The sequence below is a fragment of the Vulcaniibacterium thermophilum genome, from assembly GCF_007923255.1.
GTDB lineage: Bacteria > Pseudomonadota > Gammaproteobacteria > Xanthomonadales > Xanthomonadaceae > Lysobacter_F > Lysobacter_F thermophilum.
Map to the genome: position 1 here is coordinate 1 of NZ_VOHJ01000013.1, position 57,473 is coordinate 57,473.

A 57,473-nucleotide genomic window follows, 5' to 3' on the forward strand; every position below is an offset into this window, starting at 1 on the left:
GCCGCCCCGGCCCCTGCGGCCGCCGAGCCGCCGGCCGTGCAGCAGGCGGCGCCCGCGCAGCCGGCCGCGCCGACCGCGCCCGCCCAGCCCACCGAGCCCGGCCAGGGCTGAGCCGCGAACTTCGCGCCTCCGCCGCGGTCGCATGCGGCACCCGTGAACGTCAGCGCCGGCCGTGGTTCGCGGCCGGCGCTTTTCTTTTTCCGCCGAGGATGGAACCGATGCTCGCCCGAATCGCCCGTCTGCTGCTGTCCGCCCTGCTCGTTCTGCCGCTCGCGGCCGCGAAGGCGCCCGCCGGCCCGGCCCCGGTCGAGGGCGAGGATTACGTGGCCATCGAAGGCGGCGCGCCGTACGCGCCGGCGAAGGGCCGCATCGAGGTGGTGGAGGTGTTCGGCTACACCTGCCCGCATTGCGCCCGCTTCGAACCGAAGTTCGCCGCGTGGGCCGCGCGCCAGCCGAAGGACGTGCAGGTCGTGCGCCTGGCCGCGCCGTGGGGCGGCCATTGGCAGCCGTACGCGCGGGCCTTCTACGCGGCGCGCGCGCTCGGCGCGCTGACGAAGACGCACGAAGCCGTGTTCCGCGCGCTGCACGAGGACGGGCTGCTGCCGCAGCACAACGCCACGCCGGAGGAGATCGCCGGCTTCTACGCGCGCTACGGAATCGACCCGGCGCGGTTCGTGGCGACGATGCACAGCGCGGCGATCGATACCGAGATGCAGAAGGCACAGGCCTTCATCCTGCGCAGCGGCGTCGAGGGCACGCCGACGCTGGTGGTCGCCGGCCGCTACCGCGTCACCGCGCGCACCCACGAGGACGCGCTGCGCATCGCCGACGCTCTGATCGCGCGCGAGCGCGCCGCGCGCCGCTGAGCGCCACGCAGTCCACATTTCGTCCAACCGGGCTGTCGCTATGCTGGCAGCCTCCCATCCCGAAGCGGCTTCGCGCCGTCCGTTGCGGAGACAGAACATGACCTTGCATCCGGCCTTCCGGCTGTTGGCTTCCTCGCTGGTGTTGATGGCCACCCTCGCCGCCTGCGGCAAGTCGCAGGCGCCCGCGGAAAGCACCGCCGCGCCTGCGGCCGCCCCGGCCGCGCAGCAGGCGCCCGCAGCCGCGACCGCCGCCGCGCCGGCCGCGGATGCGGGCGCGCAGCAGCCCGCCGCCACCGCCATCTCGCCGGCGGACGCCCCGCCCCCGCAGGGTCCGGCGCCGGTGGCCGGCCGCGACTATGTCGAGATCCCCAACGGCGCCGCGTTCGCCCCCGAGGCGGGCAAGATCGAGGTCGCCGAGGTGTTCGGCTACACCTGCCCGCACTGCGCGCAGTTCGAACCGCTGTTCGAAGGCTGGCGCCGCCGCCAGCCCAGCGACGTCAAGATCACCCTGATCGCCGCGCCGTTCGGCGGCTACTGGCTGCCCTACGCGAAGGCGTACTACGCCGCCGAGACGCTGGGCCTGGTCGAGAAGACCCACATGGCGATGTTCCGCGCCATCCACATCGAACGCTCGCTGCCGGTGCAGCCGCTGCCGAGCGACCAGCAGCTCGGCGCGTTCTACGCCAGGTTCGGCGCCGATCCGGGCCAGTTCGCCAGCACGATGGCGAGCTTCGCCGTCGACGCCAAGATGAAGCGCGCCATGCAGTTCATGCAGCGCAGCGGCGTGGACAGCACGCCGACGCTGGTGATCGCCGGCAAGTACCGCGTGGGCGTCAACGAGGCGGTGACCACGCACGAAGAGATGTTGCGCGTGGCCGAGCACCTGATCGCGCGCGAGCGCGCCGCCATGGGCGGGGCCGCGGCGGGCGCGAGCGGAGGCTGAGTGGAGGCGACGGGCAGGCGCGGCATGAGCTCCATCCGCCGGCTGCGCCTGCTCAGCGCCAACATCCAGGCCGGATCCAGCACCCGCGGCTACCACGACTACGTCGCCCGTAGCTGGTCGCACGTGCTGCCGGCCGGCAACAAACGCAACAGCCTGGACACCATCGCCCGGCTGGCCGCCGAGCACGACATCGTCGGCCTCAATGAGAGCGATCCGGGCAGCCTGCGCTCCGGCTTCACCAACCAGACCCACTACATCGCCGAGCGCGGCGGCTTTCCGTACTGGACCCACCAGCCCAACCGCCGCGTCGGCGGCGTGGCGTCCAGCGCCAACGGTCTGCTCAGCAAGCTGGAGCCGCGCGAGGTCAGCGACCATGCGCTGCCGGGCCGGGTCAAGGGCCGCGGCGTGCTGGTCGCGCGTTTCGGCGACGGCGACGATGCGCTCACGGTCGCCATCGCCCACCTCTCGCTCGGCGCCGCCTCGCGCGCCTCGCAGCTCGCCTTCATCGCCGAGCTGCTGCAGGGCCGCTCGAACGTGGTGCTGATGGGCGATTTCAACTGCACGATCGAGCAGCCGGAGATGGCGGCGCTGTTCGCGCGCACGCGCCTGCAACCGCCGCCGCGGCCGCTGCTGACGTTCCCCGCATGGCGCCCGCAGCGCGCGATCGACCACGTGCTGGTCGGCGACGGCCTGCGCCACGGCGACGCGCGCGCGGTACCGGCGGCGTTCTCCGACCACCTCGCGGTGTCGATCGACATCGACGTGCCGGAAGAGGCGCTGCGCTGAGCAGCCGGGCGTGGTGCGCCCGCGCCTGCAGGCATGGGCGGGACAAGTCCCGCCCTACTCGTCGGGGCTGGATGCGTAGGTTGGGCTGAGCCGAAGGCGAAGCCCCAACGTCGGGCCTCGCGACGCGCGATGTGGACTTCGCGGCGCCCGGCCCGACCGGCGGGACGTTGGCCCTTCCCCTTGCGGGAGAGGAGTGCGCTTGCGAGCCGCAGGCTCGCGCATCGATGGACGCCCGCCACTGAGGCGGGCCGGACGAGGGGTCGGGGTGAGGGCGCGCGCCGCAGGCGCGCAGAGCCTTCGTTGCACATGCGGCGGGACGAGTCCCGCCCTACGCGCGAGGCCCGATCCGTAGATTGGGCTGAGTCGAAGGCGAAGCGACCCGCTCGGGCGAGCGGCTGGGGCGTGTCCGGCACGAAAAAAGCCGGCGGCTTGCGCCGCCGGCTTCGGGTTACGTCTGCATGCTTTTCAGAAACGCAGGTCGGCACGGACGTACCAGAACCCGCCGCCCGGCAGATCGTAGGTTGAGCCGTCGAAGCTGTTGAGGTTGCACGACAGGCAGACGGGCGGCTCCTTTTCGAACACGTTGTTCATGCCGACCAGCAACTGCAGGCCGCGCATCCAGTCGACACGGTAACCAACCTGCACATCGTGATAAGTGGTTGAACCCAACCGATTTTGGTTCGGCCCGGGGTTGTTTCGGCAAATCGGAAAGCCCGCCGCGTCGCCGCAGTCCTCGACGAGCTCGCTGGTGTGGCGAACAGTCCACGCCGCTGACCAGTTGTTACGCTTCCACTCCAGCGTGGCGTTCGACGTCCACCGTGGAATCGCGCGAGTGACCGGGTCGGACACCAGGCGGCCGACTTCCAGCGGCTGCCGCGAACCGTCCGGCCCCACCGCCTCGTAGCTGCCAACGATGGTGTTCTGCCAAGTGATGCTCAGATCGCCAATCGCCATTTCCGGAAGCAGCCAGAACACGTCGATGTCCCAGCCATCCGTGCGAATCGAATCGAAGTTGCCGAGGTAGTTGGCGAACGATTCGATCTGGCCGGTGGTCGGGTTGCGCACGATGCCACTGCAGAAGCGCGGGTCGAGCGTCTGCGTGCAGAGATCGAGCTGGGTCTGCGGCGCCTGCGCCTGGATCGCGCCCTCGATCGTGTGGCGGTAGAACGTACCCTCGATATCCACCCGGCGGGCGATCGCGCTGTCTTCCAGGACACTCGGCGTCCACACGAAGCCGGCGGAGAAGCTGCGCGAGCGCTCGGGCTCGAGATTGCGGTTGCCGCCGGTCTCCACGCCGATCTGGGGGTCGAACTGCCGCGCGCCGGCCGGTACGCCGAGAGCTGCACAGTTGGCGCGCGGCGCGGTCGGCGGATCGCCGTTGACGCTGATCAGGCACGGATCGGTGATATCGGCGTCGAAGCGTGTGGCCTGACCGAACAGTTCGCCGATACTCGGCGCGCGGAAGCCTTCCGCGTAAGTGCTGCGCAGCAGAAACTCGTCGGCCAGTTGCCAGCGCAGGCCGATCTTTGGCACGAACTCGCCGCCGAAGGTCGAGTAGTCGGAGTAGCGGCCGGCCAGATTGAGGTCCAGCTTCTTGCCCCAACCGGAGTTGGCCATGAGCGGAATGTTCAGCTCAACGAACACTTCGTTGACGTCGTAGGAACCCTGGGTCGGCAGCGACGGTACGCCGTTGTATTCGCCGCGAACCGTCTGCGGGTCGGGACGGTATGAACCTTCGTACTTGCGATACTCGTAGCCGGTGGCGAACGACAGCGCGCCAGCCGGCAGGTCGAACAGATCGCCGGACAGGTTGGCGGTGGCGAGCGATAGCTCGTTCTCGCTCTCGTCCCGGAATACCGGGCTGATCCACGCCAGCATTGCCGGCGTGATGGTGTTGTAGCCAAAAATGTCGAGCGGTGTGCACCCCGGCGTGGAGGCGCATACCGCCGGATCACCAAGCGCGAGAGCAATGTTGCGCGCGTTGTAGCTGCCCCGATTCTCCTGCTCGGCCTCATTGCGCCCGTAGGCAGCGTTGACGTCCCAGAACCAGGTGCGGTTGCCGACCCCAAACGTGCCTTCGATGCCGGTGCCGACGTACGTCGTGTCGACCTCCTGCTCGAACAGGCGCGGACCGCCCTCTATCGGGCGACGACGGATGGTGCGGATAGTGCTGGAGTCGAGCTGGATGCCAAACGGGTTGAACGGATGGTTGGCCGGAATCACCAGGTTGGCGGTGAACGGCGAACCCGCGCCCGGACCGAGGTCGATCGGCTCCGGCGCCGCCTGATTGAGCGATTCACGCCGGTTCACCAGCGCTCGCGCGTACCAGGAAACATCCGGCGACAGATCGAAACGGAACTGACCGAACAGGCCAGCACGCTCGTTGGGGGTAAGCAGAAGGTTGTACGGCGCGTAGTTGAAGGCGTCCCGCGAGCCTAGCCAGCAGCGGAACCCGTCCGGGCGGTCGGCGCCGGGCGTGCAGGCCGGCAGGCCCGGCGTGTACGTCGGATCGTTCAAGGTCGGATCGGTAACCAGGTCGTAGACCACGCCGTTGCGCGGATCCTGGAAAACGAAGCGACCGCCCGGCACACGCGAGCTGCCGAGTGCGAGGCCGGTGCCAAACACGGGCACGCGGGTGCGTTCGCGGTCGCGCGAAGCGATCTCGTCCTGATCGTGGTAGCTCGCGCCGACAAACCAACTGGCGCGGTCGCTCGAGCCGCCCCACGCTATGTCGATGCTCTTGCTCTCTCCGTCTCCCGGCGTGTATTCGCCGTAATTGACCGTGACCTGCGCGCCCTCGAACGAGCGACGGGTGATGATGTTGACCACGCCAGCGATTGCATCGGATCCGTACAACGAGGACGCGCCGTCCTCCAACACCTCGATGCGCTCGACGATAGCGAGAGGAATCGTGTTGAGGTCTACCGCCGCGCCGACACCCGAGGCGGACGATTCGTTTACCCAACGCTGACCGTCGACCAGCACCAGCACGCGCTTGGTGCCGAGGTGGCGCAGGTTGACCGTGGTCGAACCGGCGCCAGTGCCGCCGCCGTCAGGAGGGAAACCATCGTTTCCCGATGCATTGCGCGTGCGATTGAAGCCGGAACCGGAGGCGGTGATGCGTTGCAGCACCTCGCCGATCGAGGTCAGACCCGTGCGCTCGATATCCTCACGGCTCAGCGTTTGCACCGGTACCTGGCCTTCGACATCGGCCCGCTTGATGCGGGAACCGGTGACGGTCACCGAGTCCAGGGTCTTGGCCTCCTGCTCGGCGGCTTCCTGGGCCAGGGCGATCCCTGGGATGCACACGGCCAGGGATATGGCCGCGGCGAGGGTGTGGCGTCGCAAACGTTTCATCGGGCTTGCCTCTCCATCAGCGAATGGTTGGGTGGTGCCACGCCGGCCCCCTGCGTCCCGGCGACCTTCCGATTGTAAACAAGTCGTAAAGATTCGGCAAGGGCCGGCAGTCAAGGGGACGCCCGGATTCGGCAAAACGAAGCCGGCACGCGCGCAACCCTCCCGTCCCGGCGCGGGCCCGCCCGGCATTCACCGTGGAATCAGGCGCGTGGAGAGCGCGTGAGGCTCAGCGCAGCAGCACTGCAAGCCCCACCAGCAGCAGGAACCCCGCGAACACGCGCTTGAGCGTGTCGCCATGCAGGCGGTGCGCGAGCCGCGTGCCGTAGGGCGCGGCCAGCACCGAGGCGAGCGCGACGCCGATCGCCGCCGGCAGGTAGACGTAGCCCAGCGCATGCGCCGGAAGCGCGCCCGGCGGCGCCTGCAGCGCGTAGCCGGCGGCGCTCGCCAGACCGATCGCCACGCCGCAGGCCGACGAGGTGCCGACCGCGCGCACCGGCGCCACGCCGCGCCAGACCAGCAGCGGCACCGTCATGCTGCCGCCGCCGATGCCGACCACCGCCGACACCGCGCCGATCGCCACCCCGGCGGCGCTCATCGGCCAACCGCGCGGCGGATCGTGATCGGCGCGCGCGGGCGCGCGGCCGCGGCGCAGCAGTTGCGCGGCGGCGATGAAGCAGTAGGCCGCGACCGCCACGCGCAGCGCGTCGCCATCCAGACGCACGGCCAGCGCGCTTCCGATCCAGCCGCCGAGCAGCAGGCCCGGCACCGTCCACGCCACCGTCGGCCACAGCACGCTACCGCGGCGCGCATGCGCGCGCGCCGATGCCGCCGCGGTGAGCACGATGCTGGCCAGCGAACTGGCGAGCGCGGCATGCATCGCCGCGTCGGCGGGCACGCCGAACGCCGGCAGCAGCCACGCCAGCGCGGCTACCAGCACGAGGCCGCCGCCCACGCCGAGCAATCCGGCGAGCACGCCGGCGATGGCGCCCAGCGCCAGGAACGTCGACCAGCCGATCACATCGCTCACCCGCGGCAAAGCGCTCATGGTAGCCGGGGTATAGTCCGGCCATGCGTGTTCGCATCGCCTGCCTCGTCATCGCCTGCACGTTCGCCGCGACGGCGTGCGCGCAGCCCGCGCCCGGCGCCGCGCCCGCGGCGCAGGCGCCCCGCTTCGAGCGCGCGCCGGTGCCCGCGCCGGTCGCCGATCCGCGTCTGCCGCGCGTGCGCGAGGCGCTCGACGCCGCCGAGCGCGGCGACTACGACGGCGCGCGCTTCGCCGATCTGGCCGGCCATCCGCTGCAGGGTTGGATCGAGTACGCCGCGCTGCGGCGCGCGATCGACACCCTGCCGCGCGAGCGCGCCGAGGATTTCCTGCGCCGTTACGGCGGGCAGGCGGTGGCGCGCAGCTTCCGCGAACTGTGGCTGGCGGCCGCGGCGCGGCGCGAGGACTGGGCGGCGTTCCTTGCCGCCTGGCGGCCGGAGATCGAATCGCCCGCGCTGCGCTGCTCGGAACTGACCGCGCGTCAGGCGCTCGGGCGCGCCGACGCGCAGTGGATCGCCGACGCGCAGGCGCTGTGGGTGCGGTCGGCCAAGCCGTTGCCGGAACCGTGCGATGCCGTGTTCGCGGTGCTGGAGGCGCGCGGCGCGCTCGGCGATGCCCTGCGCTGGCAGCGCATCGACGCGGCGATCGAGCAGGCGCAGCCGGCGGTGATCCGCAGCGCCGCGCGCGGGCTGCGGCTGGAGGAACGCCGCCTCGCCGACGATTACGCCGCGTTCCTCGAAGGCGTGCACGCGCGTGCGCTGCAATGGCCGAAGACGCCGCGCAGCCGCCGCGTCGCCGCGATCGGCCTGGCGCGCCTGGCCGAGAACGACCCGGATCGCGCCGAAGCCCTCCTGCCGCAGTACGCGCAGGCGTTGGGTTTCGACGAGACCGACCGCGGCCGCGTGCTGTACCCGATCGCGTTGTGGAGCGCGGCTTCGTATCGACCCGAATCGGCGCGGCGGCTGGCCGCGGTGCCGGCGGCAAGCTACGACGCGCGCCTGCACGAGTGGCGAGTGCGCGAGGCGATGGCGCGTTCGGACTGGGACGCCGCGCTGGAGGCGATCCGCGCGATGGCGCCGGCGCAGCGCGCCGACTCGCGCTGGACGTACTTCGAGGCGCGCCTGGCGGAACGCCGCGGCGAGCGCGAAACGGCGCAGCGCCTGTACCGGCAGGCCGCGCGCAATGCCGACTTCCACGGCTTCCTCGCCGCCGACCGTCTCGGCCTGCCCTACGCGCTGTGCCCGTGGGTGCCGGGCGACAGCGCGGCGGCGAAGGCGCAGGTGGCGCGCGATCCGGCGATCGTGCGCGCGATGGCCCTGTTCCGCCTCGACCGCATCGGCTGGGCCACGCGCGAGTGGGACGAGGCGCTCGCGCGTTTCGACGATGCGCAGCGGATCATCGCGGTGGAAGTCGCGCAGAGCCACGGCTGGTTCGACCGCGGCGTGTTCGGTCTCGGCCGCCGGCCGGAGGAGCAGCGGCTGTACCACCTGCGCTTCCCGCTGCATCACGAGGCCACGCTGCGCCGCGAGGCGGCCGCCAACCGGCTCGATCCCGCGTTCGTCGCCGCCGAGATCCGCGCCGAGAGCGTGTTCAATCCGCGCGCGCGCTCCGGCGCCAACGCGCGCGGCCTGATGCAGGTGCTACCGGGCACCGGCGCGCAGATGGCGCGCAAGCTCGGCCTGCCGTGGGGCGGCGCCGACAGCCTGTACGACCCGGACACCAACATCGTGCTCGGCACCGCCTACCTGCGGCACATGCTCGACGGTTACGGCGGCCAGCCCTACTTCGCGATCGCCGGCTACAACGCCGGCCCCGCGCCGCTGCGGCGCTGGCAGCAGGAACGTCCGGGGATGGACCCGGACTTCTGGATCGAGACCATCAACTACAAGGAAACCCGCGACTACGTCGCGCGCGTGCTCGCCTTCAGCGTGATCTACGACTGGCGGCTCAACGGCGACGTCATGCGTCTGGGCGAGCGCCTGCGCGGGCGTCTGGACGGCGCGCGCACGCGCGTGATCTGTCCCTCGGCGGTGGCGCCGCCCGCCGCGGCAGGCCGCTGAGATGGCGCGGCTGCGCCACGTCGTGGTGCTCGGCGGCAGCGGCTTCGTCGGCCGCCATCTGGTGCCGCACCTGCTGCGGGGCGACAACCGAGTCACCGTGCTCACCCGCCGGCTGGATGCGCGCGTGCGCGCGGCGGTGCCGCGCGAGGCCAGCCTGCGCGAGGGCGACGTCCACGACGGCGGCTTCCTGCGCGCCTGCCTGAGCGACGCCGACGCGGTGATCAACCTCACCGGCATCCTCAACGAGCGCGGCGACGACGGCCGCGGCTTCCAGCGCGTGTTCGTCGATCTGCTCGACACCCTGATCGACGCCATGCGCGCGACGGGCGTGCGCCGGCTGCTGCAGATGAGTGCGCTGCGCGCCGGCGAAGGCGACAGCCATTACCTGCAGGCGCGCGGCCGCGCCGAGCAGCGCGTGCGCGCTTCCGGTCTCGACTGGACGCTGCTGCGCGCGGCGGTGATCGCAGGCCCCGGCGATGGCCTGTTCTGCCGCTTCGCCCACCTGCTGCGGTTCGCCCCGGTGCTGCCGATCGCGCGCGCCGAAGCGCGCTTCCAACCGGTATGGGTGGGCGATGTCGCCGAAGCCTATGCGCGCGCGCTGGAGCAGCCGGCGACGATCGGCCACCGTTTCGACCTGGCCGGCCCCGAGGTGCTCACCCTGCGCGAGATCGTCGAACTGACCGCCCGCGCGCTCGGCCGCCGCCGGCACGTGATCGCGCTGTCCGACCGGTTCGGCCGCCTGCAGGCGGAGCTCGGCGAACACCTGCCCGGCAAACCGATCAGCCGCGACAACCTGCGCTCGCTGCAGCTCGATTCGGTCACCGACGACAACGGCCTGCCGAAACTCGGCATCGCGCCGACCGACGTGCGCACGAAGCTGGCGGAAATCCTGGCGGGATGTGCGTGAGGCGATCGGCCACGGATCTGCGCGGATGAACGCGGATCGAGCGCCCGCACTGCAGGAGCGGCTCCTGCAACGCCATCGAAGACGTAGGGCGGGACTTGTCCCGCCATCGCGTACCGCGACGGTGAAATCGGAAACGCACGCGGGGCCACGGGTGCTGCAGGAGCGGCTCCTGCAACGCCATCGAAGACGTAGGGCGGGATCGTCCCGCCATCGCGTACCGCGACGGTGACATCGGAAACGCGCGCGTGTCTCGCGGTCGCGGCCAAAGCCGCTCCCGCAAGAGCATCCGGCCCTGATCCCCGTTCGTCCGTGCAAATCCGTGGCCAATCGCCCGCGGCTAACCACCGGTGTCTAACCCTCCTCCGACGCACCACCGCGGCGCCGCTTCGCGCGCGGATGCGCGGCGTCGTACACCTTCGCGAGGTGCTGGAAGTCGAGGTGGGTGTAGATCTGCGTGGTGCTGATGTCGGCATGCCCGAGCAGTTCCTGCACCGCGCGCAGGTCGCCGGACGATTCGAGGATGTGGCTGGCGAACGAATGCCGCAGCAGGTGCGGGTGCACGCGCTTGAACAGCCCCTGGCGTTGCGCGAGCTGGCGCAGGCGCAGTTGCACCGCGCGCGGCGTGAGACCGCCGTTGCGGCCGGGGAAGACCGGTGCCTCGGGCGCGCCGCCCGATGCCGCGCGCCACGCCGCCAACGCCCTGCGCGCATGCGAGCCGAGCGGCACGCTGCGTTGCCGCCGTCCCTTGCCGAGCACCGTGACCAGCCCATCGTCGAGATCGAGATCGCGCCAGCGCAGCCCGCACAGTTCCGACAGCCGCAGGCCGCTGGAGTAGAACAGCTCGAGCAGCGCGCGGTCGCGCAGTCCCAGCGGCGCGTCGGTCGGCACTTCCACCAGCGCGTTGGCCTCGTCCGGATCGAGCACCTGCGGCAGCTTGCGCGGCGCCTTCGGCCCGCGCACCTGCGCCGCCGGATTGGCGGCAAGGCAGCCCTGCTTCACCCGCCACGCGTAGAAGCTGCGGCAGGCCGACAGCCGGCGCTGCACGGTCTTCGGCGATCGCCCGCGGCGGTGCTCGGCGGCGGCGAACTGGCGCACCTGCTCGGCGTGCAGGCACGCCATGTCGGCGCCCTGCGCGGCGGCCCAGCCGGCCAGCACCGCGAGGTCGCGGCGGTAGGCGTCGAGCGTGTGCGGCGACATCGCGCGCTCCACGCGCAGGTAGGCGAGGAAGGCCTCGGCCTCCGGCGGCAGCGCGACGTGGGCCGCGGTCTCGCCCATCGCCGTCGTCCCGCTCAGCCGTAGCGCGCCAGCGCGGTGGTCAGCGCCTCGCCCATCATGCGCAGGAACAGCGTGCCCATGCCGGGGAAGAAGCGATTCGGATCGCGGCTGCCGACCGCGAGCAGTCCCACGCCCGGCAGCGGCAGCAGCACCGAGGACTGCACCTCCTCCGCGCGCGCGCCGTACAGCAGCGCGTTCTTGTCCGGATGCAGGCGGCCGCAGATCGGCTCGCCGGAGGCGATCGCGTCGCGGAACGGCGCAAGACGCGCATCGTCGCGCGCGATCGTCTGCAGCCATTCGGCATCGTCCAGCCCGTCGACCGCCGCGAACAGCACGACGCGCACGAGATCGCCGTGGAAATCCTCGGCCAGGGAGGCGGCCATCGCGCGCAGCGTGTCGGCGGCGCTGGTCTGCCGCATCAGCGCCAGCGTGAGCTGATGCGTGCGCACCGCCAGCCGCTCGTTCTCCTGCGCGTTGGCGAACAGCTCCTGCAGCCGGCGCGACAGCTCGCGGTTCTTGTCGCGCAGCACGTCGAGCTGGTAGCTCGCCAGCGACGCCGCCGGGCCCTCCTCGCGCGGCACCACCAGGCTCAGCGCCAGATCGGGGAACTGCTGCAGGAAGCGCGGGTGGCGGCGCAGCCAGGCGGCGACTTCGTGCGCGCCGAGCTTCTCGGTGACATCCAGCGGATCGGTCATGACGACTCCAACGGCCATGCGCCTTCGAACACGAACGCGGCCGGGCCGGCCATCGTGATCGGCGCTTCGGGATCGGGCCAGGCGACGCGCAACGTGCCGCCGGGCAGTTCGACGTCGACTTCGCGCGCGATGCGGCCGCGGCGCATCAGCACCGCGGCGGCGGCGCAGGCGCCGCTGCCGCAGGCGAGCGTCTCGCCGGCGCCGCGCTCGTACACGCGCAGGCGGAGGCGGTCCGGCGCCAGCACCTGGACGAAACCGACGTTGACGGATTCGGGGAATGCGGGGTGACGCTGCAACGCCGGGCCCAGGCGTTCGACCGGCGCGCGCGCGGCATCGTCCACCTCGATCACCGCGTGCGGATTGCCCATCGAGACGGCACCGAAGCGCACCCGTTCGCCATCGACGTCCAGCGCGTAGCCGTCGGCCGGCGCGAAGCCGTGCAGCGGCACGGCCTCGGGCTCGAAGCGCGGGCGGCCCATCGCGATGCGGTAGCGCCCGTCGTCGAGCACGTCGACCGCGTGCGTTCCGCTCGGGCTGTCGAGCACGAAGCGCGGCGCGCGCGCGGCGCCCGCGCGCACCAGCCACGCCGCCACGCAGCGCGCGCCGTTGCCGCATTGCTGCGCCTGGCTGCCGTCGGCATTCCAGATCCGGTAGGCGGCCGCCGCAGCGGGCGAGCGCGCCGGCTCGATCGTCAGCACCTGGTCGCAGCCGACGCCGAAGCGGCGGTCGGCCAACGCGCGGCACAGCGCGGGCGACGGCGGCGCGCGGCCGTCGCGCAGGTCGAGCACGACGAAGTCGTTGCCCGCGCCGTGCATCTTGGCGAACGCGAGCGTGCGCCGCTCAGTCATTCCCGTCGTCGTCGGCGGGCGGTGCGGCGGTCGCCGGCTCGGCGGGCGGTGCGTCATTGCCGGTCGCCGCGGCGCCGTCTTCGGCGGGCGGCGCCGGCAGTTCGTCCGCCTGCGGCGCGCCCGGCTCCACGGTCTCTTCGGCCGGCGCGGCCGGCAACACCAGCGGCCCCTTGTTGCCGCAGGCGGCGAGCAGCAGCGCCAGCGCGAGCGATGCGAGTACGAGGATGCGGTTCATGCGCGCAGTGTAGCGCGCGCGTCACGGCGCGGGCGGCTCGGGACGCCGCCACAGCCACGCGGCCACCAGCGCCATGCAGGCGGTGCCGGTCGCGGCCATCCACGGCCGCGGCGCGGTGAGGAACATCACCACCGCGCACGCCGCCATCATGCCGGTCGCCAGCCGTTTCGCGCGTCGGCTGACGGCGCCGTAGCGCTGCCAGTCGCGGATCATCGGTCCGAACTGCCGATGCTGCAGCAGCCACGCGTGCAACCGTTGCGACCCCCGCGCGGCGGCGAACGCCGACAGCAGCACGAACGGCACGGTCGGCAGCCCCGGCAGGGCGATGCCGACCAGCCCCAGCGCGAGACTGGCGTAGGCGAGCAGCCACCAGGCCCAGCGGAAGCGGACGCGCGGTTCGGGCGAAGACGGAACGGGCACGGCAGGCAGGCGACGGGACGGCGGGCCATGCTGCCACGAGCGCGGCGGTTTGCGGGGCGCTCGGTTCCGTCGTCGTGCGCGTGGCGCGCCTGCGGAGCTTCGGATGGGCGGCCACCCGCATCCCGCTCGTGGTGGGCCCGTCGAACCACGGGCGGGCCGGCCACGTTCACGACGTCATCGATCGGATCAGGACGCGTGTTCACGCGTGGCAGGCCGCTCGTCCGTGCCCGCATCACCCCCCTCCCAACCTCCCCCTGCAGGCAGGGGGAGGAGGGGGTGCCGTAACCGGGCCTATCGGCCCTGCACCTGCGCGGCCGCCGGCTCGGCCACGCCGAGCTGGTCGAGCGCGAAGGCGTACATCTCGGCCAGTTCGCGGTAACGGCGGAAACGGCCCGACTTGCCGCCGTGGCCGGCGTCCATGTTGGTGCGGAACACCACGGGCCGGTCGGAGGTATTCACGTCGCGCAGGCGCGCCACGTACTTGGCCGGCTCCCAGTACTGCACCTGCGAATCCCACAGGCCGGTGCCGACGAACATCGCCGGATACGCCTTCTTCTGCAGGTTGTCGTACGGCGAGTACGACAGCATGTAGTCGTAGTAGTCCTTCTTCTCCGGGTTGCCCCACTCGTCGTATTCGTTGGTGGTGAGCGGGATGCTCGGATCGAGCATGGTCGTCACCACGTCCACGAACGGCACCTGCGAGAGGATCACGCGGTACTTGTCGGGCGCCATGTTGGAGATCGCGCCCATCAGCAGGCCGCCGGCGCTGCCGCCGTAGGCGGCGACGCGGTCGGGCGCGGCGTAGCCTTCCTTCACCAGGAAGTCGGTGACGTCGATGAAGTCGGTGAAGGTGTTCTTCTTCCTGAACAGCTTGCCGTCCTCGTACCAGTGGCGGCCCATCTCCTGGCCGCCGCGGATGTGCGCGATCGCGTACACCACGCCGCGGTCGAGCAGGCTCACGACCGGCAGGTTGAACGCCGGGTCCATGGTCGCGCCGTAGCTGCCGTAGCCGTATTGCAGCAGCGCGGCGGTGCCGTCCTTCCGGTAGCCCTTGCGGTAGACCAGCGACACCGGAATCTTGGTGCCGTCGCGCGCGATCGCCCACACCCGCTCGGTGACGTACTTCGACGGGTCGTAGCCGATCACCGGCTGCTGCTTGAGCAGGCGGCGCTCGCCGCTCTTGACGTTGACCTCGTAGGTGGTGGCCGGCGTGGTCAGCGAGGTGTAGCTGTAGCGCAGCCAGTCGGTCTCGGGCTCGGCGTTGACCGACAGGCCCATGCTGTACGCCGGCTCGTCGGCCTTGACGTACTCCTCGCGGCCGTCGGCGCGGATCAGGCGCAGGCGCTCCAGGCCCTCGGATCGTTCGGCGACGACGGTGAAGTCGCGGAACAGCTCGAAGCCGTCGATGAACACGTCCTCGCGATGCGGGATCCACTCCTGCCACTGCGCTCGCGAAGTGGCGCCGGTCGGCGCGGTCATGATCTTGAAGTTCCTGGCGCCACCCGCGTTGGTGCGGATCACCCAGCGGCCGCCGTAATGGTCGGCGTCGTACTCGACGTCGCGCTCGCGCGGCGCCAGCACGGTGAACGTCGCCGGATCGGCGGCCGGCGCGCAGCGCAGTTCGTCCGACACCGTGCTGCTGACGCCGATGCAGATGAACTTCTCGTCGCGCGTGCGCGAGATGCCCATGTAGAAGCTGTCGTCGTGCTCCTCGTACACCAGCACGTCCTGCGCGGCCGGCGTGCCGAGCACGTGCTTCTTCACCCGCTTGGTGAGCAGCGTTTCCGGGTCGTTCTCGACGTAGAACAGCGTGCGGTTGTCGTCCGCCCAGACCAGGTTCGGCGAGACGCCCTTGATCTCGTCCGGATACAGCTCGCCGGTCTCGAGATTCTTGATGCGGATGACGTACTGGCGGCGGCCGATGGTGTCCTCGGCGTAGGCGAGCAGGCGGTTGTCGGGGCTGACCGTCCAGTCGCCGACGTTGTAGTAGTCCTTGCCCGCGGCCAGTGCGTTGACGTCGAGCAGCACCTGCTCGCCGGCGAAATCGCCCGCCTCGTTCGCCTTCTGGATCGCCTCGGCGCCTGCACCCGCAGCATCGGCGCGACGCGCGTAGATCGGATAGTCCTTGCCGGTCTCGAAGCGCGAGTAGTACCAGAAGCCGCGCTCGCGGTACGGCACCGAGCTGTCGTCCTGCTTGATGCGGCCGACGATCTCGTCGTACAGGCGGTTCTCGATCGGCTTCAGCCGCGCCATCACGGCGTCGGCGTAGGCGTTCTCGGCCTTGAGGTAGGCCAGCATCTCGGGATTCTTCCGGCTGTCGTCGCGCAGCCAGTAGTACTCGTCCTGGCGCTCGGCGCCGTGCGGCGCGCGCACCACGTGCGGCTTCTTGGCCGCATCCGGCGGCGTGGGGAGCGTGTCGGCGGAGGAAGCGGTCTGACTCATCAGGGATACGGCCAGCAGGAGGGAAACCACGACAGGGCGCATGATGCGGGCTCCGGCGCGAAGGAAAAGCGGTGACGGGAAACGGCCGCCCCGCGGGAGGCGGGACGGCCGGCGACTCACTTGGCGAGCTGCTGCCAGAGGAAGGTGTAGGCCAGCGCCGCCATGTGCGCCGCCTGCGCGTTGTTGGCCGCGCCGCCGTGGCCGCCCTCGATGTTCTCGTAGTAGCGCACGTCGAAGCCCCACTCCTTCATCCGCGCCATCATCTTGCGTGCATGGCCCGGATGCACGCGGTCGTCGCGCGTGGAGGTCATGAACAGCACCGGCGGGTATTTGCCGTCCTTGCGCACCAGGTGGTACGGCGAGAACGTGCGGATGAAGGCCCATTCCTCGGGCTTGTCCGGGTTGCCGTACTCGGCCATCCACGACGCGCCGGCCAGCAGCTTGTGGTAGCGCTGCATGTCCAGCAGCGGCACCTGCACCACCACCGCGCCGAACAGCTCCGGGTACCGCGTGAGCATATTGCCCATCAAGAGGCCGCCATTGCTGCCGCCCTGGATGCCCAGGTGCTGCGGCGAGGTGATCCTGCGCGCGATGAGGTCCTGCGCGACCGCGGCGAAGTCCTCGTAGGCCTTGTGCCGGTTGGCCTTGAGTGCGGCCTGATGCCAGCGCGGGCCGTATTCGCCGCCGCCGCGGATATTGGCGACCACGTACACGCCGCCCTTCTCGATCCAGCCCTTGCCGACGCCGCCGGAGTAGCCCGGCAGCAGCGGCACTTCGAAGCCGCCATAGCCGTACAGCAGGGTCGGCGCGGTGCCGTCGGGCTTCAGCTCCTTCGGCCGCACCAGGAAGTACGGCACCCGCGTGCCGTCCTTGCTGGTGGCGAAGTGCTGTTCGATCACGTGCTTTGACGCATCGAAGAACGTCGGCATGCGCTTGAGCACTTCCGGCGCCTGGCCGATCTGCGCCAGCGACAGCGTGGTCGGCGTGAGGTAGTCGGTGACGGTCAGCCACACCGCGTCGCTCTCGTCGGGATCCACCGCCGACACGCTGACGGTGCCGAACTCCGGCGCGCCCGCGAAGGCGCTGCGCGTCCAACCCTTCGCGCCCGGCGTGAGCACGCTGAGCCGGTTCTTGACGTCCTCCAGCACGTTGAGGACGAGGTGGTTCCTGGTCCACGTGTAGCTGGCCAGCGAGGTGCGCTCGGTCGGCTCGAACAGCACCTCGAACGCGCGCTTGCCGGCCATGAAGTCGTCGAAGCGCGCGGCGATCAGGCTGCCGGCCGGGTACGTGCGGCCGCCGGCCTGGTACGGCTCGCGCAGCTCCAGCAGCAGCCACTCCTTGTGCACCGACTTGTTGGCCGAGTTCGGCGCATCGATCCGGGTCAGCGTCCCGTCCGCGCCGCGCAGGTACAGCTCGTCGTTGTAGAAGGCGATGGTGCGGCTGACGAAGTCGCGCTCCCAGCCCGGCGTGTGGTCATGGAAGGCGGCGATGTACATGTCCTGCGCGGTGCCTTCGTACACCGTCCTCGCCGCCTCGATCGGCGTGCCGCGCGTCCATTCCTTGACGATGCGCGGATAGCCCGACTCGGTCATCGAACCGGCGCCGAAATCGGTGAACACGTATACCCGGTTCTCGTCGATCCATTGCAGGCCGCCCTTCGCTTCGGGGCGGAAGAAGCCGTCCTTGATCCATGTTTTGGTGGTGAGATCGAACTCGCGGGTGACGTCGGCATCGGCACCGCCGCGCGAGAGCGCGATCAGGCAGCGTTCGTACTTCGGCTTCAGGCAGTCGGCGCCGTGCCAGACCCAGTTCTCGCCCTCGGCCTTGTTGAGCGCGTCGAGGTCGAGCACGGTCTCCCACTTCGGATTGGGCTTGCGGTACTCCTCCAGCGTGGTGCGGCGCCACAGGCCGCGCTCGTGGTTCCGGTCCTTCCAGAAGTTGTAGTAGTACGGCCCGATCTTCTCGACCGCGGGGATCTTCTCGTCCGAATCGAGGATCGCGCGGATGTCGGCCTCCAGCCGCTTGAACTCCGGCGTGGCGGCAAGCTCCGCCTCGGCCTTCGCGTTCTGCTCGCGCACCCAGGCAAGCGCGCGCTCGCCGGTGACGTCTTCCAGCCACAGGTACGGATCGGACGGTTCGGACTGCATCGGGGCCTCCTGGGCGGCGACCGCGCCCGTGGCGGCAGCCAGTGCGGCCGCGATCAGCAGGGTTCGGGACTGCGAGGGCATGGGCGCTCCTGTCGAACGGGAAGCCCCGGAACGTAGCACAGCGCCCGCATCCCCCTTCCCTGCCGCAAGTCACGCGCGCATGCCGGCGCGAACGCGGCGTCGTAGGCGCGGCTTCGGCCGCGAACCGCCGTCCCCGCCGCGGGCGGACCATGCATCGGCAACCTGCGCTCGCGCACGCCGCCGCCGCGCCGATGGGCTCAAGCTGCGCGCGGCTGCATGCCGCTGCGACGGCGCGGCCGCGCCACGCGCCGGGCCTGGCGCAGGCGCCGCGGCGCAGGGGCGACGAGCCGGGCCGGAGTCTCCGCGCGACCGCGCCACGCCGGCAGCGGAAACCCGCGCAACGCCCACCACGCCACGCCCGGCATCGCCACCAGCCACAACGGCAGCCAGCCCAGCGCCGCGTGCATGCCGCGCGCGGCGGGAACGAGCATCACGAGCAATACGCCAATCGCCGAGGCGTAGCGCAATGCCGCGTCAAGAGAACTATCAATCGAGGTTGCTGTGGAAGCCATGACGCTCTTTCCAGTGCTTTGCTGAGTCGTTGACACTCTGCGGCATTGTCTTCTCATAACCTGAGACGGCGCCTCCCTCATCACGCGTATGGCCAGCTCACGGGGCCGCGTCGTGGGAGCGTTCGATCGCGTCCTCCTTACGCGCCGCCGCTTTTCTAAGCTGCCTGTGCGGCAGCGAACATATGGACTCACGTCCCCGTGCTGGCCTGATTCTGAGCTGCCTGTGCGGCAGCGAACGCGCCTGGCGCACTCGCGCAGCTTCTTTGCCGATTTCTGAGCTGCCTGTGCGGCAGCGAACCGGACCCACGCCACCGGCTTCACCTCACTCACTTTCTGAGCTGCCTGTGCGGCAGCGAACTCGAACCGCTCGCGTGGTGGCGGGCTGACGACTTTCTGAGCTGCCTGTGCGGCAGCGAACCCTTCTACGAGCCCGGCCCAAACGGGCGTGCCTTTCTGAGCTGCCTGTGCGGCAGCGAACTGCGTACCGGCACAGCTACACCATCAACGCACGTTTCTGAGCTGCCTGTGCGGCAGCGAACGTCAGTGGCGAGGTGACCGAGCTGCCCTCCGGTTTCTGAGCTGCCTGTGCGGCAGCGAACAAAATCGTTGCGCTGGATGCGGCCGGCAAACTTTTCTGAGCTGCCTGTGCGGCAGCGAACTCTTCTACGCGCCGTCGGCGTTCGGGACCAACTTTCTGAGCTGCCTGTGCGGCAGCGAACCGTTGTGCTGCGCGCTGTGCTGTGGTCGGCATTTTCTGAGCTGCCTGTGCGGCAGCGAACGGGCAGGCCAGCAAGTACCTGTCAAGCACGCATTTCTGAGCTGCCTGTGCGGCAGCGAACTTCGATCGGTTCGGTCCGGAGTTCCGCCGTCAGTTTCTGAGCTGCCTGTGCGGCAGCGAACGATATCCCTGTGTCCATTCTCACGGAACCGCTTTTCTGAGCTGCCTGTGCGGCAGCGAACGTTCGGCACGTCCATCATCGACGTGTTCCACTTTTCTGAGCTGCCTGTGCGGCAGCGAACGATGTCGATGCCGCCTTCCCACGACTCGGCAATTTCTGAGCTGCCTGTGCGGCAGCGAACCATGTCATCGATGGCGTCCATGTCCTCATAGGTTTCTGAGCTGCCTGTGCGGCAGCGAACGCGTTCCTGCGGCTACTCGTGGGATGCTCCGATTTCTGAGCTGCCTGTGCGGCAGCGAACCGCAGCGCTTCGTACTCGTCGTCAGTCAACTCTTTCTGAGCTGCCTGTGCGGCAGCGAACGCAAGTGCTCGAAACGGGTTCGATCCCGCAAATTTCTGAGCTGCCTGTGCGGCAGCGAACGCGGGAACGTGGCGAAGTGCGCGCCGCGGAATTTTCTGAGCTGCCTGTGCGGCAGCGAACCTGGTCCTACCAGCAGCAGCCATCTTCGTCGCTTTCTGAGCTGCCTGTGCGGCAGCGAACCCGATGTCGTTGTCGGTGCGCGCGATGATGCCTTTCTGAGCTGCCTGTGCGGCAGCGAACCGGCTGATCCTGCAGGTGCAGGAAGGCCGCAATTTCTGAGCTGCCTGTGCGGCAGCGAACGCGTCCCTTGTACAGCGCGGATTTGCGCCATCCGTTTCTGAGCTGCCGGTGCGGCAGCGAACTGTGCTGTGCTGTGCTGCCCTGTGCTGGGCTTTTTCTGAGCTGCCTGTGCGGCAGCGAACGGACGTGGAGCAATCCGGCGCCGACTTGGATGTTTCTGAGCTGCCTGTGCGGCAGCGAACACCATTTCTCCGCTCGCTCTGTTGACGATGGTCTTTCTGAGCTGCCTGTGCGGCAGCGAACCGCGCGTGCTCGCCGCGAAGCTGGGCGAGGATTTTCTGAGCTGCCTGTGCGGCAGCGAACAGCGCGCTTTGCAGCCCCGTCACGTCGGCGATTTTCTGAGCTGCCTGTGCGGCAGCGAACCATCGCTGCTACGTACATGGCGAACATCAACATTTCTGAGCTGCCTGTGCGGCAGCGAACGGCGTCGTACCACCTGTCGGCCTCGATCAGCTTTTCTGAGCTGCCTGTGCGGCAGCGAACCGTTCAACCGTCACCGGCTTCACCTCACTCATTTTCTGAGCTGCCTGTGCGGCAGCGAACTAATGATCGCAGCCGCCTTCGCCGCACGGGAATTTCTGAGCTGCCTGTGCGGCAGCGAACGCAGATTGCGGTGCCCACCGAGCCGGCAGAGGTTTCTGAGCTGCCTGTGCGGCAGCGAACACCCGGAATTCGCGGGCCTGGTAATCGCGCGCTTTCTGAGCTGCCTGTGCGGCAGCGAACAGCGACGTGCGCAATGGCGAGAACCGCGATCCTTTCTGAGCTGCCTGTGCGGCAGCGAACCCCTGTGCTGCCCTGTACTGGGCTTTGCGATATTTCTGAGCTGCCTGTGCGGCAGCGAACGCTGGATCGTGGGGACGCGCTGCTGGGCGACGTTTCTGAGCTGCCTGTGCGGCAGCGAACCGACCCATTCGCGGCCCACCCGCTTGCCGTCCTTTCTGAGCTGCCTGTGCGGCAGCGAACGCCGACTACTCACCGCCGGCGGGTGGCGGTCATTTCTGAGCTGCCTGTGCGGCAGCGAACCGGAATGCGCGGTTCAGCGCCTCGCGGGTTTCTTTCTGAGCTGCCTGTGCGGCAGCGAACATCTTCATCCGACCGATTCGCAACCCGTTCGCTTTCTGAGCTGCCTGTGCGGCAACGAACATGACGACTGACCATCTATGACTCCACACGGATTTCTGAGCTGCCTGTGCGGCAGCGAACAACGCCCGATAGCCTTCGATGGCCTTGGCGTATTTCTGAGCTGCCTGTGCGGCAGCGAACGCAAGTATTGCGTCGACGAGCTTTTCGGGAGTTTTCTGAGCTGCCTGTGCGGCAGCGAACACAGCGAGCACGCAGCGCAAGGCACTGCCGGTTTTTCTGAGCTGCCTGTGCGGCAGCGAACATCGGACGGACGGTCGCGGTCTTCGTCGCGTTTTTCTGAGCTGCCTGTGCGGCAGCGAACCGAAGCGATGGAGGCGAACCTCCGTGGCTGACTTTCTGAGCTGCCTGTGCGGCAGCGAACCGGGCCTTGGGCATCCGGGCCTTGGTGTTGCTTTTCTGAGCTGCCTGTGCGGCAGCGAACCCGGGCGTCACGCGCGCCTGGGTCTACCCGATTTTCTGAGCTGCCTGTGCGGCAGCGAACTCGTTCATGCTCATGGTCGTTCCCTCCGGGTCTTTCTGAGCTGCCTGTGCGGCAGCGAACGTTGAACGTGCCCGCGAGGCGCTGGAGGACATTTTCTGAGCTGCCTGTGCGGCAGCGAACGGCACAGTCGCGATAACCATGCCGCTCAGGGTTTTCTGAGCTGCCTGTGCGGCAGCGAACGGAACAGCCTGAGCGCTCGGCGGCCTGGGCGATTTCTGAGCTGCCTGTGCGGCAGCGAACGTCCCACCCGTCCGGGTGTTCGCCCGGCTCGTTTTCTGAGCTGCCTGTGCGGCAGCGAACGGATGCAGCGGCCAATGCTGGGCGGGCTGTGGTTTCTGAGCTGCCTGTGCGGCAGCGAACACGCTCGATGCTTGCGTGGGTTGCACCAAAATTTTCTGAGCTGCCTGTGCGGCAGCGAACCCATTGCCGTCCCCGATAGCCATTTCGGTCAGTTTCTGAGCTGCCTGTGCGGCAGCGAACGTTGTGACGCCCCGGCGTCGGGGGAGAGTCTCTTTCTGAGCTGCCTGTGCGGCAGCGAACCTGCCGCTGTCGAGCGCGCGCCGGCGGCTGCGGTTTCTGAGCTGCCTGTGCGGCAGCGAACGGGGGCGTCCTTGCGCCAGCGCATGTACTGGTTTTCTGAGCTGCCTTGCGGCAGCGAACCAGCAGCGGACTCCCGCCGCCCACCGTGCGCATTTCTGAGCTGCCTGTGCGGCAGCGAACCGGGAACAGCTGGGCCGTGCCCGTCGCGCGCTTTTCTGAGCTGCCTGTGCGGCAGCGAACGCTCTCGCGCGGCATCCGGTTCAACGCGCACATTTCTGAGCTGCCTGTGCGGCAGCGAACTGGAGCCGGCAGGGCGACGGTGGACGGACGCTTTTCTGAGCTGCCTGTGCGGCAGCGAACGGTCCATTCTTCTTCGCCTAGAACGGGAACCGTTTCTGAGCTGCCTGTGCGGCAGCGAACGCTTCTCCCCGCCTTGCATGGCGGCTAGCTGTTTTTCTGAGCTGCCTGTGCGGCAGCGAACGGATGTCATGGAGTGGCTGCGCCAGTGCGCGCCTTTCTGAGCTGCCTGTGCGGCAGCGAACTCCTCCGGAGCCAGCAGATAATACGACGTACATTTCTGAGCTGCCTGTGCGGCAGCGAACGGCATCGCGTACACACCGCACTCCACGTCTTCTTTTCTGAGCTGCCTGTGCGGCAGCGAACGACATCGACGTTGTGATCTACCGCCGCGCGATTTTCTGAGCTGCCTGTGCGGCAGCGAACGACGCTTGGCGACGTGCGCAGCTTCTGAAACTTTTCTGAGCTGCCTGTGCGGCAGCGAACTTTGACCGCGACAACGCGCGGCTGGCCGCGCATTTCTGAGCTGCCTGTGCGGCAGCGAACTCGACTGCGAAAGGCACTGGCGGGGATTCGTATTTCTGAGCTGCCTGTGCGGCAGCGAACCCAGTCGCTCACGCGCAGCAGCAGCCGCCGCCTTTTCTGAGCTGCCTGTGCGGCAGCGAACCGTGTGCCATGCGCCGCAGCACTTGTTCGGTGTTTTCTGAGCTGCCTGTGCGGCAGCGAACTTTCGGTGTGGATTCCCACCTACGTGTACGAATTTCTGAGCTGCCTGTGCGGCAGCGAACCGTACTTGGTGATGGTGACGGCTTCCCCGAGGTTTCTGAGCTGCCTGTGCGGCAGCGAACGCGCCGCTGTTTACGGTCAAGAGGATCGAGGATTTCTGAGCTGCCTGTGCGGCAGCGAACAGCACGTCCGAGGGGCGCTGGCCCGTCAGGTATTTCTGAGCTGCCTGTGCGGCAGCGAACTACGGCCCGCGCTTCTGCGTGCGGCTCGAGTCTTTCTGAGCTGCCTGTGCGGCAGCGAACGTTGGGCATCCGGGCCTTGGGCATCCGGGCGTTTTCTGAGCTGCCTGTGCGGCAGCGAACGCGAGTTCGGCGCGTTGCAAGTTCGCCTCGCCTTTCTGATCTGCCTGTGCGGCAGCGAACTAAGCGACGGCTGCGCGCACTGGCGGCCGAATTTTCTGAGCTGCCTGTGCGGCAGCGAACTTCCTCCCCCTTCCGCGCCGCCTCGCCCTTGGTTTCTGAGCTGCCTGTGCGGCAGCGAACGTCTACGGGGTCCGCGCCGATCCGGTGCTGCATTTCTGAGCTGCCTGTGCGGCAGCGAACGGACATGCTCAAGTCGCTGTACAACCCGGAGCTTTTCTGAGCTGCCTGTGCGGCAGCGAACGCGGCGCAGCATGGGATCATGGTCGTGGCCGATTTCTGAGCTGCCTGTGCGGCAGCGAACCCGCTGCTGGTATTGGTCGGCATCGTGTTCGCTTTCTGAGCTGCCTGTGCGGCAGCGAACTTTCCGCGTGGGGCGAGCATGGGCGCCGAATGTTTTCTGAGCTGCCTGTGCGGCAGCGAACCGCGCCCGGCAGCTCGTCAAAGTCGTCATCGTTTTCTGAGCTGCCTGTGCGGCAGCGAACCGCTCTCCGCATAGACCACCCAGATTTCCACCTTTCTGAGCTGCCTGTGCGGCAGCGAACCCACTGGTGGACGTTCTGTCGTGGCACGTTGATTTCTGAGCTGCCTGTGCGGCAGCGAACCGCAGGTCGCCGGTGACGCCCATGATCTCGTCTTTCTGAGCTGCCTGTGCGGCAGCGAACGTGGTCCTTCTGGGCGCACTGGCTGGCGAAGGCTTTCTGAGCTGCCTGTGCGGCAGCGAACCTTGCCCCACGCGTCCATCTGGGTCGCGAAACTTTCTGAGCTGCCTGTGCGGCAGCGAACTGGTCGATCAGGTGCTGGAAGATCGGGTGCAATTTCTGAGCTGCCTGTGCGGCAGCGAACAGCCGATGGCGCGCGCCAAGCTGGACAAGATCTTTCTGAGCTGCCTGTGCGGCAGCGAACCACAAACGACGCGCACAGAGAGAGCAGCAGCATTTCTGAGCTGCCTGTGCGGCAGCGAACTCTGTACGACGAGCGCGTGGTGGCGGAGCTGCTTTCTGAGCTGCCTGTGCGGCAGCGAACTAGAGCAAAAAGCCGCCAAGCCATTGATGTGGCTTGGCGGCGCGCCGAACTATCGAGCAAGACCCTTCTCTGCGATCAGGGTGTAAGCCGTTGATTTCAAAGACCAAGCGGACGCCTGGGCAAAAAAGGTCAGAACCAAGGGATGGTGGTCGTGCCACTGAGTCCGTAGCTGTTGTACGTGCCAGGCACTGGCTCCGACTGGAGCGGCCCCATGCCGATGAACAGGCAGAACGGCTGCCCACTGCTGCGACTTCGGATCCAGACGTAAGGCAGATTCGGACGGCGCTCCACTGAGGCGGGGATAGCCTGCGCAGCCTGTTCGGCGGACTCCCCTTTGCGGCGCATACGCCGCCGGCGCAGGCGCTCGACATTGGTCTTGAACTGGCGGCGCTGAACTGTTCGATGCGTTGCAACCGCAGGAACGTGCGCGATGGTGCCCGCTCGCACGTGATCGCGCGCACCCTTGAGCCAGTTCTCCGCCATCAGGCGTTCGAGGACGGCTGCCTGCCCATGCAGACGCAGCCTGTGTCCCAGCGTCCGGGGGGCGAGGCTGTATTGCGGGAAGCTCACCCCTACACTCTCGATCCGGTGCTGCACCATTGCCATATGCAGCCGCTCATATAAGGCCCCAAGCAGATGCGGCGGACTTACCTCCGGATCCGGCGCCAGGGTGAGGTCGATGTAGTGCGTTGTCATGGCGTCACGCCGCTTCGCCGAACACGCCGCCGCGAATAAGCGTGGCGACCACAAAGTGCTGCTGCTCCACAGGGGGCACTTTATCCCTAAGAATCCAGCCGTCGAGCAGGTTGTAGAAGTCCACCTTGTCCTTTGGTTGACGGTAGGCGCGGCCCTGGGTAGTGACCGAACCGTACGGCTCCACCGCAATCGGCCCGTTCTCTTCGGCATTCGGGTACCAGGTATCGATTGTTCGCAGAGCGTTGCCAACCTTCTGCGAGTGGATGGCGGCCACCGCATTGTCTCCACTACCTACCGCGTAGAGGGTCTTGCTCTTCTTACTGTTTGCGCGATCGAGAATGAGCTCCTGCGACGGGAAGACCTCCTGGCCCGAACCCACGCGCGCGAAGGCGGTCACCTGAAGCAGCACGTGCGACGTGCCCGCCAACCCCGATTCGATCAGCGCGGCGAGCGCCTCCACGTCAGCCCGCTCGGCAGCCGGCGCCGACAGCTCCCGCAGCGAGTGCTCAAGGGCCTGAAAGGCCCACTGCGCCTGAGGCTGACCATCCTTCAGGTGCGCGACGTGCACTTCAACCTGCTCGGCGCCGATGCGGTTGCGCCAGAGAAAACGCCCGTTAGCGAGGTTGGCGGCGTATCGGCGTGCCAGCTCGCCAAAACCATGCTGGCGAACATACGCATCGATGGTGTCGATCAACTTCTTGCGATAGTCCGCGTCGTTACATGCCGAGGGCTGCCCCGTCCCACCTAGTACCCGCAAGGTGAACTGAACCTTCAGGGTGTCGGCCCCCAACGGCAACGTGGCGACATCCACCGTCTGCAGGTTGGGATTCTCGATGGCGGCGTCGAGCTTCGCCGGATCCTGGTCCTTTGCCTTCAGCCGATTGGAAATAGTGCCGCGAACCGACTTCTCGCGGATCTGTACCGGCGACCAGTTCGCCGAGTCTTCGCGCTGATCCCATGCGCCGCAGAAGAACAAGGCATCGGAGGGATCGAGCTTACGCTCGAACGCAAGGACGGAAGCGGTTTCGAGGTTCTTGGACATGATGGGCTCCTTGTCGTAGGGCGGTCAGTCGAGTTCGTAGTAGTCGTCAGACGGGACGAGGTAGTCGTTCCGGCAGCGATAAAGACCCTGGTCCGGCTTGCTATCTGCGTACCAGAGCATCTGCCGCGGCGAATGCAGGCGGTGGGGACTTATCCATTCGCCGATCGAATACAGGCTTTCGACGAAACGAAACGGCGTGTGCGGATCCCTCGCGTTCGCTACGGAGCCCGGCGCATGGAGCTCACCAAGAGCTCCGTAGCCGACTGGAATGGGGACGACCCAGCCTTCGCGGTCATGGACCCATTCGCCCCTTTCTGCATCCGGACCGCTGGACCGATAGCGCCAGTTGATACGTGACAGCGATAGCCACGCATCCAGCCGGGTCGCAACGGGGTTCTCGGCCTTGAGCTCAGTCCAACGCCGGTCCAGCAGGTCATCGCGCGATACCAGGGCGAAGCCGGGAAGCAGGCGCATCTTGGCCTTGCGGAACTCGAGGCGCTGGTCGGCTTCACTGCCGGTGAGTTCAAGCACCCAAGGACGATGCCGCAACCGCCGATGTCCGGTACTAGGCAATACGGTGCCCCCCGCGATGCGCATGCCGGATATCAGTTCGACAACACGGGCCAGGTCGTCGCCTCGGCTTTCCGGAGCGCGCATCCAGCGTTCGCTGCGGACAGCAAACGCGAGGCTCAGTTCGAGGTGGATCCGACCTTCTTCGACAATGGCGGCCGTGCTGCCGTCCTTGTCGACCGGGTTGCGCGTCAGGCGCAGGAGTTTGACAAAGCCCCCTTCGCTGACCTGCTCCTGATGGTCGTGACAGACGACTGCCACCGCGCTGAATGCGATATCCAGCCCGGCGGCCCGCGTCTTCCGCTCCAGCGCCCACATGAGGCCGAGGAACGCCGTCATCGCCGGAAAGCCGTGGGTGAGCGGGCTGGACACGGCATTGGCGTTTTGCACGCGCAGATGGGGCAGCACGAGCAGATGATCGAAATTGGGAAGGGAAGTCATACATGCACCCCCTGCGGCGCGCGCCGCTGCACGGGCACTGGCCAGGCCGCATCGACAACGGCCTGCCGCGCCCAATGCCTGTACTCCGTATCGCCCAGCCCGAGCAGCCCAGCACGACGCAACTGCTCATTCACCCAGTTGGCGAAGCGTCCCGCGACCTCGTCCGGCCAGTTGCCCGCGTGATAGGCGGCCTTGAAATCCTCGTCGTCCTGCTCGTGGCCAGTCCGTGGGGGCAGCTCTGCGCGCTCCGGATCGAGCCACAATCGTTCGCACAGGGGCAGTTCGCATGCCGGGTCGCGGCTCCAGCCTGGCTCGAAGCGCGCATGGATCTCGGCAGCGAACAGGGCCAATTGCTGGCCCAACTCCTGCTCGAGTTGGCGCCGCCTGCGGCGCGTATCTTCGTTAGCCGGAGGAGACGTTCGCAGGAAGTCGGCGAGCGCCGCCACCTGCTGACGTACGCCTTTGAAGTAGGTCAGCCGCTCCATCGCAGATTCGACGTGCAAGAGCGCACGCGGCCGCTGCAGATCCCATTTGGGCGGGAGTGAAGCCAGCAGGTAGTTGACCCCACCACGTTCGCTGTTGAGCTGGCTGATGTTCTGCGGCTTCGTGCCTCCGAGCTTGCGCGCGACCAGATGACGGTAGTCGCGATAGCGGGCCTCATGCGGCTTCTTCTGACGGAACGCTTGCCTGGCGAGCGCGTTCGCTTCGCCGAAACGGGCATCCTGGATCTCCAGGTGTACTGCGTGGGCCAGGCTGCTGGAGAAGAGCGGCTGCAACAGGTGGTAATGGCCGTCTTCGACAGGACACTCGCCAATCAGCCAGTAGACCTGCTTGGCGTTCGGGTGCGAAGCGGGTTGTGGCTCGCTGCGCACCAACCCACCGAAGGATTCCATCCAGCTATGGGCGACGGAGGCGTCTGGGTGCAACGCACGACGCAAGTCGTCATCGCCGTCCCGCACCCAGTCCAACAGCCGACGCCCCTCGACCTCGATCTTGAGGAACTTGAAAACATCCAGTGCTGCGGCGTTACCGACGACATCGACAGCGCAGTCTTCGCCGAGCATGTGGGTTCCGATCTCCGGGCGGCTCGGCAGCTCACCAGGCCTGATGTACAGACTGCTACCACGCGCGTCAGGATGCGTGGCCTTGAGTACGTGCGTGACTGCCTTGATCTGGCTTACCCGGCGTGCCGCGTCAGCCAGCCACGTCGCATAGTCGTACTTGGATGCCCCCGCGGCATCGTCTTCCTTGCCCTTCAGCTTGGCTTCTCGCCGCTCGTCGATGAAGGCGGCGATGGCCGAGCGGAAGACTTCCGCCCTGTCTGATCCGATCTGATCCTGTTGCATTCCTTGTCTCCCCTGGTCCAACTCTCCCCGAGTGAACTATGGCTCTGTCTCAGCGCTTGAGACGAACAGCACCAACCCTTTTGAGCTGACTACGAAAAGTCCACCTCCCGATCGCCTCCCCTAAGCTGGAGCAAAACCAAGCCAAGGGTGCCATAGCCACCCCTGAGTACTCTGCGGCACTTCGACACTTGCAAACCGCCGTGCCGCATCCAGCACGGTGATGTCTTCCGCGTCCGCCAGTTCCACCAGCAGTTCCATCAGATCAGGCAGTGTCCACGCACTGATGCGCTCCCCGAGCGTCGGTCTAACGTCATGCCGAAGGCCGGCGTCGATCCGAACATAGAGCCTCTGGGGCGCAAGTCGCCCGTCCTCGACTCGATGCAGAACAAGGCGCTCCTCTTCCTCATCCGGCAGGAAGACCAGTGTGACCTTGGGCTGCGGGTCTTCGCGGAACGGCTGCTGCTGTGGCAGCACGCCAGTGAGGGTGGCCTGTGGGTAAAGCCACGACCAGGCCGCCTCATCCCGCTCCATATACACGCTCGTCGACGGCGCTACCGAGACGGGCAGGCGCTCCCGCGGAAGCAGGCTGGCCGCCATGCGGGCATGCTCCAGGTCGACCAGCCGTTCGCCGCAGGCCCACTCGGCTTCCGGCCGGGGACGAATGCGGGGCAAAGCCGTTAGTGCGCGGTACTCCTCCGGCGACAAGAGCCGGCTTAGCCGGTGGTAGCGGAGACGGAATCGCCGCGGATCGCGTGCGTCGTTGCGCTCGTAACCCGGGTGAATGAAAACGGGCGCCGGAGCTCCATCCGCCTGTAGCTTGCCTTCGAGCGCCTTGATGTTGCGATCGAGCAGTAGAACATTGGGCTTCTCGCCTCCCTGGCGGCGATGACGCTGGACGCGCCCGGCGAGCTGGATCAACGACCGCATCGACGAAGGTTCGACCACCGCCCAGTCAGCGTCCCAGTCGCGGCCCACTTCACACACGGGTGACGCAAGTACGACGAAAACCTGGTTCTCCTCCGGGTGGGTATTGAGCGCAGCGCGGATGAAGGGCTGGCGGTACGGGCCTCGCCCGTCTCCGCGCCGATCGAACGCGCCATCGAGCTGGTGCTCGATAGCCGAACGTTGCAGTGCCGGGAAGCGGGCGTGATAGACACACAGGTGGATCCGATAACCTTCGGGCGCGCCCAGCGCGAACATTGCTCGCGCCACGTCGAACAGTGGATCGATGTTGGCCATACGCACGAGCCCGAAGCTCACCCGCTTGCCGGTAGCCGGATCGGCCTCGGCGTGGTCGTCGTGCAGGCGCAAGCACGCCCTGAGTACGTGCTGGGCGAACTCGCCACGCAGACGCTCCTTCGGCTGCCCCTTGCTCGGCTCGATCGGCCAGATATCGCCGCGCCGCAAGGGCGCTGCCTTCTCCAGCTTGGATGCCCGCTTGGCGATGAATTGCGCATGCTCCGAAGCGAAGGTTCGCGCGTCTGGACACGGCGAGCATTGCACTCCGAACTCGTCGACCCACAAGCACGGCACCTCGAGGTGGTCGCCCGCCTGTCCGCCGCTACTACCGCGGTTGCGACCGTATTGGAGACGCCCCGCACGATAGGCGAGGTACATCCCTTCCACCAAAGCCGGCGCCAGTGTCGCCGAGGAGAGCACCACCCGCGTCCCTAGCATTCCAGCCCAGTACACCAACCGCGTCAGCGCGGGCATATCGTCCAAGTCGTAGTCGTCCAGTTCGTCCAGTACCAGGTCGGCACTCATCAAGCGCAGCATGGGAGCGATCTGGCGTCCTGCGCGTAGCGCTTCCGTGGCGGGCGTCATGTGGTCGACGGTGCAGACCAGCACAGGCGCCGACAGCAGGCTGCGGATATCGGCATCGCGTAACGCACGGGAGAGCAACGGGTGTTCGGCGCTGGCGCCGTCGTAGAGCACGTGACTGTCCTCTTCGATCAGGCGCTGCACCGAGGCCGAGCCCTGAGCCTCGGCCTGCCGCTCGTAGTATTCAAACAAGGCCCGACTGGCCGAACCCCCGACACGAATCGCAAGATCGTTGTCATCGAGGTTCAGATCGTTGCGATAGCTGCGGCCCGTCTGCAAGGTCAGAGTACGCAGCCCCAGTGCGTAGGTGAGGCGCATCCCGTGTTGCGGGTCCGCCAAGGCGTACGCAATGCGGGCATTGGCCAGCGTCTTGCCGCACCCGGTGGACGCCATATTGATGATGAAGGCGCCATGCTCATAAGCGCTCTCGCGCAGGGCAGCGGCCGCATCCGCTGCCCTGTCCTGCCACGCGAACCTCGGGTCGGCACTGCGTTTACGCAAGCCTCGGTGCCGCGCCAGGCGAGGGAGATGGCGCTCGAATCCGGGCAACGCATGAGCGACCAAGCCAGCATCGCGCGCTACCCCCAATAGATGCTCGTCGAGGGGCTGTTTGAGGCGACCGCCGCGATCGGTGTTCGCATATAACGCGGTGCGTCCGCCCCCTTCGACCCGTTCTGAGGAATCCAGCGGCAAGCTGGAGTAATGATGGTCCGCCAACATCAGGGCGAGGCGGGCCAGATGCATCACATATGGGTTTTCCAGCCAAGCGGTGTTGCGATGCTTGCGCAGTTCTAGCAAGCGTTTCGCCAATCGGGAAGCCTGCGCCCGCCACTTCGGTTCGAGCACCGGGAGGGGCCCGGCCGGCATCCAGTAAGGCTCGATCTGCCGGGCCTCCACCCCCTGCCTGACCTCGTTCCAGTCATGCGCGACCAATGCCAGAGGCTCTGTCAGCCATGCGGGATTGAAGTGCCGGACTCTCCGACCCCACGCCGCTTGTGCACCATCGTCCCTCTCGCACGGTGCGACGGGCAGTCTGTGGTGAGTCACCACGAGCCAACCCACTGCCGCAGCCAAGGGCGGCAAGCTCCTGAAGGGGTATCCTTCCCGGGCGTCGAGCCCATCGCGTTGGTAGCGATCGGGTGCGAGCCATGCATCTTCCCCATAGCTATCCGCATTCGCCAGTCGCTGCAGCCAGACTTCATCGTCATCCTTGCCGACGAACGCTTGGAACAGTCGGAGCGATACCCACTCGTGCCGGTACAGGTTCCGCTCGGAACGACCTCCCCGGAGGCGCTCCTGGAAGGCGATGCTGGCCTTGCCGAGGTCATGCAACAGGGCAGCCAACTGGGCGAGCAGGCGGATGTCCTGGCCGCTGTGCCAGTCGTTCTCGTCGGCACGCCGCAGCCGGTCAATGCAGGTCGTGTTTGTCGGTACCGCACCCTGCGCGTTGAAGCGCGAGGCATCTCCCACGATCCAGAGCAGCTCGCTGTGATCGCGCCCACGTATCCAATGACATGCCACCGCCGTGTTCTTGCGCGCGGTCTTGCGAAGCAGCCGACGCAATGTGTCCAGCCCATCCTGAGTGATGGCCGTTTGCCAGGTGCGTTCGCCGCGACGCTCGGCAAATTGATCGAGGATCCGCCGAGTCTCTTTGAGCGCGTTCTTGGTGCACTCGGATACCAGAAGGACGTTCATGCGGCCGATCTCGCCGTGTCGATTGCCACGCGCTTGACGGTGTCGATCATGTGGTCGAGCGCCTCGGCACGCGTTAGGTTCTCGATGCACGCCCTGCGGAATTCCTGCTCGTAGTCACCTCGGACAGCCGAGATGAACGCTTGGGGCAAGATGAGAGCATCCTTCGCCAAATCGGCAATGTCGAACACCAGGCCGCCACGACGGGTCTTGCCGTGCAGGACCGCCAAGCCATGAGGGAGACCGAGAACCCACGCCGCCGTTGCCCCAAGACCGTAAGCGAGGTAGTTGCCGTGATCCAGGAAACGGTTGGCAGGGTCGGTTCCTGTTCCTCGCTTGGCGCGCACAAAATCGCCGTACTTGAGGGTGCGCGCAGCCAGCTTGAACAGCTCCTTGGTGAGGCGTGCCTCCTCCGTCAACAGGCTTGTGGTATCGGCAGCCACGTCGACCATCGACGCCGAGGCGGCTAGTAGCGCACGCAGCTTGTCCGCATCCAGTACGAAGCCGTATTCCTGCAAAACACGTTGTCCGAGCCATTGGCGCTCGATCCATGCCAGGCGCGCCTTCTGGAACGCCTTCGCTGCCCTCAGGCGCGCCTCGTCCTCGAACCAGAAGCGCACCCACGCCTGCAGGTACTCCGTCGGACGATACTCGCTCTGAGGAGAGAACCAGGCGACATCGACATCCAGCTCGTTCGCGGAGAACAACGGCGTCCCGCCGCCTCCGCAGAATCCGACGAGCACGCCTGCCTTGGCCAGCTCTCGCATCGCCGCCTGTGTGATCGACGTGCCGATGCCAAGAAGTATGGTCGTGGTGTTGGCGATTGGGATGTTCCAGTAAAGCTGCCGCTTTCCCTGATCCGTGACGTACTCGACGCGCCCTCCGTTGACGAGAACGCGGCAGTGCTCCAGGTAGTAAATGTTCGCGCGCTTCGAATGAAGGATCGTCTTCAAATCAGATGGCGACAGCTCGTCCATAAGACCCCCCTCCCAGAAGTGGCCGGCGAGATTGACGCTGTGCGGCCCACCAAGGTTTCTCGTCTGTCGCCCCTCGTCAATACCCTCTGCCGATATACCAATGGCGTGGGTCCGGTCGTCGCCAAAGCCGCCACGCTGGTCGCTGCCGCGCGGTCGCTGCTGGGGGCTGCGAACCCGACGCGGGCCTCGACCCTTCAGGAGTCAGACCATGCGCCTCCCGGGTGAGGTCGAACGTCATGGTTTGGGGTTGGTGGTCGGTCATTGCTCTCCGTGGAGTCAGGTGCAGGAAGCGCGCTTGCATGTGCGCAACAACGCGGCGATGCACGCGTGCCACAGGATGAGTGCGCCGAGTGCGCAGAGGCCTAGCAAGGTGAGCAGCAGCAGGACGGCGGGTGTCATGTGAGTCTCCGGTGCGAACGGTGAGGCCGGCGGGTGGATGCCGGTTTGTGGTTGGCCACCGCTTGGCTTCATGCCCTCACCCTAAACCGTCTGTGCAGGCGGGAGAGGGGGTTTGTTCCTTGCCTTTCGAGCCTGCCTCGATTTTTCAGTACCCCGCCGCGTCCAGCGCCTTCTCGGCCTGTGCGCGGCCGAGTTCGATCAGTTCGCGGGCGCGCCAGAACTCGTAGAACTGGCAGGCGTCGCGGGGGATGCGGATGAGGATTTCGGGCGGGTCCAGCGCGAGCTGCACGCGGGCGATCTGCGCCTGCATGGTGTCGAGCGAGCGCGCCATCAGTTCGCTGAAGCCGATCGCGCGGGCGCTGCCGGCCATATCGACGGCGGCGGCCTCGCCGCCGAAACGGCGCAGCCAGCGCGTCAGCAGCGAGGCGGGCAGCGCCGCGGCGGCGCGCGGCAGTTCGGCGGGCGAAGGCCGGGCCAGGCGGCCGGGCGGTCCGGCCGGCCAGCCGTGCATGTCCACGGCGATCAGACGGTGCGCGCCGGACAGGCGCGTGGCGGTGATCGGCAACGGCGCGAGGATGCCGCCGTCGACCAGCTCGCGGCCGCGCAGCGTGTACGGCGTGAACACGCCGGGGATCGCGATCGAGGCGCGCACGGCGTCCCACAGGTCGCCGTCGCGCAACCACACTTCGCGCTGCCGCATCAGGTCGACGGCGACGGCGGTGTAGTCGATGGGCAGCGCTTCGATGCGCGGCGAGCCCGCCAGCAGGCGCAGGGCCTGCATCAGGCGTTCGCCGCGGAACAGCGCCGGCGTGCCGAACGCGGGATCGAGCATGCGCAGGATGTCGGCGCGGCTCTTGGACAGCAGCCAGTCGCGGTACGCCTCCAGCTTGCCGGCGGCGAACAGGCCGCCGACCAGCGCGCCGATCGAGGAGCCGGCCACCGCGACGATGTGGAAGCCACGCGCCTGCACCGCCTCGATCACGCCGATCTGCGCCAGCCCGCGCGCGCCGCCGGCGCCCAGCGCGAGCGCGACGGGCTCACCGGCGGCCGCGCGTGGCTCGCTCATCCGCGCTCGTAGTTGGACAGCGCCAGTGCGAGCAGCGCGCGCGCCTGTTCGCGCAGCACCGGCGGATCGACGATCTCGGCATCGCCGCCGTAATGCATCACGTCCATCAGCAGTTCGCGGCCGTTGCTGAAGGGCACCTTCAACTCGTAGCGGCCGTCGGGCAGGAAGCGGCCCTGCTGCTGCGAATGCCAGTGCTCGTCGGCCACCCAGCGCGCCGCCTTGGCGCTGAACACGATCGTCGCCCAGCCCTTCGGCGGGCCGGAGAAGATGCCGTAGCTGGAGGAGAGCTGGCGGTCGAGCTCGTCGTCCGGCACGTCGCGCGCGGCCTCCTCGAGCACGCGCGCGTTGCCGACGCGGTCGACCGAGAAGCTGCGCAGCGCGTCGCGGTCGTGATCCCAGGCGTCCAGGTACCAGTTGTCGCGGTAATGCACCAGGCGCTGCGGCGACACCGTGCGGCGCGTCTTCTCGTCGGTGGAGCGCGCGCGGTATTCGAACGTGAGCTGCCTGCGATCGAGCACCGCCGTGGCGACCACGCGGAATGCGGCCTCGTCCAGGCGGCGCGTGCGGTGCGGCACCACGCGCACGCGCTCCACCGGCACCCGGCGGCCGCCGGCATGCTGATCGAGCAGCTTCTCGATGCGCTGTTGCAACGGCGCCAGCGCGCTCGACAGCACGCCGCCGCCGCTGCGCACCAGAAGCTGCTGCGCGGCCAGCAGCGAGTACAGCTCCTCCGAGGTCAGCCACAGGCCGGGCAGTTCGAAGCGCTGCGCCTCGTTGGGGTCGTAGCGGAAGCCGGCCTCGCCGTTGCCGACCACCGGCGCCATCAGATAGTCGCGCAGATAGGCGAGGTCGCGGTACACGGTGGCGCGCGAGCACTCCAGCTCTTCCATCAGCCGCTGCACGGTCACGGGATAGCGCGCCGCGGACAGGATGCGGTGCAGAGCGTGAATGCGTTCGATGCGTTCCATGGCGGCCGTGTTCGCTGATACCGGTTTCCCGGCTAAGGATGGCACCGCCCCCGGGGGGCCGCTACTGCCGGAGGAGATCATGAAGGCGGTCACGTCGCGACCGGGTGCGCGTGCCGCGCGCGTCACGGCGGTGCGGCACAATGCGCGGATGCGCGCACCGGCCGAACCCGCGATCGACACCTCGCCCTCGCCGGGCGATGAGGTGAAAACCACGACGTGCTACAGGTGCGCGTGCCGCTGTGGGCGAGGCGACGCGTTTACGCGGCACTGCCGCGTGCGTCGCCGAGCGCCCGGCCAAGGAGGGCCGGGCCGGCGCCCAGCGCCATGGACGGCTATCCCTGCGTTCAGCCGCCAGCTCCAGCACGCGCCATGAGCGAACCCGCGATCGACACCTCGCCCTCGCCGGGCGACGAGGTGAAAACCACGACGTGCTACATGTGCGCGTGCCGCTGCGGCATCAAGGTCTGCCTGCAGGACGGCACGATCCGCTACATCCAGGGCAACCCGGAGCACCCGGTCAACCGCGGCGTGCTGTGCGCGAAAGGCTCGGCCGGGATCATGCAGCACTACTCGCCGGCGCGGCTGCGCAAGCCGCTGCTGCGCGTGGGCGAGCGCGGCTCGGGCGAGTTCCGCGAGATCGAATGGGACGAGGCGCTCGACATCGCCGTCTCCTGGCTCAAGCCGATCCGCGAGCGCAATCCGGACGAGCTTGCGTTCTTCACCGGGCGCGATCAGTCGCAGGCGCTGACCGGCTGGTGGGCGCAACAATTCGGCACGGTGAACTACGCCGCGCACGGCGGCTTCTGCTCGGTCAACATGGCGGCGGGCGGGCTGTACACGCTGGGCGGCAGCTTCTGGGAGTTCGGCGAGCCGGACTGGGAGCACACGCGCTACCTGCTGCTGTGGGGCGTGGCCGAGGATCACGACAGCAACCCGATCAAGCTCGGACTCGGAAAGCTCAAGCAGCGTGGGGCGAAGATCGTCTCGATCAATCCGGTGCGCACCGGCTACGGTGCGATCGCCGACGAGTGGATCGGCATCCGGCCCGGCACCGACGGCCTGTTCGCGTTCGCGCTGATGCACGAGCTGCTGCGCAACGACTGGGTCGATCTGGAGTACCTGGTGCGCTACACCAACGCGCACTGGCTGGTGATCCGCGACCCGGGCGGCGCGCAGGATGGCCTGTTCGCGCGCGATGCGGACGGCAATGCGTTGTGCTGGACGAAATCTCCTCCCCCTGCGACGGCAGGGGGAGGTCGGGAGGGGGTAAAGCGGGCTCCGGCAAGCGCTGGTACGGCAGCAGGCACCGGCTTCACCCCTCCCCAGCCACCGGCCCGCGCCAGCGGCGCGGGCGTTCGGCAGGCCGCGCGACAATGTCGCGCAAGCGGGCCCGCCTCACCCCCTGCGAGCAGGGGAGGGAGCGCTCCTCCCCCTGCGGAGGCAGGGGGAGGTCGGGAGGGGGTCGAGCGCGCTCCGGCAAGTATTGATGCGCCCACAGGCACCGGCTTCACCCCTCCCCAACCGCCGGCCCACGCCAGCGGCGCGGGCGTTCGGCAGGCCGCGCGACAATGTCGCACAAGCGGGCCCGCCTCACCCCCTGCGAGCAGGGGAGGGAGCGCTTTTGCCCCTGCGGGAGAGGGAGCGGCTCGCGCCGACGCCATCGGCATCGCGCCCGCGATCGTCGGCGAATACGTGCTGCCCGATGGCCGCCGCGCGGTGCCGGTGTTCCATCTGTTGGCCGAACGCTACCTCGATCCGCAGTACGCGCCCGAGGCGGTGGCCGAACGCTGCGGCATCCCCGCCGACACCATCCGCCGCATCGCGCGCGAACTGGCCGAGGCCGCGTTCGCGCACCCGGTGCGGCTGCCGATCGCCTGGACCGACGCCTGGGGCCGCGAGCACGCGGAAATGGTCGGCCGTCCGGTGGCGATGCACGCGATGCGCGGCATCAGCGCGCACAGCAACGGCTTCCACACCTGCCGCGCGCTGCACCTGCTGCAACTGCTGCTGGGCGCGGTCGACACGCCCGGCTCGTTCCGCTTCCAGCCGCCGTTCCCGAAGCCGGTTCCGCCGGCCAACCGTCCGGGCAAGACGCGCCGTGCCGACGGCACGCTCGACGCCGCGCCGCTCGGCTTCGTCCATGGGCCGGAGGATCTTCTGGTCGACCCGGCGGGCCAGCCGCGCCGCATCGATCATGCGTACTCGTGGGCCTACCCGCTCGCCGCGCACGGAATGATGCACACGGTCATCCGCAACGCGTGGGCGGGCGATCCGTACCGGATCGACACCCTGCTGATGTTCATGGCGAACATGAGCTGGAACTCGGCGATGAACACCGCCGAGACGATCCGCTGGCTCACCGACAGGGACGCGCACGGCGAGTACCGCATCCCGCGCATCATCTACGCCGACGCCTACGCGAGCGAGATGGTCGCCTACGCCGATCTGGTGTTGCCGGACACGACGTACCTGGAGCGCTTCGACGCGATCAGCCTGCTCGACCGGCCGATCTCCGACGCCGACGGCGCCGCCGATGCGATCCGCCATCCGCTGTTCGATCCTGCCACCCAGGCGGAAGGCCGCGACGTGCGCGGCTTCCAGTCGGTGCTGATCGAGCTGGGCGCACGGCTCGGCCTGCCGGGCCTGGTCAATGAGGACGGCACGGCGAAGTACCGCGACTACGCCGACTACATCGTGCGCCACGAGCGCGCGCCGGGCGTGGGCCTGCTCGCCGGCTGGCGCGGCACGGACGGCACGCTGCACGGCAAGGGTGCGCCGAACCCGCTGCAGCTCGAACGCTACATCGAACACGGCGGTTTCTGGCGCGAGGAAATCCCCGAGCACGCGCGCTACTTCAAGATGGCCAACCGCGGCTATCTCGACTGGGCGCAGCGCATGGGCTTCATCGCGAGCCCGGAGCCGATCGTGCTGCAGTTGTACTCCGAGACGCTGCAGAAGTTCCGCCTTGCCGCGCAGGGGCACGGTACGCACGTGCCGCCGGAGCGGCACCGCGAGCGCGTGGCGACGTATTTCGATCCGCTGCCGATCTGGTACGCGCCGTTCGAACACGTGCAAGTGGGGGAACAGGAAGCAGGGAACAGGGAACCGTCAGGCGCGCAGGCGTCCGGCCCCTTCCCCGTTCCCGGTTCCCCGCTCCCGCCTTATCCGCTGCACGCCATCACCCAGCGCCCGATGTTCATGTACCACGCCTGGGGCTCGCAGAACGCCTGGCTGCGGCAGATCGCCACCCGCAACTGGCTGTACCTGCATCCGGACACCGCCGCGCGTCACGGCATCGCCGACGAGGACTGGGTGGTGGTGGAATCGCACCACGGCGCGATCACCGTGCAAGCCAAGCTCGCGGGCAACGTGCAGCCCGACACGGTGTGGACGTGGAATGCGATCGGCAAGCGGCGCGGCGCGTGGCGCCTGTCGAAAGACGCGCCGGAGGGCACGCGCGGCTTCCTGCTCAACCACCTGATCTCCGACATCACCCCGCGCGGCGATTACGCCAACGCCGACCCGGTCACCGGCCAAGCGGCGTGGTTCGACCTGCGCGTGCGCCTGCGCAAGGCTACGGAGGCCGAGCTGTCGCCGGCGTTCCCGCCGCTGCGGCTCGGCACCGCCGACCAAGCCCCGCTGCGCTACGGCGCCGAACTGCGCGCGGCGCGCGACTCGAGGACACGCTGATGGATTCACGACGCTTCACCGGCTTTCTGCTGATGGCGCTGGGCTTCGCCGTGGTCGGCGCGATCTCGCTCGGCCTGATCGATCCGTTCGCCGGCCGGCTGCCGCAGACGCGCGACGACCTCTGGCGCGCGCTCGCGCCGTACATCGTCGGCGCGGCCGCGCTGTTCTTCGCCGGCCTGTGGATGGCGAGGCCGCGGCGATGACGGCGCTGCCTCCGCCGCCGAAGAAGAAGCTCGGCCTGGTGATCGACCTCGACGTCTGCGTCGGCTGCCACGCCTGCGCGGTGAGCTGCAAGGAATGGAACGCGGCCGGCCACGCCGCGCCGCTCACCGACGAGCAGCCGTACGGCAAGGAGCCTTCGGGCGTGTGGTTCAACCGCGTGCACAGCTACGAGGTCGAGGCCACCGCCACGCAGCCGGCGATGACCCTGCACTTCCCGCGCTCGTGCCTGCACTGCGAGCAACCGGCGTGCGTCACCGTGTGTCCCACGGGCGCCAGCTTCAAGCGCGCCGAGGACGGCATCGTGCTGGTCGACGAGGACAAGTGCATCGGCTGCAAGCTGTGCTCGTGGGCCTGCCCGTACGGCGCGCGCGAATACAGCGCGGTGGAGGGCGTGATGAAGAAATGCACGCTCTGCATCGACCGCATCTACAACGAGCGCCTGCCGGAGGCCGAGCGCCAGCCGGCCTGCGTGCAGGCCTGCCCGACGCGCGCGCGCCACTTCGGCGACCTCGGCGATCCCGATTCGGCAGTGTCGAAGCTGGTCGCCGAGCGCGGCGGCGTCGACCTGATGCCGCAGCTCGGCTACAAGCCGACCAACAAGTACCTGCCGCCGCGGCCGCGGCGCACCGGCGAACCGGCGCCGGAGGCGGCGCGGGAAACGCTCGACCCGCAGGCGCTTCCCCCGCTGCTGCGCTGGCTGGACCGCGTGCTCAGCCGCTGACGGGCTCACCCGCTTCTCACCGCGCGTGCGCCGCGGCTTCACGCCGGCGGTCGGATCGTTTCGGCGCTCCCCTCGCGCGCGAGGCCGCCATGAAGCACGCACTCAAGCCGCTCGACCAGCAGGTCGTGGTCGTCACCGGCGCCTCCAGCGGCATCGGCCTGTGCACCGCGCTGCTCGCCGCCGAGCGCGGCGCGAAGGTGGCGCTGGTGGCGCGCAGCGGCGACGTGCTCGACATCATCGTCGAGGAGATCCGCGAGTCCGGCGGCGATGCCATCGCGCTGCCCGCCGATGTCGCCGATCGCGGGCAGCTCGAAGCGGTGGCCGCCGACGCCGCGCTGCAGTACGGCCGCATCGACACCTGGATCAACAACGCCGGTGTGAGCATCTACGGCCGGCTCGACCAGGTGCGCGACGAGGACAGCCGGCGCCTGTTCGACACCAACTTCTGGGGCGTCGTCTACGGCTCGCTGGTGGCGCTGCCCTACCTGCGCCGGCAGGGCGGCGCGCTGATCAACGTCGGCAGCGAGGTCTCCGACGCGGTGGTGCCGCTGCAGGGGATGTACAGCGCCTCCAAGCACGCGGTGAAGGGCTTCACCGACGCGCTGCGGATGGAGGTGGAGGTCATCGACCGGGCGCCGGTGAGCATCACCCTGATCCAGCCGACCGCGGTCAACACGCCCTACCCGCAGCGCGCGCGCAACTACCTGGCGCACGAACCCAAGCTGCCCTCGCCGCAGATCGACCCGCACCGGGTGGCCGAAGCGATCCTCGCGGCGGCGACCGAAGGCGGCCGCGACGTGCGCGTGGGCGCGATGGCGGTGATGAACACCGCGATGTCCAAGCTCATGCCGCGGGTGATGGACCGCCTGGCGCCACGCTACGTGCGCGAGCAGCAGGAGGACGCGCCGCCGCACGATCCGGAAGGCAGTCTGTTCCGGCCGGTGCCGCACAACGCCGGGCGCGTGTACGGCCATCCGCCGTACTGAGCCCGGCGGCGGCCCGGCCGGCGCCGTGCCCGCATGCGCCCGCGCGCGTGCTCATGCGCCGCCTTGCGCCGCCTGCGCCTTCGCCTGCGCGATCACGCGCCGCACCTCGTCGCGGTCGCGATGACGCGAGATCGGCCGCGCGCCGAGCGCGAGCGCCTGCGCGCGCAGCTCGGCCGGCACGTCGTAATGCGCGCCGCTGCGCTTGTTCTGGAAGGCGCGCCGCGGAATGCCGAGCGCGGCGGCGAAGGCGTGCAGCTCGTCCAGCGAATCGGCCATCAGATGCGCCCAGCGGCGGCCGCGCCAGGGCCACACCGCATCGTCGATGTAGACCGTCATGGCGGCGCCGGGCGGCGATGTGAACGGGGCGTGGGCAGCGGCATCGCGGCACGGAAGACGGACGGGCGGAACGCGAGCATAACGGCGCGCGCAGCCGCGGCCAGCCCACACGTCCGCATCACGAGGCGATTCAAATACTCGAATCCTGTTCAGCCAGAACGCCCTCGCTGGAGGCGGCCATGGCCCGTCCCGTCTGGTCCGGAACGCTCTCGTTCGGCCTGCTCAACATCCCGGTCTCGCTGATGTCCGGCGAGCGCCGCACCGACATCTCGCTGCGCATGCTCGACTCGCGCAACAACGCGCCGATCCGCTACGAGCGCGTCAACGCGGAGACCGGCGAAGAGGTGCCGTGGAAGGACATCATCAAGGCGTACGAGTACGACAAGGGCAGCTACGTCGTGCTGGAGCCGGAGGACATCAAGTCGGCGGCCCCCGAGAGCCACGATGCGATCGAGGTGGAAGCCTTCGTCGATGCCGACGAGGTCGGCCCGCAGTATTTCGAGCGGCCCTACGTGCTGGTGCCGGCGAAGAAGGCGGAGAAGGGCTACGTGCTGTTGCGCGATGCGCTGAAGGAGACCGGCAAGATCGGCATCGCGCGCGTGGTGATCCGCACCCGCGAGCACCTGTGCGCGGTGATGCCGCAAGGCAACGCGCTGATGCTGCTGATGATGCGCTACCCGCAGGAAGTGGTGGCGGCGGACGAGTACAACATCCCCGAGAAGGCCCAGGGCGAGTACCGCATCACGCCGAAGGAGCTGGAGTTCTCCAAGCAGTTGATCGAGACCATGTCGACCGAATGGCGGCCGGACGACTACGGCGACGTATTCCGCGAGCGGCTGCAGAAGGTGATCGAGGAGCGCGTGCGCGCGCATGGCGTGGTACGCCACGAGGAGGAGGCGGAGGCGGTGCCCGAGTCCGCTGCCACCAACGTGGTCGACTTCATGTCGCTGCTGCAGCAGAGCATCGAGCGCAAACAGCGCACCCCGGCGAAGAAGGCCGCGGCCGCATCCGCCGACGCCGACGGGGACGACGAGGACGGCGAGGAAGAAGCGCCCCGCGCGAAGAAGGCGGCGAGGAAATCCGCGCGCAAGGCGCCCGCCGCGAAGAAGCCCGCCGCGGCCAGCAAGCGCAAGCGGGCGTGAGCGTTGACCGAGCCTGCATGAGGCCGCTGGTGAGCCGGCTTGCCCGCGCGGCCGGCGGATCGGCCGCGCGCGCGGCAGCGCACCGCGCCGGGTGCGACCCCACCTCGCCGCGCGCCCCATGAGCCTTCGCGAATACACCCGCAAGCGCGAATTCCGCGCCACCCCCGAGCCCGCGCCGGACGTTCCGCTCAAGGGCCACGGCACGCGCCCGATCTTCGTCGTCCAGCTTCACCACGCGCGGCGCCGCCACTACGACTTCCGCCTGGAGATCGACGGCGCGCTCAAGAGCTGGGCGGTGCCGCGCGGGCCGTCGTTGCGGATCGGCGAGAAGCGGCTCGCGGTCGAGGTCGAGGATCACCCGCTCAGCTACGCCACCTTCGAGGGCGACATTCCGGAAGGCCACTACGGCGCGGGGCACGTGGACATCTTCGACCGCGGCGTCTGGAACATCGAGGGCGACCCGCTGGAAGCGCTCGCGCGCGGCAAGCTCGATTTCACCCTGCACGGCCGCCGCCTGCAGGGCGCGTGGAAGCTGGTGCGCACGGCGAAGGTCGAGGGCGGCAAGCCGCAGTGGCTGCTCATCAAGCGCGACGACGAGTACGCGCGCGACGCCGAAGCGGACGATCTGCTCGAGAGCGACGCGCCGGCGACGCGCGATACCGACGGCGGCACGCGCGGCGCCACCCGGCGCACCGCCCCGCGCGCGCGCCGCCGCCCGGACTGGGCCGAACGCGCGCGTGCGCTGCCCGGCGCGAAGCCGGCGCGGCGCATCGAGCCGATCAAGCCGCAGCTCGCCAGCCTGCGCGAGACGCCGCCGCCCGGCGAGACCTGGCTGCACGAGCTGAAGTGGGACGGCTACCGCATGCTCGCCGACATCGTCGACGGCCGCGCGCGCCTGCGCTCGCGCAACGATCTGGACTGGACGGCCGAGCATCCCGACATCGTCGCGGCGCTGGAGGCGCTCGGCGTCGAGGATGCGGTGCTCGACGGCGAGCTGATCGCGGTCGATGCGCACGGCCGCGACGACTTCGCGGCGCTGCAGCGCACCCTGGAAGGCTCGGGCAACGCGCCGCTGCGCTACGTGCTGTTCGACGTGATGCGGCTGGCGCGGATCGACCTGACCGGCGTGCCGCTGATCGAGCGCAAGCGACTGCTGGCCGCACTGCTGGAGGGCAATACCGACCCGGTGCTCGCCTACAGCGCGCACGTCGTCGGCCACGGGCCGGAAGTGTTCGCCGCCAGCCGCAAGCAGGGCATGGAGGGGATCATCAGCAAGGCCGTCGATGCGCGCTACACGCCGGGCCGCACCGCAAGCTGGCTGAAGGTCAAGCACGCGCAGAGCGACGAGTTCGTCATCGTCGGCTACACCGCGCCGAAGGGCGCGCGGCGCGGCTTCGGCGCGCTGCTGCTCGCCACCCGTGAGGCCGGACGGCTGAAGTACGTCGGTCGCGTCGGCACCGGCTACGACGACGCCACCCTGCGCGCGCTGGCCGCGCGCATGGAACCGCTGAAGCGGCGCACGCCCACCGTCGAGCTGCCGCCGCATCTGCCGCAGTTGCCGCGCGACGTCACCTGGATCGAGCCCAGGCTCGTCGCCGAGATCGCCTTCCGCGGCTGGGGAAAGGAAGGCCTGGTGCGCCAGGGCAGCTTCCAGCGCCTGCGCGAGGACAAGACCGTGGAGGACGTCGTGCCGCAATCCGCCGCTCCCGTCATCAGCAGCCCGACCAAGGTGATCTTCCCGGAGTCGGGCATCACCAAGCAGCAGGTGGCCGATTACTACCGCGCGGTGGCGCATCTGCTGCTGCCGGAGGTGGCCAGGCGCCCGCTCTCGCTGATCCGCTGCCCGGACGGCATCAAGGGGCAGTGCTTCTTCCAGAAGCACCATGCCGAGACGCTCGGCCCCAACGTGCGTTCCGTCGCGATCAGGGAGAAGGAGGGCGGCCGCGAGAACTACGTCTACATCGACAGCGTCGAAGGACTGCTCGACCTGGTGCAGATGAACGTGCTCGAACTGCACCCGTGGGGCGCGCGCATCGAGGACGTGGAGCGCCCCGACCGGCTGGTGTTCGACCTCGATCCCGGCGAGGGCGTGGAGTGGAAGGCGGTCGCCGCCGCCGCGCGCGAGGTGCGCGACCGGCTGGCGGAAGTCGGGCTCACCAGTTTCCTGCGCACGTCGGGCGGCAAGGGCCTGCACGTGGTGGTGCCGATCGCGCCCGAGCAGACCTGGGCCCGCGCCAAGGCGTTCTGCGAGGCGTTCGCCGACGCGATGGCCCTGCAGGCGCCGCACCGCTACGTCGCCACCGCCTCCAAGGCCAAACGCAAGGGCGTGATCTTCATCGACTGGCTGCGCAACGGACGCGGCGCGACCAGCGTGGCGAGCTGGTCGCTGCGCGCGCGACCGAAGGCGCCGGTGGCGGTGCCGATCCGCTGGGACGAACTCGGCCGCGTGAAGTCCGGCGCCGACTACGACATGGCCCGCGCCCTGCGCCGCGCCGCCAGCCAGCGCAAGGACCCCTGGGAAGGCTTCCAGGCGGCGACGCGGCAGAAGCTGGTGAAGCTCTGAACCCGCCGCGAAACCACACGCCCACCCGCACACCCCCTCCCCTGCACGCAGGAGAGGGGGCGACTACTACACCGCCTCCCGCCTGCGGCGAAAGGAGGGGAGCTCTCTTCCCCCTGCGAGGGCAGGGGGGTGAGGCGGGCCTGCTTGCGCGGCACAGCCGCGCGGGCCGCAGAACGCCCGCACCGCTGGCGCGGGCGGGAGGTCGGGAGGGGTTGTCCAGTACCGACGCAACACGCGCACCACCCACTTAAGCCCTCCCCAACCCTCCCCTGCACGCAGGGGAGGGCGACCGCCGCGCCTGCCGCCTGCGGCGAAAGGGAGGCAGCTCTCTTCTCCCTACGCGCGTCTACCGCATCGCCCCCGGCTCGCGCGCCGTCGCCTCGGCCCAGGTGAAGGACTCCTCGATCGCCGGGCCGCGCTCGGGCGTCAGCCGCACGGTGATCCGCACCGGCGCCAGACCCGGCGGCAGCACGATGTCGCCCTCGATCTGCTGGAAGTACTTGAACGAATACGGCACCCCCGGCGCGTCCGGCTGCTGGCGCAGATCGGCCCAGGCCAGCCGCTGCAGGCGGCCGCCGCGGGTGCCCTCCACCGCGAGCGTGACGCGCCCGCGGCTGATCGCGCCGCGCACCAGGTTCTGCGTCAGCGTCGCGGTGAAATGCCACGCCGAGTCGCTCTGCGCCTGCAGCCGCAGCGCGTGCACGGTCAGCCCGCGGCGCTGGCCGGTGGCGCCGACCAGGCGCTCGTAGAACGCGACGTCCGCGCGCAGGCCGGCGATCTCCTCGTCGCGCTCGGCCAGCGTGCTCTGCAGATCGCGATTGGCTTCGCGGCTGATCTGGTCCGAGCGCGCCAGGGTCGCCAGCTTCTGCTGCAACTGCTCGATCTGCGCCTGCTGCGCGCGCACACGCCGCTCCAGCGCCGCCGCCGAGCGCGCGTCGTCCGGCGCGAGGGCGCGCCACAGGCCCCAGGCGCCGAACAGCAGGGCGAGCGCGAACAGCCCGTGCCGCAGCCAGCGGAGATCGAACGGACGTGCCGGCTCGCTCATGCGAGGCTCCACGAAGGACGCGATGACGCGAGCTTGCCTCAGCGGCGCCCCGCCGCACGAGTGCCGGCGGTCAGGCCGGCGCGGCGACGTCCTCGGCGGCGTCGACGTGGATCAGCCGCCCGGTGACGGTGGCGCCGGCCGCCATCTCGACCACCTTGTAGTGCAGATTGCCCTGCACGCGCGCGTTGGGCGCCAGTTCGACCCGCTCGGCGGCGTGCACGTCGCCCTGCAGCCGGCCGTTGAGCACCACCACCGGCGCATGCACCTCGCCTTCGATGCTGCCGTGCTCGGACAGCGTCAGCACCGCGCGCGCGCCCGGTTCGGCCACCACCTTGCCGACGATGCGGCCTTCGACATGAAGCCCGCCGGCGAAACGCACGTCGCCGTGGATGACCACCTGCGGGCCGATCAGCGTTTCGATCTGATCGCCCGCCGCATTCGTTTTGCCCTTGAACATGTGCTCCCCGGTCTAGTGGAACGCGGCCACGCGCGCATTGCCGCCGGCGGCGGCTTCGGTCCACGCGAAGCTCTGCTCGACCGGCGCGCCGTCGCCGCTCAGCCACACCCGCACCCGCTGCGGCGTGAAGCCGACCGGCAGCATCACGCTGCCTTCGAGCTGCTGGAAATAGCGGAACGAGTACCGCTGCGCCGGCGCGCCCGCGCGCTGGTGCAGCTCGTCCCAGCCCACCGTGGTCAGCTTGCCGGCGCGCACGCCTTCCACCGCCAGCTTCAGCGTGCCGCTGCTGACCGCACCGCGGTTGAGGCTCTGCGTCAGCGTGACCTGGTAGCGCCAGGTGCCGGCGCCCTCGCGGCGGAACTCGGCGGCATGCACCGCCAGTCCCTTCGGCTGCGCGGTGGCGCCGACCAGGCGCTCGTAGAAGGCGAGGTTCTCGCGCAGGTTGGCGATCTCCTCTTCGCGTTCGGCCAGCGCGCGCTGCACCTCGCGGTTCGCCTTGCGGCTGATCGCATCGGACAGCGCCAGCGTCGCCTCGCGCTGGCGCAGCCGGTCCAGTTCGCGCTGCTGGCGGCCCAGCGCGGCGCGCGCGTCCGCAAGCTCGGCGCGCGTCGCGCCCAGCGCCGGCGCGGCGCGGTACTGCGCCAGCGCCCACGCGCCCGCCAGCGTGGCCGCCCACAGCGCGCCCAGCGCGATCCGCCAGCGCAGCGGCGAGCGCGGCGCGCGTTGCGGAACGACGACGTAACGGGGCGGTGGCGGGACCTTGACCATGCGGGCGACGCACGGGCGGCGTCCTATACTCGGACGCGACAGTCTAGCGAGGCCCGGCCGTGTCCGAAGCGCACCTGTTCGCACTTGGGGTGGTCCTCGCCTGGCTGGCGGGCATGCGGGTGTACCTGACCGTGTTCGGGGTCGGGTTGGCCGGCGCCCTGGGCTGGATGGAGCTGCCGTCGGCGCTGCAGGTCACCGCCTCGCCCTGGGTGATCGCCGCCTGCGGCCTGCTCGCGGTCGTGGAGTTCTTCACCGACAAGATTCCCGGCGTGGATTCGGTCTGGGATCTGCTGCACACGCTGCTGCGCGTGCCCGCCGGCGCCTTCCTCGCAGCGGCGGCGCTTTCGCCGGACGGCGAGCTCGGCCTGGGCACGCTCGCCGCCGGGGCCGGCGTCACCTTGGCCAGCCACGCGCTCAAGACCGGCACGCGCGCGCTCATCAACACCTCGCCCGAACCGGTCAGCAACTGGACCACCTCGCTCGGCGAGGACGCCGTCGCGGTCACCGGACTGGCGCTGGTGTTCGCGCATCCGTGGATCGCGCTGGCGCTGGTGCTCGGCGTGACGCTCGCGATCGCGCTCGGCGTGTGGTGGGTGTGGCGCAGGCTCGCGCGGGCGCTGCAGCCGCGACCGTCCTGAGCCTCAGCCGGGCTCGATGCCGCGCAGCCGCGCCCGCGCATCGGCCGTATCGGGCAACGACACGCGCAACGCGCAGGACACGCCCGGACGCAGACGCCGCTGCAGCGCGGCAAGCTGCGCGCCGTCCAGGTCGGCCTCGACCACCAGCACGCCGGGCTGCGGAGGCCCGGCTTCGACCCGCCACGCGGACAGCTCGACCGACGCCGTCCAGCGCGCCTCGCCGCCGCGCCGCACCGCGCACACGCCGGCGTCGCCGACGACGCCGTCCACCCGCACCGCGGCGGCGCGACGGCGGCCGAACGCACGAAGCCAGCGCGGCGCGGGCACGGTCACCGCCCCCCTCAATCCAGGCGGCCGTGCGCCTCCGGCTGATCGACCACGCGCAGCACGCGCAGCCGCGTCGTGCGCCCGGACGGCAGCGGCCAGTCGATCGCCTGGCCGGCGGACAGCCCGAGCAGCGCCGCACCCACCGGCGCCAGCACCGACACCTGCCCCGCCGAGGCATCCGCATCCCAGGGATAGACCAGCCGCAGGAGATGCTCCGCGCCGGACGTCTCGTCCACGCAGAGCACCTGCGAGTTCATCGTCACCGTGTCCGGCGGCATGGCCGCGGGCGGGCGGATCTCGGCGCGCGCCAGTTCCGCCTCGAGGGCCTCGGCCACGGCACCGTGCTCGCGGCCGGCTTCCTCGAGCAGACGTTCGAGACGACGGGCATCGTGCGCGGACACGATGATCGGCGGTGCGGGATTCATGCGTCCTCCAAAGGCAAACGAGGCAAGGCGCCGGACGACGCCCTGCCTCGCGATCTGCAGGTTTGCGGGCAACGCTAGCCGGCCTGTGGAAGGAAAGCAAACCGCCGGCGGCGATCGCGTGCACAACGGCCATGCGGGCACCGGCGACGCCGCAGACGGCACGTGCGCGCCGCGCGCCGGACCGTGCGGATTCAGGCGAAGAACGCGCGGAAGGCGGCGATCGCGCGCTCGACCCCGTCGTCGTCGACGTCCAGATGCGTCACCAGCCGGATGCGCGGCGCGTAGCCGATCGACAGCCGCACCCGCGCGGCGTCCATGTGCGCCCCGAGCGCGGCCAGCCGCTCCGGGGCGACGTCGACGAACACCATGTTGGTGTGCTGCGCGGCCACCGCGAGCCCCGGCAGGCCGCGCAGCCCGTCGGCAAGCCGCGCGGCGCGCGCGTGATCCTCGGCCAGCCGCGCGACGTGGCGGTCGAGCGCGTGCAGGCACGCCGCCGCCAGCATCCCCGCCTGCCGCCAGCCGCCGCCTGCGACCTTGCGCCAGCGCCGCGCCTTCTCGACCAGCGCGCGCGAACCGACCAGCACCGAGCCGACCGGCGCGCCCAGCCCTTTCGAGAAGCACACCGACACGCTGTCGAAGTGGCGCGCGATCCCGCGCGCGTGCACGCCGCAGGCGACCGCGGCGTTGTAGAGGCGCGCGCCGTCCAGGTGCAGCGCCAGCCCGTGCGCGTCGCAGAAGCGGCGCGCGTCGGCGAGGTACTCCAGCGGCAACGGCCGCCCGTGCCAGGTGTTCTCCAGACACAGCAGACGCGTGCGTGCGAAGTGCGGGTCGATCGGCTTCACCACGGTCGCCAGCACGTCCAGCGGCAGCGTGCCGTCGGCCGCATGCGGCACCGGCTGCGGCTGGATCGAGCCCAGCACCGCGGCGCCGCCGCCTTCGTACTTGTAGGTATGCGCGTCCATGCCGACGAGGTACTCGTCGCCGCGCTCGCAATGCGCCATCAGCGCGAGCAGGTTGGACTGCGTGCCGCTCGGCACGAACAGGCCGGCCTCGAAGCCGAGCTCCGCCGCCAGCCGGTCCTGCAGCGCGTTGACGGTCGGATCCTCGCCGTACACGTCATCGCCCACCTCCGCCTCCAGCATCGCCGCACGCATCGCGGGCGTGGGCCGGGTGACGGTGTCCGAACGCAGGTCGATCCAGTCGTGCATGGCGAAGTGGCGTCGTGGCGTGACCGCCATGCTCACCGAACGCGCGCGGGTTGGGTAGCGCCGGCGCCGGACGCGCCCGTCGCGGCAGCGGCTTCAGCCGCGCCCGGACCGCGACCCGCAGGCGGCTCGCGGCCGAAACCGCTCCAGCATGGACGCTTCCCGGGCGGATGGCGCCGCCCGGCTCAGGATTCGATCTTGGTCAGCAGATAGTTCTGGTCGCCCAGACGGTCCATCAGCCCCAACTGCGTCTCGATCCAGTCGATGTGCTCTTCCTCGGAGTCGAGGATGTCGGCCAGCAGCTTGCGGCTGACGTAGTCGCCGACGCTTTCGCAGTACGCGATGCCCTCGCGCAGCAGCGGCAGCGCCTCGTACTCGAGCGCCAGGTCGCAGCCCAGCACCTCGCGCGGGTTCTCGCCGATCTTCAGCTTGCCCAGCGCCTGGAAGTTCGGCAGGCCGTCGAGGAACAGGATGCGCTCGGCGAGCCGGTCGGCGTGCTTCATCTCGTCGATCGACTCGTGGTACTCGTGCTCGGCCAGCTCCTTCAGCCCCCAGTTCTTCAGCATCTTGGCGTGCAGGAAGTACTGGTTGATCGCGGTCAGCTCGTTGTAGAGCGCGCGGTTGAGATAGTCGATGACCTTGGGATCGCCCTTCATGATCGCGTTCCTCGCCTGCGTCCGATGCCGGGCACTTTATGCGGAACGCGCGCGCGATGACGGAACGCGAATCGAGTGCATTCGCGCGGGGGTTGCAAGGGCGAGCGGCCGCGCCTCAGGCGGCGTGTTGCAGCACCGGCAGCGGGAATTCGAGCGCGGCGCGCGTCTCCTCCAGCAGTTGCGCGGCCATGTCCACGCAGCTGCCGCAGTTGGCGCCGGCACCGGTGCGCATCGTCAGCTCGGCCACGCTGCGGCAGCCGGCCTCGGCCGCCTCGCGGATGGCGCGATCGGTGACCCCGTTGCAGAGACAGACGTACATGGTCGTGCGGCGTGGGACGGCGCAGCGGGCGGCTGCGCGTCTATGCCAACACGAATGAGAATGAGTGTCAATTGAGCGCGGCTGAACGGCGCGCCGGGCCGGCTGAACGCCTCAACCGGGGGCGCCGCTGGTTTCCGGCCCCCGCCCCAGCGGCCGGATCGGCCGCCGCGCCGGCCGGCTGCGGCGATTGCCCAGGAACGCCCTCAGCTCCGGCCCGGGCGGCGGCACCGCGTGCGCTCCGGCCACGCGCCGGGCGAACGGCGCCAGATGACGCAGCGCGCGGGCGTAGACGCCCCGCTTGAAGGTGACCACGTGCTCGACCGGGTACCAGAAGTCCACCCAGCGCCAGTGGTCGAATTCCGGCTTGTCGGTCAGGTCCAGCCGCAGGTCCGATTCCTCCCCCAGCAGCCGCAGCAGGAACCACACCTGCTTCTGGCCGATGCACACCAGCCGGTCCTGCCGGCGGATGGCGCGCGGGGGAAGGCGGTAGCGGAGCCAGCCGGGAGTCGCGCCCAGCACCTCGACGTGCTCGGGCAGCAGGCCGGTTTCCTCGCGCAGCTCGCGGTACATCGCCTCGAGCGGCGTCTCGTCGCTGTTCATGCCGCCCTGCGGGAACTGCCAGCCGTCGCGGTGGATGCGCCGGGCCCAGAACACGCGGCCATCGGCGTTCATCAGCACGATGCCGACGTTGGGGCGGTAACCGTCCGGATCGATCACGATGCGGACTCCGTAGACCTACTGGGTCCGAATCTGCCACGGCCCGGTGTGGAGAACAAGCCAAACCGGATGCGATTGACGGCCGGGCGGCGCGACGGAATAATGCTGGGCTCTCCGTGGCTATGTAGCTCAGCCGGTTAGAGCACAGCACTCATAATGCTGGGGTCGGTGGTTCGAGTCCACCCATAGCCACCAGACTTGCGAAGCCCGGGCCCGCGCCCGGGCTTTTGCGTTCCGGCGGCCGGCTCAGCCGCTGCGGCGGCGGAACAGCCAGGCCGAGACGGCCACCATGATCGCCGTCGGCAGCGCGTAGGCCAGCCGGAAGTCGAACTTGTAGACCCCGGCCGCGCGCACCGCCTGCATCTGCAGCAGCGAGAAGCCCAGCGCGAACACGATGCCGATGAACAGCCGGCGCCCCAGGCCGCCGCTGCGCAGCGTGCCGAACGCGAACGGCACCGCCGCCAGCACCAGGGCGAGCGCGTTCAGCGGGTAGAACCAGCGGCCCCAGTAGTGCTCGAGCATCTGGCTGGCGTCCAGGCCGTTGCGCTGGCGGTAGTCGATCGCCTCGCGCAGCGCCTGCGCGGACAGATAGCGCGGCTTGTCGGTGCCGGCGGTCAGCGCGACCGTGTCCAGCCGCGAGCGCCAGCGCTCCTCCGCCACCCGCTCCTGCTGCACCGACTTCTCGCCGAAGTGCGTGCGGGTGACGCCGCGCAGGCGCCAGCTCCCCTGCCGATGCTCGGCCACGTCCACGCGCGCCAGCGACTTCAGCCGGCCGTCGTCGGCGAACTCGAACAGCCGCACGTCGCGCAGCTCCAGCCAGCGGCCGCCCTTGCCGTCGTCGTGCTCCTGTCCGCCGTTGGCGTTGAGGATCACCTCGCCCTCGCGCGCCCACAGGCCGGAATATTGCGCCACGATCATCTGGCGCGACTTGGCGGAGGCCTTCAGCGCATCCGCGCGGCGCTGCGCCCACGGCCCCAGCGTCTCGCCGTTGACCACCATCGCCGCCAGCACCGCGGCCAGCGCGAGCGCGATGGTCAGACTGATCCGCCGGCGCGACAGCCCGAGCGCGCGCAGCGCGGTGAGTTCGGAGCTGGCGGCGAGCTGCCCCAGCGCCAGCAGGGTGCCGACCACCGCCGCGCTCGGAAACAGGTTGTAGAGCCGGAACGGCACCGTGTAGGACAGGTAGGCGACCGCCAGCGGGAAGCCGTAGCGGCCCTTGCCGAAGTCGTCGACCTCGCCGACCAGCGCCAGCATCAGGTCGAGCCCGACCAGCACCGCCCACGTCAGCAGCACGGTGCCGAGCACCGTGCGCGCGATGAACAGGTCGTGGATCCGGGGGAACGGTCGCATCGCGTCTCCTCAGCGCCGCGGGCGGCGCATGCGGCCGTCGCGGAAGTACAGCCACAGGCTGAGCGCGAGAACCGGCACCACCAGCCACCACAGGCCCAGCTCGGGCGCGATGCGGCCTTTCTCCAGCCAGTCGGCGCCCATCGAAATGAGGTTGGTTCCGAACAGGTACGCGAGGAAGCCGATCAGGATGCGGCCGTAGCGGCCCTCGCGCGGGGAACTGCGCGCCAGCGGCACCGCCATCAGCGCGAACGCCAGCGCCAGCAGCGGCGGGGCGATGCGGCGATGCAACTGCGCCTGCGCTTCCGGCCGCGCGTCGCCGAGCAGCGCGGAGGTGGCGAGCACCTCCGGATCGTTGGGGTCGAACTTGGACTCGTTGGCCGGCAGCTCGGCCTCGTTGCTGGCGTAGCGCATCAGCCGCCAGTCGAGCCGGTCGCCGGCGCGCGGCCCTTCGACCTGGAAGCCGTCGTGCAGGGTGAGGTAGCGGGTGCCGTCGGCGTCGACCTTCACCTCGCCGTCGTCGGAGGTGGTGACGTCGATGCGGTCCTCGCTCTGGCGGTAGATGAACACGCGCCGGTAGCGGCTGCCGTCCGGCGACATCGCGCCCACGTACACCACGCCGCCGCGCGGCAGCTCGGTGAAACTGCCGGGCTCCAGACCCGCGATCACCGCGTTGCGGTTGGCCTCGTGGATCAGCCGCTGCGAGGTGCGCTCCGCCCACGGCCCCAGCCACAGCGAGCAGGCGCCGACCACCGCCACCAGCGGCAGCACCAGCATCAGCAACGGGCGCAGCAGGCGGCGCGGGCCGACGCCGATCGAGGCGAGCACCGGCATCTCGGCATCGCGATACAGCCGGCCGACCGCCAGCATCAGGCCGAGCATCAGCCCGAGCGGCAGGATCAGCGGCAGCCAGTTCAGCAGCACCAGTCCCAGCTGCGCCAGCATCATCCCCGCCGGCACCGCGCCGCGCGCGATGTCGCGCAGCACATCGGCGAACACGCCGCCCAGCGAGACGATCAGCAGCACCACCACGGTGCCGAACGTGGCCTGGGCGAATTCGCTGAGCAGGTAGCGGTCAAGACGGGGCATCGGCACTCGGCTTCGGCATCGCAGGGGCTTGATTTACACTCGTGGGCCCGCTCGCGGGATCGACCGCCCGCCCGACGGCGCCGCCGCCGGCCCGCCGGCCGCAAAGCGCGGAATTGTACGTAATGCCGCCGTACGCAGCGTCGCGGCCCGGGCGCCGCGGTCCGCGGCGCGACCGCCCCACACCCGTCTGGAATCTGTTGGATGACCCTCGAATTCGAACTGAACCGCGCCGATCCCGTCACCGCGCAGACCGACTGCCTCATCGTCGGCGCGTTCGCCGACAAGTCGCTCACGCCCGCTGCGCAGGCGATCGACGCCGCCAGCGGCGGCCGCCTGGCGGCGCTGGTCGAGCGCGGCGACGTCAGCGGCAAGACCGGCAAGAGCGCGCTGCTGCACGATCTCGACGGCATCCAGGCGCCGCGCGTGCTGGTGGTGGGGCTGGGCGAGCGCGAGAAGTTCGCGGTGCCGCAGTACCTCAAGGCGGTGGGCGATGCCGCGCGCGCGCTGAAGGCGGGCCCGGTGGCGCACGCGCTGTTCACCCTGTCGGAACTCGAAGTGCCGGGCCGCGACCGCGCATGGAACGTGCGCCAGGCCGCGATCGCCGCCGATCACGCCTGCTACCGCTACACCGCCACGCTCGGCAAGAAGAAGGACGAGCCCGGCCTGCGCACGCTGGCGATCGCAGGCGACGACGAGGCGGCGCTGGCGCAGGGCCAGGCGATCGCCGCGGGCGTGAAGTTCGCGCGCGAGCTCGGCAACCTGCCGCCGAACATCTGCAATCCGGCCTACCTCGCCCAGCAGGCGCACGAGTTCGCCGCGCGCTTCGACGCCACCTCGTGCGAGGTGCTCGACCGCGAGCAGATGGAGGCGCTCGGCATGGGCTCGCTGCTGGCCGTCGCCCGCGGCTCGGCCAATCCGCCGAAGCTGATCGTGATGAAGTACGACGGCGGCGGCGACGCCAAGCCCTACGTGCTGGTGGGCAAGGGCATCACCTTCGACACCGGCGGCATCAACCTCAAGGTGCAGGGCGGCATCGAGGAGATGAAGTACGACATGTGCGGCGCCGCGACCGTGATGGGCGCGTTCGTCGCCGCGGTCGGCATGAAGCTGCCGGTCAACCTGGTGGCGATCGTGCCGGCGGTGGAGAACATGCCGGACGGCAACAGCTACCGCCCCTCCGACGTCATCACCTCGATGTCCGGCAAGACCATCGAGGTCGGCAACACCGACGCCGAAGGCCGCCTGATCCTGTGCGACGCGCTGACCTACGCCCAGCGCTTCGAGCCGGCCGCGCTGCTCGACGTCGCCACGCTCACCGGCGCCTGCGTGATCGCGCTCGGCAAGTTCGCCACCGGCCTGATGAGCAAGCACGACGATCTCGCCGAGGAGCTGCTCGCCGCCGGCGAGACCACGTTCGACCGCGCCTGGCGCCTGCCGCTGTGGGACGAGTACCAGACCCTGCTCGAGTCCAGCTTCGCCGACGTCTACAACATCGGCGGCCGCTGGGCCGGCGCGATCACCGCCGGCTGCTTCCTCGCCCGCTTCACCGAGGGCCAGCGCTGGGCGCACCTGGACATCGCCGGCGTCGCCAACGAGGAAGGCAAGCGCGGCATGGCCACCGGCCGTCCGGTGGGTCTGCTGGCGCAGTGGCTGATGGACCGCGCCGAAGGCGCGGCTGGGAATCGGCAATAGGGAATGGGGAATCGTCGGAAGCGCGTCCCGCCTCCGGGCAGACGCGCGACGACCTGACTCGCCAGCCCCCTCACCCGCCGAACACTCCCGGTTCCCCGTTCCCGCTCCCGATTCCCCGCTCCCGATTCCCCGTTCCCTATTCCCCGTTCCCGCCCCGCCCACATGCCCCGCGCCGACTTCTACCTGATCCAGTCCCCGCGCTTCCGCGAGGAGCCGCTGCGGCTGGTCTGCGAGCTGGCGCGCAAGGCGTGCGACGCCAACCTGTGGACGCTGGTGCTGGCGCGCGACGCCGCGCAGGCGGAGGCGCTGGACGATCTGCTGTGGGCGTTCGACGAGGACGCCTACGTGCCGCACCAGATCGCCGGCGACGAGGAGGACGAGCTCACGCCGGTGCTGATCGCCCCGCCGGAGGTCGACGCCCCGCTGCGTCCGCTGGTGATCAACCTTCGCGATGCGGCGGTCGAAGGCCGCTTCGAGCGCGTGCTGGAAGTGGTGCCCGCCGACGCCTCCGCGCGCGGCCCGCTGCGCGAGCGCTGGAAGCAGTACCAGGCGCGCGGGTTCGAGTTGAACAAGCACGATATGTGAGGTCGGGACCCGGGCGGGCGCGAGCTTCGTCGACGACGGCGTAGCGTCCCCCGAATCCTGTCCTCCCTACCCCGCCGATCCGAATCTCCAATCCCGAATCCCGGCCACCATGTCCCTCGCCCCCACCTACGACCCCAAAAGCTTCGAGACCCGCATCTACCAGCAGTGGGAGAGCAGCGGCGTATTCAAGCCGCGCGGCGAGGGCGAGCCGTACGTCATCCTGCTGCCGCCGCCGAACGTCACCGGCACGCTGCACATGGGCCACGCGTTCCAGCACACGCTGCAGGACGCGCTGATCCGCTATCACCGCATGCGCGGCTTCGATGCGCTGTGGCAGATGGGCACCGACCACGCCGGCATCGCCACCGAGATGGTGGTCAGTCGCAACCTCGCGCTGGAAGGCAAGGGCGAAACGCGCGACTCGCTCGGCCGCGAGGCGTTCGTGCGCAAGGTGTGGGAGTGGAAGCAGCAGTCCGGCGACACCATCGAGCGTCAGATGCGCCGGCTCGGCACCTCCGGCGACTGGTCGCGCAGCACCTTCACGATGGATCCGATGGCGTCGCAGGCGGTGCTGGAGGCCTTCGTGCGCCTGTACGAGGAGGGCCTGATCTACCGCGGCCAGCGCCTGGTCAACTGGGATCCGGTGCTGAAGACGGCGATCTCGGACCTCGAGGTCGTCAACGCGGAGGAGGACGGCTTCCTGTGGTCGATCGCCTA

45 protein-coding genes, 1 tRNA gene and 2 CRISPR repeat arrays (1 of these 48 running past the window's edge) are annotated in these 57,473 nt (G+C 69.3%); of the genes, 16 read left to right on the plus strand and 30 right to left on the minus strand.

The features are described from left to right. The first annotated feature begins 218 nt into the window (after nt 1–218). The 3 genes from FQY64_RS06975 (at nt 219) to FQY64_RS06985 (ending at nt 2,595) form a co-directional block, all read left to right on the plus strand. A complete protein-coding gene (locus FQY64_RS06975) occupies nt 219–866 on the plus strand; it encodes a thiol:disulfide interchange protein DsbA/DsbL (protein ID WP_229814949.1) in 648 nt (215 codons plus the stop codon). Between the two features lie 97 nt (nt 867–963). Continuing rightward, the gene (locus FQY64_RS06980) at nt 964–1,809 is read left to right on the plus strand and encodes a thiol:disulfide interchange protein DsbA/DsbL (protein ID WP_146473288.1); all 846 of its coding nucleotides are present in this window, start codon (nt 964–966) and stop codon (nt 1,807–1,809) included. Nucleotides 1,810–1,833: 24 nt separating this feature from the next. Beyond that, nucleotides 1,834–2,595, plus strand: coding sequence for an endonuclease/exonuclease/phosphatase family protein (locus tag FQY64_RS06985; protein ID WP_146473290.1), 762 nt, complete (start codon nt 1,834–1,836; stop codon nt 2,593–2,595). 465 nt (nt 2,596–3,060) lie between these two features. On the opposite strand, the gene FQY64_RS06990 is transcribed toward FQY64_RS06985, so the two are convergent. After that, complete coding sequence (locus tag FQY64_RS06990) at nt 3,061–5,952, minus strand: TonB-dependent receptor plug domain-containing protein (RefSeq protein ID WP_146473292.1); 2,892 nt, start codon at nt 5,950–5,952, stop codon at nt 3,061–3,063. A gap of 226 nt (nt 5,953–6,178) precedes the next feature. Continuing rightward, on the minus strand, nt 6,179–6,997 hold the full coding sequence (locus FQY64_RS06995) for a sulfite exporter TauE/SafE family protein (protein ID WP_146473294.1): 819 nt from the start codon (nt 6,995–6,997) through the stop codon (nt 6,179–6,181). A 23-nt stretch (nt 6,998–7,020) separates the two neighbouring features. On the opposite strand from FQY64_RS06995, the gene FQY64_RS07000 reads away from it, so the two are divergent. After that, nucleotides 7,021–9,054: a lytic transglycosylase domain-containing protein gene (locus FQY64_RS07000; protein WP_146473296.1), complete on the plus strand. Its 2,034-nt coding sequence runs from the start codon at nt 7,021–7,023 to the stop codon at nt 9,052–9,054. 1 nt (nt 9,055) lies between these two features. Continuing rightward, nucleotides 9,056–9,961, plus strand: a complete 906-nt coding sequence (locus FQY64_RS07005; RefSeq protein WP_146473298.1) for a complex I NDUFA9 subunit family protein — start codon at nt 9,056–9,058, stop codon at nt 9,959–9,961. A 351-nt stretch (nt 9,962–10,312) separates the two neighbouring features. Here FQY64_RS07005 and xerC read toward each other — a convergent pair whose 3' ends face one another. From xerC to FQY64_RS07085, 16 genes are all read right to left on the minus strand, one after another. Continuing rightward, the gene (gene xerC, locus FQY64_RS07010; RefSeq protein ID WP_146473300.1) at nt 10,313–11,236 is read right to left on the minus strand and encodes a tyrosine recombinase XerC; all 924 of its coding nucleotides are present in this window, start codon (nt 11,234–11,236) and stop codon (nt 10,313–10,315) included. A 14-nt stretch (nt 11,237–11,250) separates the two neighbouring features. Next, complete coding sequence (locus tag FQY64_RS07015) at nt 11,251–11,931, minus strand: DUF484 family protein (protein ID WP_146473302.1); 681 nt, start codon at nt 11,929–11,931, stop codon at nt 11,251–11,253. After that, nucleotides 11,928–12,779, minus strand: coding sequence for a diaminopimelate epimerase (gene dapF / locus FQY64_RS07020; protein WP_146473303.1), 852 nt, complete (start codon nt 12,777–12,779; stop codon nt 11,928–11,930). The genes FQY64_RS07015 and dapF overlap by 4 nt, the downstream gene beginning before the upstream one ends. Further along, complete coding sequence (gene lptM, locus FQY64_RS07025; protein ID WP_146473305.1) at nt 12,772–13,014, minus strand: LPS translocon maturation chaperone LptM; 243 nt, start codon at nt 13,012–13,014, stop codon at nt 12,772–12,774. Before lptM ends, dapF begins: the two co-directional genes overlap by 8 nt. A 21-nt stretch (nt 13,015–13,035) precedes the next feature. Continuing rightward, nucleotides 13,036–13,434 (minus strand): YbaN family protein, encoded by a 399-nt coding sequence (locus FQY64_RS07030; RefSeq protein WP_229814948.1) that lies wholly within the window; start codon nt 13,432–13,434, stop codon nt 13,036–13,038. A 291-nt stretch (nt 13,435–13,725) separates the two neighbouring features. Next, complete coding sequence (locus FQY64_RS07035; protein WP_146473310.1) at nt 13,726–15,918, minus strand: S9 family peptidase; 2,193 nt, start codon at nt 15,916–15,918, stop codon at nt 13,726–13,728. Between the two features lie 74 nt (nt 15,919–15,992). After that, nucleotides 15,993–18,104 (minus strand): prolyl oligopeptidase family serine peptidase, encoded by a 2,112-nt coding sequence (locus tag FQY64_RS07040; RefSeq protein WP_146473311.1) that lies wholly within the window; start codon nt 18,102–18,104, stop codon nt 15,993–15,995. Nucleotides 18,105–18,301: 197 nt separating this feature from the next. Then, a complete protein-coding gene (locus tag FQY64_RS07045; protein WP_146473313.1) occupies nt 18,302–18,535 on the minus strand; it encodes a hypothetical protein in 234 nt (77 codons plus the stop codon). 233 nt (nt 18,536–18,768) lie between these two features. Next, nucleotides 18,769–22,402: direct repeats of the CRISPR family, unit length 28 nt; unit sequence TTTCTGAGCTGCCTGTGCGGCAGCGAAC. 90 nt (nt 22,403–22,492) lie between these two features. Then, nucleotides 22,493–24,808: direct repeats of the CRISPR family, unit length 28 nt; unit sequence TTTCTGAGCTGCCTGTGCGGCAGCGAAC. Between the two features lie 129 nt (nt 24,809–24,937). Continuing rightward, the gene (gene cas6f, locus FQY64_RS07050) at nt 24,938–25,504 is read right to left on the minus strand and encodes a type I-F CRISPR-associated endoribonuclease Cas6/Csy4 (protein WP_146473315.1); all 567 of its coding nucleotides are present in this window, start codon (nt 25,502–25,504) and stop codon (nt 24,938–24,940) included. A gap of 4 nt (nt 25,505–25,508) precedes the next feature. Continuing rightward, nucleotides 25,509–26,546: a type I-F CRISPR-associated protein Csy3 gene (gene csy3, locus FQY64_RS07055; RefSeq protein WP_146473317.1), complete on the minus strand. Its 1,038-nt coding sequence runs from the start codon at nt 26,544–26,546 to the stop codon at nt 25,509–25,511. Nucleotides 26,547–26,570: 24 nt separating this feature from the next. Further along, complete coding sequence (gene csy2 / locus FQY64_RS07060; RefSeq protein WP_146473319.1) at nt 26,571–27,557, minus strand: type I-F CRISPR-associated protein Csy2; 987 nt, start codon at nt 27,555–27,557, stop codon at nt 26,571–26,573. Further along, on the minus strand, nt 27,554–28,903 hold the full coding sequence (csy1, locus tag FQY64_RS07065; protein WP_146473321.1) for a type I-F CRISPR-associated protein Csy1: 1,350 nt from the start codon (nt 28,901–28,903) through the stop codon (nt 27,554–27,556). Before csy1 ends, csy2 begins: the two co-directional genes overlap by 4 nt. Before the next feature lie 120 nt (nt 28,904–29,023). After that, nucleotides 29,024–32,419, minus strand: a complete 3,396-nt coding sequence (cas3f, locus tag FQY64_RS07070) for a type I-F CRISPR-associated helicase Cas3f (protein WP_146473323.1) — start codon at nt 32,417–32,419, stop codon at nt 29,024–29,026. Next, nucleotides 32,416–33,393 (minus strand): type I-F CRISPR-associated endonuclease Cas1f, encoded by a 978-nt coding sequence (gene cas1f, locus FQY64_RS07075; RefSeq protein WP_146473325.1) that lies wholly within the window; start codon nt 33,391–33,393, stop codon nt 32,416–32,418. Before cas1f ends, cas3f begins: the two co-directional genes overlap by 4 nt. A gap of 544 nt (nt 33,394–33,937) precedes the next feature. Further along, nucleotides 33,938–34,858, minus strand: a complete 921-nt coding sequence (locus tag FQY64_RS07080) for a patatin-like phospholipase family protein (protein WP_146473327.1) — start codon at nt 34,856–34,858, stop codon at nt 33,938–33,940. Further along, nucleotides 34,855–35,826, minus strand: a complete 972-nt coding sequence (locus FQY64_RS07085) for a helix-turn-helix transcriptional regulator (protein ID WP_146473329.1) — start codon at nt 35,824–35,826, stop codon at nt 34,855–34,857. Before FQY64_RS07085 ends, FQY64_RS07080 begins: the two co-directional genes overlap by 4 nt. Nucleotides 35,827–36,195: 369 nt before the next feature. Here FQY64_RS07085 and FQY64_RS07090 point away from each other — a divergent pair, with 369 nt between their 5' ends. The 4 genes from FQY64_RS07090 to FQY64_RS07105 all read left to right on the plus strand — a co-directional run bounded on the left by FQY64_RS07090 (nt 36,196) and on the right by FQY64_RS07105 (nt 41,445). Then, a complete protein-coding gene (locus tag FQY64_RS07090; protein ID WP_276508306.1) occupies nt 36,196–39,516 on the plus strand; it encodes a molybdopterin oxidoreductase family protein in 3,321 nt (1,106 codons plus the stop codon). Continuing rightward, nucleotides 39,516–39,719 (plus strand): hypothetical protein, encoded by a 204-nt coding sequence (locus FQY64_RS07095; protein ID WP_146473333.1) that lies wholly within the window; start codon nt 39,516–39,518, stop codon nt 39,717–39,719. The genes FQY64_RS07090 and FQY64_RS07095 overlap by 1 nt, the downstream gene beginning before the upstream one ends. After that, entirely contained in the window at nt 39,716–40,459 is a 744-nt protein-coding gene (locus FQY64_RS07100; protein ID WP_146473335.1) for a 4Fe-4S dicluster domain-containing protein, read from the plus strand. Before FQY64_RS07095 ends, FQY64_RS07100 begins: the two co-directional genes overlap by 4 nt. Nucleotides 40,460–40,548: 89 nt before the next feature. Next, nucleotides 40,549–41,445, plus strand: a complete 897-nt coding sequence (locus FQY64_RS07105; protein ID WP_146473336.1) for an SDR family oxidoreductase — start codon at nt 40,549–40,551, stop codon at nt 41,443–41,445. A gap of 51 nt (nt 41,446–41,496) precedes the next feature. Here FQY64_RS07105 and FQY64_RS07110 read toward each other — a convergent pair whose 3' ends face one another. After that, complete coding sequence (locus FQY64_RS07110; RefSeq protein WP_146473338.1) at nt 41,497–41,781, minus strand: DUF4031 domain-containing protein; 285 nt, start codon at nt 41,779–41,781, stop codon at nt 41,497–41,499. A gap of 179 nt (nt 41,782–41,960) precedes the next feature. Here FQY64_RS07110 and ku point away from each other — a divergent pair, with 179 nt between their 5' ends. Further along, a complete protein-coding gene (gene ku / locus FQY64_RS07115; RefSeq protein ID WP_146473340.1) occupies nt 41,961–42,923 on the plus strand; it encodes a non-homologous end joining protein Ku in 963 nt (320 codons plus the stop codon). A 118-nt stretch (nt 42,924–43,041) separates the two neighbouring features. Next, nucleotides 43,042–45,486, plus strand: a complete 2,445-nt coding sequence (gene ligD, locus FQY64_RS07120) for a DNA ligase D (RefSeq protein ID WP_146473342.1) — start codon at nt 43,042–43,044, stop codon at nt 45,484–45,486. Between the two features lie 346 nt (nt 45,487–45,832). Here ligD and FQY64_RS07125 read toward each other — a convergent pair whose 3' ends face one another. The 3 genes from FQY64_RS07125 to FQY64_RS07135 form a co-directional block, all read right to left on the minus strand. Beyond that, nucleotides 45,833–46,531, minus strand: a complete 699-nt coding sequence (locus FQY64_RS07125) for a DUF6776 family protein (RefSeq protein ID WP_146473344.1) — start codon at nt 46,529–46,531, stop codon at nt 45,833–45,835. A 70-nt stretch (nt 46,532–46,601) separates the two neighbouring features. Continuing rightward, a complete protein-coding gene (locus FQY64_RS07130; RefSeq protein WP_146473346.1) occupies nt 46,602–46,988 on the minus strand; it encodes a bactofilin family protein in 387 nt (128 codons plus the stop codon). A 12-nt stretch (nt 46,989–47,000) separates the two neighbouring features. Further along, nucleotides 47,001–47,756 carry a DUF6776 family protein gene (locus FQY64_RS07135; protein ID WP_146473348.1) on the minus strand — a complete coding sequence of 252 codons (756 nt, stop codon included), beginning with the start codon at nt 47,754–47,756 and terminating at the stop codon, nt 47,001–47,003. Nucleotides 47,757–47,815: 59 nt separating this feature from the next. On the opposite strand from FQY64_RS07135, the gene FQY64_RS07140 reads away from it, so the two are divergent. Then, nucleotides 47,816–48,394, plus strand: coding sequence for a DUF4126 domain-containing protein (locus FQY64_RS07140; RefSeq protein ID WP_146473350.1), 579 nt, complete (start codon nt 47,816–47,818; stop codon nt 48,392–48,394). 3 nt (nt 48,395–48,397) lie between these two features. On the opposite strand, the gene FQY64_RS07145 is transcribed toward FQY64_RS07140, so the two are convergent. From FQY64_RS07145 to FQY64_RS07170, 6 genes are all read right to left on the minus strand, one after another. Beyond that, a complete protein-coding gene (locus FQY64_RS07145) occupies nt 48,398–48,727 on the minus strand; it encodes a hypothetical protein (RefSeq protein ID WP_146473352.1) in 330 nt (109 codons plus the stop codon). 8 nt (nt 48,728–48,735) lie between these two features. Then, nucleotides 48,736–49,146: a nucleoside diphosphate kinase regulator gene (gene rnk / locus FQY64_RS07150; protein WP_146473354.1), complete on the minus strand. Its 411-nt coding sequence runs from the start codon at nt 49,144–49,146 to the stop codon at nt 48,736–48,738. A 191-nt stretch (nt 49,147–49,337) separates the two neighbouring features. Continuing rightward, nucleotides 49,338–50,354, minus strand: coding sequence for a low-specificity L-threonine aldolase (gene ltaE, locus FQY64_RS07155; protein WP_146473356.1), 1,017 nt, complete (start codon nt 50,352–50,354; stop codon nt 49,338–49,340). Between the two features lie 182 nt (nt 50,355–50,536). Continuing rightward, nucleotides 50,537–51,007 carry a bacterioferritin gene (bfr, locus tag FQY64_RS07160; protein ID WP_146473358.1) on the minus strand — a complete coding sequence of 157 codons (471 nt, stop codon included), beginning with the start codon at nt 51,005–51,007 and terminating at the stop codon, nt 50,537–50,539. 115 nt (nt 51,008–51,122) lie between these two features. Further along, a complete protein-coding gene (locus FQY64_RS07165; RefSeq protein ID WP_146473361.1) occupies nt 51,123–51,326 on the minus strand; it encodes a bacterioferritin-associated ferredoxin in 204 nt (67 codons plus the stop codon). 111 nt (nt 51,327–51,437) lie between these two features. After that, nucleotides 51,438–52,043 (minus strand): RNA pyrophosphohydrolase, encoded by a 606-nt coding sequence (locus FQY64_RS07170; protein ID WP_146473363.1) that lies wholly within the window; start codon nt 52,041–52,043, stop codon nt 51,438–51,440. A gap of 118 nt (nt 52,044–52,161) precedes the next feature. Here FQY64_RS07170 and FQY64_RS07175 point away from each other — a divergent pair. Beyond that, nucleotides 52,162–52,238: transfer RNA gene (locus FQY64_RS07175), tRNA-Met, on the plus strand. Nucleotides 52,239–52,289: 51 nt separating this feature from the next. Here the strand turns inward: FQY64_RS07175 and lptG are convergent. Further along, nucleotides 52,290–53,393: an LPS export ABC transporter permease LptG gene (gene lptG, locus FQY64_RS07180; protein ID WP_146473365.1), complete on the minus strand. Its 1,104-nt coding sequence runs from the start codon at nt 53,391–53,393 to the stop codon at nt 52,290–52,292. 9 nt (nt 53,394–53,402) lie between these two features. Further along, the gene (lptF, locus tag FQY64_RS07185) at nt 53,403–54,479 is read right to left on the minus strand and encodes an LPS export ABC transporter permease LptF (protein WP_146473367.1); all 1,077 of its coding nucleotides are present in this window, start codon (nt 54,477–54,479) and stop codon (nt 53,403–53,405) included. A gap of 201 nt (nt 54,480–54,680) precedes the next feature. Between lptF and FQY64_RS07190 the strand changes: the two genes are divergently transcribed. The 3 genes from FQY64_RS07190 to FQY64_RS07200 form a co-directional block, all read left to right on the plus strand. Continuing rightward, on the plus strand, nt 54,681–56,171 hold the full coding sequence (locus FQY64_RS07190; RefSeq protein ID WP_146473369.1) for a leucyl aminopeptidase: 1,491 nt from the start codon (nt 54,681–54,683) through the stop codon (nt 56,169–56,171). Nucleotides 56,172–56,333: 162 nt separating this feature from the next. Then, the gene (locus FQY64_RS07195; protein WP_146473371.1) at nt 56,334–56,756 is read left to right on the plus strand and encodes a DNA polymerase III subunit chi; all 423 of its coding nucleotides are present in this window, start codon (nt 56,334–56,336) and stop codon (nt 56,754–56,756) included. A gap of 109 nt (nt 56,757–56,865) precedes the next feature. Further along, a protein-coding gene (locus FQY64_RS07200; protein ID WP_146473373.1) for a valine--tRNA ligase crosses the window boundary here: on the plus strand, nt 56,866–57,473 show its 5' end (the start). 2,392 nt of this gene lie beyond the right edge of the window; only the first 608 of its 3,000 coding nucleotides appear in the window; it begins with the start codon at nt 56,866–56,868; the stop codon falls past the right edge of the window.

Coding starts and splice junctions, on each gene's coding strand:
- FQY64_RS06975 (WP_229814949.1), top strand. CDS start 219: ATGCTCGCCCGAATCGCCCGTCTGCTGCTGTCCGCCCTGCTCGTTCTG.
- FQY64_RS06980 (WP_146473288.1), top strand. CDS start 964: ATGACCTTGCATCCGGCCTTCCGGCTGTTGGCTTCCTCGCTGGTGTTG.
- FQY64_RS06985 (WP_146473290.1), top strand. CDS start 1,834: ATGAGCTCCATCCGCCGGCTGCGCCTGCTCAGCGCCAACATCCAGGCC.
- FQY64_RS06990 (WP_146473292.1), bottom strand. CDS start 5,952: ATGAAACGTTTGCGACGCCACACCCTCGCCGCGGCCATATCCCTGGCC.
- FQY64_RS06995 (WP_146473294.1), bottom strand. CDS start 6,997: ATGAGCGCTTTGCCGCGGGTGAGCGATGTGATCGGCTGGTCGACGTTC.
- FQY64_RS07000 (WP_146473296.1), top strand. CDS start 7,021: ATGCGTGTTCGCATCGCCTGCCTCGTCATCGCCTGCACGTTCGCCGCG.
- FQY64_RS07005 (WP_146473298.1), top strand. CDS start 9,056: ATGGCGCGGCTGCGCCACGTCGTGGTGCTCGGCGGCAGCGGCTTCGTC.
- xerC (WP_146473300.1), bottom strand. CDS start 11,236: ATGGGCGAGACCGCGGCCCACGTCGCGCTGCCGCCGGAGGCCGAGGCC.
- FQY64_RS07015 (WP_146473302.1), bottom strand. CDS start 11,931: ATGACCGATCCGCTGGATGTCACCGAGAAGCTCGGCGCGCACGAAGTC.
- dapF (WP_146473303.1), bottom strand. CDS start 12,779: ATGACTGAGCGGCGCACGCTCGCGTTCGCCAAGATGCACGGCGCGGGC.
- lptM (WP_146473305.1), bottom strand. CDS start 13,014: ATGAACCGCATCCTCGTACTCGCATCGCTCGCGCTGGCGCTGCTGCTC.
- FQY64_RS07035 (WP_146473310.1), bottom strand. CDS start 15,918: ATGCGCCCTGTCGTGGTTTCCCTCCTGCTGGCCGTATCCCTGATGAGT.
- FQY64_RS07040 (WP_146473311.1), bottom strand. CDS start 18,104: ATGCCCTCGCAGTCCCGAACCCTGCTGATCGCGGCCGCACTGGCTGCC.
- FQY64_RS07045 (WP_146473313.1), bottom strand. CDS start 18,535: ATGCTCGTTCCCGCCGCGCGCGGCATGCACGCGGCGCTGGGCTGGCTG.
- cas6f (WP_146473315.1), bottom strand. CDS start 25,504: ATGACAACGCACTACATCGACCTCACCCTGGCGCCGGATCCGGAGGTA.
- csy3 (WP_146473317.1), bottom strand. CDS start 26,546: ATGTCCAAGAACCTCGAAACCGCTTCCGTCCTTGCGTTCGAGCGTAAG.
- csy2 (WP_146473319.1), bottom strand. CDS start 27,557: ATGACTTCCCTTCCCAATTTCGATCATCTGCTCGTGCTGCCCCATCTG.
- csy1 (WP_146473321.1), bottom strand. CDS start 28,903: ATGCAACAGGATCAGATCGGATCAGACAGGGCGGAAGTCTTCCGCTCG.
- cas3f (WP_146473323.1), bottom strand. CDS start 32,419: ATGAACGTCCTTCTGGTATCCGAGTGCACCAAGAACGCGCTCAAAGAG.
- cas1f (WP_146473325.1), bottom strand. CDS start 33,393: ATGGACGAGCTGTCGCCATCTGATTTGAAGACGATCCTTCATTCGAAG.
- FQY64_RS07080 (WP_146473327.1), bottom strand. CDS start 34,858: ATGAGCGAGCCACGCGCGGCCGCCGGTGAGCCCGTCGCGCTCGCGCTG.
- FQY64_RS07085 (WP_146473329.1), bottom strand. CDS start 35,826: ATGGAACGCATCGAACGCATTCACGCTCTGCACCGCATCCTGTCCGCG.
- FQY64_RS07090 (WP_276508306.1), top strand. CDS start 36,196: ATGAGCGAACCCGCGATCGACACCTCGCCCTCGCCGGGCGACGAGGTG.
- FQY64_RS07095 (WP_146473333.1), top strand. CDS start 39,516: ATGGATTCACGACGCTTCACCGGCTTTCTGCTGATGGCGCTGGGCTTC.
- FQY64_RS07100 (WP_146473335.1), top strand. CDS start 39,716: ATGACGGCGCTGCCTCCGCCGCCGAAGAAGAAGCTCGGCCTGGTGATC.
- FQY64_RS07105 (WP_146473336.1), top strand. CDS start 40,549: ATGAAGCACGCACTCAAGCCGCTCGACCAGCAGGTCGTGGTCGTCACC.
- FQY64_RS07110 (WP_146473338.1), bottom strand. CDS start 41,781: ATGACGGTCTACATCGACGATGCGGTGTGGCCCTGGCGCGGCCGCCGC.
- ku (WP_146473340.1), top strand. CDS start 41,961: ATGGCCCGTCCCGTCTGGTCCGGAACGCTCTCGTTCGGCCTGCTCAAC.
- ligD (WP_146473342.1), top strand. CDS start 43,042: ATGAGCCTTCGCGAATACACCCGCAAGCGCGAATTCCGCGCCACCCCC.
- FQY64_RS07125 (WP_146473344.1), bottom strand. CDS start 46,531: ATGAGCGAGCCGGCACGTCCGTTCGATCTCCGCTGGCTGCGGCACGGG.
- FQY64_RS07130 (WP_146473346.1), bottom strand. CDS start 46,988: ATGTTCAAGGGCAAAACGAATGCGGCGGGCGATCAGATCGAAACGCTG.
- FQY64_RS07135 (WP_146473348.1), bottom strand. CDS start 47,756: ATGGTCAAGGTCCCGCCACCGCCCCGTTACGTCGTCGTTCCGCAACGC.
- rnk (WP_146473354.1), bottom strand. CDS start 49,146: ATGAATCCCGCACCGCCGATCATCGTGTCCGCGCACGATGCCCGTCGT.
- ltaE (WP_146473356.1), bottom strand. CDS start 50,354: ATGCACGACTGGATCGACCTGCGTTCGGACACCGTCACCCGGCCCACG.
- bfr (WP_146473358.1), bottom strand. CDS start 51,007: ATGAAGGGCGATCCCAAGGTCATCGACTATCTCAACCGCGCGCTCTAC.
- FQY64_RS07165 (WP_146473361.1), bottom strand. CDS start 51,326: ATGTACGTCTGTCTCTGCAACGGGGTCACCGATCGCGCCATCCGCGAG.
- lptG (WP_146473365.1), bottom strand. CDS start 53,393: ATGCGACCGTTCCCCCGGATCCACGACCTGTTCATCGCGCGCACGGTG.
- lptF (WP_146473367.1), bottom strand. CDS start 54,479: ATGCCCCGTCTTGACCGCTACCTGCTCAGCGAATTCGCCCAGGCCACG.
- FQY64_RS07190 (WP_146473369.1), top strand. CDS start 54,681: ATGACCCTCGAATTCGAACTGAACCGCGCCGATCCCGTCACCGCGCAG.
- FQY64_RS07195 (WP_146473371.1), top strand. CDS start 56,334: ATGCCCCGCGCCGACTTCTACCTGATCCAGTCCCCGCGCTTCCGCGAG.